The sequence below is a fragment of the Streptomyces sp. NBC_00057 genome, from assembly GCF_045041165.1.
GTDB lineage: Bacteria > Actinomycetota > Actinomycetes > Streptomycetales > Streptomycetaceae > Streptomyces.
Genome location: NZ_CP108256.1, coordinates 7,847,142 through 7,904,812, shown reverse-complemented (window position 1 = coordinate 7,904,812; position 57,671 = coordinate 7,847,142). Strand labels below are relative to the sequence as shown.

The window sequence follows — 57,671 nt, the reverse complement described above, 5'->3', positions numbered from 1 at the left end:
AGTCACGAGCTTCACCGAGTTCGAGCGCCGCTTCGGCGGGCTGAGCGCGCAGAGCGCCGTCGGCTACGCGGTGCACCAGTTCTTCGGCAACGGCGGCACCATCGCCGTGATCGTGCGGGTCGCGAAGGCGGGCACCGGCAAGGCCGCCTGTGCGACCCTCGAGTCCACCGAGGGGCACAGCGAGTGCGCGGCCCTCGAAGTGCACGCCAAGGAGCCCGGCGTGTGGGGCAACGGCCTGCGCGTCGCCGTCGACTACGACACACCACACCCGGAAGAGACGTTCAATCTGCGGGTGTACGACGCCAGGGGCGAGGCCCGCGAGTCCTTCACCGGCCTCTGTCTGGATCCGGCCGGCGGGCGCTACGCCCCGACGGTCGTCAACACCGGCTCGCGCCTGATCCGTGTGGACGTCGTCGGCGAGGGCCGCCCGGACCCGTCGGGCACCGTATCCAAGCCGTTCGGCCACGAACTTCCGGACCTGACAGTCGACTTGAATGTGAAGATCGGCAAGGTCGAGCGCGAGTTCACGCTGTACGACCCCGCATGCGACGGCGAGGCTCCGTGCACCGTCACCGAACTGGCGCTGCTCCTCGAACGCAAGCTGCGCGCACTGCCCGACGCGCCCGGCCGGCATGCCTTCGCCGGCGCCGAGGTCACCGCGTTCGGCCGGCGCCTTCAGGTCGTCGCCGGCTCCACCGACCCCGCGGACGTCGTCCGCTTCGTCGGCGAGTGCGCCAACGACCTGGGCCTGGAGGCTTCGGTCAACCCGCCGGTGTTCCCGCTGGGCGGCGGCCAGGACGGTGAGGCGCCGGGCCCGCGCGACCTGATCGGCAGCGAGACGGACAAGACCGGCATCCAGGCGCTGCGCGATGTCGCCGACGTCAACCTGCTGGCCCTGCCGGAGCTCGCGGCATACGAGTCGACCGACGACATGGTCACGGTCGTCTCGGCGGCGCAGCGCCTGTGCGAGCAGCAGCGAATCTTCTTTCTGGTCGATGCTCCCGGCAGCTGGGGCAGCGTGGACGCGGCGCGCGCGGGCCTGTCCGCGTTCGACGCGGTGCGCGGCAACCACGCGGGCCTGTACTTCCCGCATCTGCAGCTCACCGACCCGCTGACCGGACGGCTTCGTTCCTTCCCGCCGTCGGGCGCGGTGGCGGGCGTGTTCGCGCGAACGGACTCCGAGCGCGGTGTGTGGAAGGCGCCGGCCGGGACGGAGGCGCGGCTCGCGGGCGTGCACTCGCTGACGGTACAGCTGACGGACCGTGAGAACGGGCTGCTCAACCCACTCGGCGTGAACTGCCTGCGCACCTTCCCGATGATGGGCCCACTGGTGTGGGGTGCACGCACGCTGGAGGGCTCCGAAGCCCAGATGAGCGAGTGGAAGTACGTGCCGGTGCGGCGGCTCGCCCTGCATGTGGAGGAGAGCCTGCAACGCGGCCTGCAGTGGGTCGTGTTCGAGCCGAACGACGAGAACCTGTGGCAGCAGATCCGCCTCAGCGCCTCCTCGTATCTGCACACGCTGTTCCGTCAGGGGGCCTTCAAGGGCAGCACGCCGCGTGAGGCGTACTTCGTCAAGTGCGACAAGGACACCACGACGGACGAGGACATCGCGAACGGCGTCGTGAACGTGCTGGTCGGCATCGCGCCGGTCAGGCCCGCCGAGTTCGTGATCGTCAAGATCCAGCAGACGTCCGGGCAGTTCGAGCTCTAAGGAATACCGAGGAAATTCGATGGCTGAGTTCACGGTCAACGCCCATCGTTTCGATCCGTACAAGAACTTCAAGTTCCTGGTCCTGTGGGACGGTCGTACGGTCGCGGGCATCAGCAAGGTCAGTCCGCTCAAGCGGACCACCGAAGTCGTCAAGCACCGGCACGGCGGCGATCCGAGCTCCCCGCGCAAGTCGCCGGGACGTTCCGAGTTCGAGGGCATCACGCTGGAGCGCGGCGTGACGCACGACCCCGAGTTCGACCGCTGGGCCAACAAGGTCTGGCAGGTCGGCGCGGGGCTCGGCTCCGAGGTGTCGCTCGCGGACTTCCGCAAGGACATCGTCATCCAGGTCCTGAACGAGGCCGGCCAGGTGGCCGTCTCGCACAAGCTCTACCGGACCTGGCCGAGCGAGTACCAGGTACTCGGCGAGCTCGATGCGAACGCCAACGCGGTGGCGATCCAGAGCCTGAAGCTCGAATGCGAGGGCTGGGAACGGGACTACGAGGTGCCGGAGCCCGAGGAGCCTTCTTTCCTCAACCCTGCCTGAGCGCAAGCACGTTGAAACAACGCAGGTCGAACGGAACGGACGGGGGCACACATGGCGATCGCCCAGGCCACTGAGCTGCTTGCCACCTGGGAGGCCGGGCTCGACCGGGCCTCTTCCGGGCGTGCCCTGCTGCTGCACCGCGCGGCGCGCCCGGACACCGGCGGCGACAGCGAGGCGCTGCTCTCGCTGCCGGTGGGCGCCCGCGAGACCGATCTGTTCGCGCTGCGCCGGGCACTGTTCGGCGAGCGGATGCAGGTGCGCCTGGAGTGCGGGGCATGCGCGGCCGACATGGAATTCGACCTGGATGCCGGTGAGTTCGCCCGGTCGCTGCGTGGTCCCGACGCGTCGCCGGCGCGGATCTGCGAGGACGGCTGGGAGGTGGAGTTCCGGGTGCCGAGCGTCGCCGACCTCACGGCGGCGGCCCGGCATGCGGACGCGCGCCGGGCACTGCTCGAACGGTGTGTCGTCTCCGCCGTACGTGACGGGGGCGACGTGTCCGCCGGGGCGCCGGACGACTCGCCCGACGGGATCGCCGCGCTGGTCGACGCACTGCCTCCGGCCGTCCAGCGGCGCATCGCCGAGGCAGCGGAGAGGGCCGATCCGGCGGCCGACGTGACACTCAACGTCAGCTGCCCCGACTGCGGTGCGGCGACCCGCGCAGAACTGGACATCGCTTCCTACCTGTGGACCGAACTGGACGCCTGGGCAAGGGACTTGCTGCTCGACGTCCATCTGCTCGCCACTGCGTACGGGTGGAGCGAGCCCGAGATCCTGGCGCTCAGCCCGCTGCGGCGCCGCTACTACCTGGAGCTGTGTGCGGATGTCTGACTCCTCCGGGCGCACGCCCGAGGGCGCCGGGGCCCCCGACTACCTCGACCGGCTGCTCGCCCGCCACGCGCCGGGCGCCGCGCCGCGCCCCGGGGTGGTGCGCGTAAGGCCCCGCCTCGCGGGCCCCTTCGAGCGGGTCGAGGCGGTACGGGCCGGGGAGCCGGAGACACCGGAGCCCCTGTGGCCGAGTACGCCCCGCGTACCGTCCTTCAACGACGGGTTGGCGGATCGACCCGGCACCCGTGAGGTCCACCTCCGTACGGAACGGGAGCGGACCGTCGTACGGACCGATCGGGCGCCGCGACCGGAGCGGCCCGCCGCGTCCCGCGAGGCGAAGCGGGAGGCCCCTGTGGTGCCGCTGCTACGGCCCGCCTCCGAGGTGACGCCCAGGCTCGGGCTCGCTCCGGACCGGGAACGTCGAGCAGCCCGTACCCGGGCACACGTACCCGCATCCCGGAGCGCGGTTTCCGCGCCCATCCCCCCGGGTACAAACGCCGCTTCCGCCATCACGCCCTCTCCCCTGCGGCCCAGCGCCGCGGACACGGCGGCGGCGCGGGACGCCGTGCGGCAGGCGGCGGGCAGGCGGTCGGGGCGGGGCGGGGAGCAGGTGGTGCACGTGCAGATCGGGCGGCTGGAGGTTACGGCGGCGGCGCCGCCCTCCGACAGCAGCCGGACGCAGTCGCCCCCGGCACGGCGGTCCGGGGCGACCGTGAGCCTGGAGGACTACTTGGCGCGGGGGCGCGAGTGAACGACGCGAGGACAGCCGAACGGTTCGCAACAGGATCAGGGACTACGGGATCAGGGACTGAGGAACTGACGCCATGAGCAACGCACTCGCCATCGCCCACGTCACCCAGGCCCTCGCCCTGCTGATCGAGGCCAATCTGCAGCCCGAGATCGACATGGCCGTAAAGGTCGAGACCCGCAAGCCGCCCGCCGACCCGCCCACCGAGCCCACCATCACCGTGTTTCTCTACCAGGTCACGCCCAACACTTCGCAGCGCAACAACGATCTGGCCACCCGCGCACCGGACGGCAGGCTGCTCAAGCGGCCCGCGGCGGCACTCGACCTGAACTTTGTGATCAGCGCGTACGGAGAGGAGATGGAGCTGGTCGGGCAACGGCTCATCGGAAGCGTGGTGCGCACGCTCCACGAGATACCTGTGCTGCCTCACGACATCATCGAACAGGCCGGCGAGCGCCCCTACTTGGCCGACAGCGATCTGGCCGCCGCGGCGCAGCGGGTGCGGTTCGTGCCGACGGTCATGGACATCGACGAGACGTCGAAGCTGTGGGGGATGCTCAACCAGACGCCGTACACACTCTCCGTGACGTACCAGGCGGCGCTGGTCCTGATCGAGGGCCGTGAGACGCCGGCGCCGGCGAAGCCGGTGGAGCGCAGCACGGTTCGGGCGCTGCCGTTCGGGGCGCCGGGGGCGCCGGTTCCGCCCGGCGCGGCCGATGGGGGCGACGCGAACGATGGGGGCGAACCGGCCGGGACGGTCGGCGCCTCGTCCGAAGCCGGTCCCGCCACCGGGCCGGACGCGAAGACCGACACCAAGCCCGTCACGAGGTCCGTCACGAAGAGCGTTGCCAGGAAGCCCACGAAGGCCGTCGCCAAAGCACCCGCCAAGACACCCGCCCGGACCCGCAAGTCGACAGCAGCCACCGCCGCCGCCAAGCGCACCACCCCCGACGGAACTGCCACCGGCACAGGCAAGCGCACCGCCCCCGACGGAACTGCCACCGGCACGGGCAGCTCCGAGGACGACGGGAGCTGAGGCGCGGTGCGGGCGACGGGGGCAGGTGAGGACATGGGTGCGTACGAGAAGGGCACGGCGGCCACGCCGGACGACGGGTCAACGCTGCTCGCGGAGGTTCGGCGCGTCCTCGCCCTGGTGGACGCCCACGCGGCCCGCGCGGCACGCGACGGCGTGCCCGGTGACGGATCCGCCGACGGGTCCCCCACCGCGGCTGCCGGCGACGAGCACCCCCCGCACGGCACCGACCCTGCCCCCGCGGGCGCGGCGGTCGAAGGTCCCGGTGTCGCGCCCCTCGACGCCCTCACTGCCTGTTTCGGTCTCACCCCGTTCGAGCGGGACCTCGTACTGCTCACCGCCGCCTACGAGTTGGACCCCACCACGGCCACGCGTTGTGCCGCTGCCTGTGGGGATCCCGAGCGGGCGTACCCCACCTTCTCGCTGGCGCTCGCCACGCTGGGCGGGGCGCACTGGAGCGCTCTGACTCCGGTCGCGCCGCTGCGCCGGTGGCGGGTGGTCGACCTGGAGGACGAGACGCGGCTCACCCGGTCCCGGCTGCGGCTCGACGAGCGGATCCTGCACTTCCTGCTCGGCTCGCCTTATCTGGACACCCGGCTGCACGGCCAATTGCGGCGCACTCCGGTGCCGGACGAGCTGCCGCCGTCGTACGACCTCGCGGTGTCCGGCGTCACCGCGGGCTGGACGACGACGGCGCGGCCCGGCGCGCCGCTGCTCGTCGAGGTCGTCGGCGGGGATCTGCGCAGCCGGGCCGACATCGCCGCCGCGGCGGCCGCGCGCTCCGGGCTCGGTCTGTACGAGATGAGCGCGGAGGACATCCCCACCGACCCGGCGCAGCGCGATCTACTCGCCCGGCTGTGGCAGCGCGAGGCGATCCTGCTGCCGGCCGCGCTCCTGGTCGAGGTGGGCGAACTGGACCGCGACCAGCGTGCCGCGACGGAGGCGTTCCTGGCCGGTGCCGCCGTGCCCGTCGTCGTATCGAGTCCCGATCCCCGGCCGACGGAGCGCCCGCGCGGCCGGCGCGTGACCGTGCCGCGCCTGGACGACGAGGAACAGCTCGGACTCTGGGCGGGTGCATTCGAGGACGTGGCCGACATCGACGAGGGCGAACTCCGGTCGCTGGTCGCGCAGTTCCAGCTGCCGCCGCACGTCATACGCACCGCGGCCGACGCCGTACGCCGTGATCTGCCCGGCGAGGACGAGCTCGACGCCGCCTCGCTCGCCTGGCGGGCCGGGCTCGACGAGGCCCGGGTCGGCATGGACGAACTGGGACGGCGGATCGAGCCGGAGGCGGGCTGGCCCGACCTGGTGCTGCACGAGCGGCAGACCAGCACCCTGCGCGAGATCGTCGCGCATGTGCGCCGGCGTGCGACCGTCCACCAGGAGTGGGGCTTCGCCGCCACTCTGCGCCGCGGCCTCGGCGTCACGGCCCTGTTCGCGGGCGGGTCCGGTACGGGAAAGACTCTGGCCGCCGAGGTCATGGCGAAGGAGCTGGGGCTCGACCTGTTCGTCATCGACCTCTCGCAGGTCGTCAGCAAGTACATCGGCGAGACCGAGAAGAACCTGCGCAAGGTCTTCGACGCGGCCGAACGCGGCGGTGCCCTCCTGCTGTTCGACGAGGCGGATGCCCTCTTCGGCAAGCGCAGCGAGGTGAAGGACAGCCACGACCGGTACGCCAACCTCGAAGTCAGCTACCTGCTGATGCGCATGGAGGCCTACCGGGGCCTGGCCATCCTCACCACCAACATGAAGAAGGCCCTGGACACGGCGTTCATGCGCCGTATCCGCTTCGTCGTCGACTTCCCGTTCCCCGCGGAGCACGAGCGCGCCGAGATCTGGCGCCGGGTGCTTCCACCGCAGACGCCGACGAAGGGCATCGACCCCGAGCTGCTCGCGCAGCTCACGGTCGCGGGCGGCTCGATCCGCAACATCGCCCTGTCGGGGGCATTCCTCGCCGCGGAGGAGGGCGACCGGCTGCAGATGCGCCACATGCTCGCCGCGGCCCGTACCGAGTACGTGAAGCTGGAACGCTCCCTGACTCCCTCGGAGGTCCGCGGATGGGTGTGACAGGAGAGCGGGGCGTGCGCGCGGCGGAGCAACGGCAGCCGCACACGATCCGGGTGGACATCGGCGAACTGGTCCTCGACGGCTTCGACGTGGACCCGGAGCGCGTATCCGCCTCGTTCGAGCGGGAGTTGAGCCGTCTCGTACGCGAACAAGGCGTCCCGATCGCCGCGGACGGCGGCCGGAATCTGGACACGCTCTCCGCGCTGCCACCGCTCCCCGCGGGTGTATCCGCGCGCCGTCTGGGCCAGGAGCTGGCGCGCGCGGTTCACGCGGGTCTCTCGGGCCGCGGGGAGGTGACCCGTTGAGCGCATCGCAGACCCAGGACGCGCACGCCGACCAGGCCGCTGAGCGGCGCCGCAAGCGCAGGGAGCGGGCCGCCAAGTCCCGCGCACCCGAGCCGAAGGACATCGTCAGCGGCGCTGGACAACCCCTCGATCTCGGCGTACGCAGGGAGTTGGAGGAACAGCTCGGCCACGACTTCAGCCGCGTACGCCTGCACACCGACCGGGACGCTGGCTTCCTCACGGACCTGCTCGGCGCGGACGCCGTCGCAGTCGGCCAGGACATCTTCTTCCGGGAGGGCACCTACCGGCCCGGCACGGCGGACGGTCAACGCCTGCTCGCCCACGAGCTTTTGCACACCGTGCAGAACCCGCACGGCCTAGGCGCACTGCGGGCCGGTCGCGACCTGGGCGCGGTGAGTCTGCCGCAGCAGGCGATCGAGCGCGAGGCGGAGTTGGCCGCGCAGGATCTCGTACGTCCTTCAGCGGGCGATCCTGCCGAGGCATCCGCGGAGGTTCACGAAGGGCAGGCCACGCCCGGTTGGCTGCGGTACGCCACGGTCGACGCGGACCGCAACCGGATGGAGCGCATTGATCCGGCGACCCTCATGGACCGGCTGACGAACTCGGTCGTGCGCTCCCTGCGCGGCGACCCGGAGGACCTCTCGAAGCGCACGCGCAAGCAACTTGCCCGGCTGTCCGAGGAGATGCTGGACGACGTCCTGGAACGCCTGGAGAGCAGGCTCCTCAGCTCGGAGCAGGACCGCGTGCTCGATATCGTCGCCGAGATCGAGGGCGGCGATGAGCCCGGTGCCGACGACGAGCTGGAGCTGAACTCCCATGACGCTCCGGCAGTCGAGCCGGACGCGGCAAAGGAGTTGAGGTTCGAGCGGGAGAGCGAGCGTCGTTCCGCCGAGGAGCGGCGAGAACAGGAGCAGCGGCCCGCCGCGGCGGCCGGTCCGGAGAAGGACAAGACCGACGGTGCCCGGAAAAGCCGGGCCCCGAGGACTCCGCAAGCCAACGGACACCAGCGGATCGGGGACTCCCCTGCCGAGGAGCAGCATTCGGCCCCGCCGGCCTCGGCTCCCCGGCAGGAAGCTTCCTCGCAAGGACAGTCCGCGGGCAGGAGTTCCGCGTCCGACGGGGAGAAGAAGGCGGCGGGCTCCGGCGCGGGCAACGAGGGCAAGGAAGGGACGGAGCAGCAGGGCGCACCGGCCGCGAGCAAGGAGGAATCTGCGGCCGTGAACCGTCCGGGCGCGGTCGAATCCCTCGTGGCAGGTCAGCAAGTGAAGCCCGAGGACAAACGGGGTTCGCGGAAGCCGGACGGACCGAGCACGGCCGCGGGGAAGGACACCCGGCTTCCGGGTGCGTTGAGCACGCTCGACGGTGTGCGCGCTCAGGATCTCGACGGGCCGCAGGAGAAGGCGGACGAGGACCCGTTCGGTGCCGGCAGCGAGTCGGAGGTCGAGGTCGGGGGCGGCGAGCAGAGCGCCTGGGATGTCAAGCTGCAGCCGGAGGACTTCCTTCCCGAGCAGGATCTCGATGTGTCCGGGGTGCCGACGGCGGACCGTCTCGATCCGTCCTCGACCGCCTCGTCGGCGGCCCCGTCGATCCCCGCGCCTCCGGTGACCAAAGCCGACAAGGTGCAGGCCGAGCGGGAGGCGGAGGACGCCGAGGACGCGGCGGCCGAAAACGAGCCGAAGGAGGAGGGCGTCGACGCGACCGCCGACGCGGAGCTCGCGCCCGAGGCGAACGATGCCGCGTCGGAGGGCGAGCGGGCGGACGGTCCGGCTCTGGAGCAGGCCGCAGAGGTGCCGTCCGCGGCGGGTGCGGTGTCGAAGGATCCGAACAGCGGCGCCGACCCGAAGGCCGGTCCCGTCACCGCGCAGACGACGGCGCAGGAGGCGCCCGGCAGGTCCACCGAGGCGGGCAGCGACCCCAAAGAGGGGGCCGCCAAGAAGGAGCAGGGCACTCCTGCCGCGGGCGACCCGTCCGGAGGTGCTCAGGAAAAGGCGTCTCCCCAGGCAGTGACCGGGCGTTCGGCGGCACCGGATGCGGGGGCCAAGGCGGAGCAGCCGCAGTCCGGCGCGACCGGGGCGAGCGAACCGACGACCGACGCGCCATCTCCCTCGCCCGCGCGGGACACTCATGTGTCCGGTGGGTCCAACGCGGATACCCCCGGCGGGGGGAGCGCCGATGCGGCGGTGGAAGGGGATCCCGACCGAGCGCCGGCGGCCCAGGAGTCCGCGCCTGCGGCGGCGGCCCAGACTCCGAAGACTCCCGAGGCTCCGGCCGCACCGCAGTCGGCGAAGGGGCCGAAGGCCTCGAAGGCGGCCGCGGCGCCCAAGGCGTCGCCCGCGGTGAAGGGCTCGCGCGGTGGCGGCGGAGGCGGTGGGGGTAGTGCCCCGACCGCGCCGGCCAAGGGGAAGAAGGACTCGGGTCCCGCCCCGAACCTGTCGACCGTGTCACCGGAATCCGGTCTCTCCACGGCGGCAAAACTCAAGCCCCACAAGGCACTTCAGGCCATGTCCGGGGTGGGCGGCTCGGTGGACCGCACCGTCGGCGACGAGCACAAGGCGCTCGCCGCCGCGCCTCCCTCGATGACCCGTCCGGCGGGTGCGCCGCAGACCCTGCAGGGCAAGCCGAAGGCCGACGCCCCGGCCCAGTACGCGCAGGACCCGGCGCAGAAGTCCGAGGCGCCCGAGCAGGAGAAGGCCGAGGTCGAGGGCGCCAAGGAGCCCGAGGGCCAGATCGAGGCGGAGAAGGCGGAGGAGCCGAGCGGCTGGGACACCTTCAAGATGGCCCTGGGCTTCGGCCTGGGCAAGGTGGCGAGCTGGCTCGGCTTCGAGGTCGACGCGCAGGAGCTGGCTGCCAAGTTCGCCGGGCTGCCCACGAAGGACGAGGCGCTCAAACAGGCCCAGGCGGGCAACGCTCCGGGCGTGCAGATGCAGGGCGCCGCCGAGCAGACGGCGGGTGAGCAGGGCTCCGCGGTGGACGTCAAGGGCCAGGAGACCGTCGCGACGGGGCGTGACGACGCCGGGCGCCCGATGGGCGAGGACCACGTCTACCCCGACGTTCCCAAGGAGCAGATGCGCGCCAAGGTGCCGGGCGCTCAGGGCGGCCAGGGCAGTGTGCCGGCGGGCGACACGGGGACCGGCGCCGTACCGCCCGAGGCAGCTTCCGAAGTGGCGGAGCACGAGCGCGGGCCGCAGTTCCAGGCCGCGTTCGGCGAGGGCCAGAAGGCCATGTCCGAGGGGCGGCAGACCAAGGACCGGGACTTCCGCGACTCCCAGCAGAAGCACAAGCAGAAGGTCGATGCGGAGGTCGAGACCAACACCGAGAGCCAGGCGGGTGAGCGCGACAAGGCCCTGACCGAGGTCGCCTCGCAACGTGCCGACTGGCGTACGGAACAGGACGGGGAGCTCAAGAAGCTCGGCACCAAGAAGACCGAGCGGCACGACAAGGTTCGCCAGGACGTCAAGGCCAAGGAAAAGAAGACTGACAAGGACGTCGCCAAGGAGAAGGACGATGGCGACAAGAAGATCCAGGACGAGAACGCCAAGGCCGAGAAGGACGCCGAGAAGCAGCGCGACACCAGCGTCAAGGATTCGGGCCACTGGGTCAGTAAGGCCTTCGACTGGATCAAGCAGAAGGTCATCGAGATCAAGAACGCGATCGTCCGCGTCATCAAGGCGGCGCGGGACGCGGTCGTCGGGTTCATCAAGAACTTCAAGGAGACGGTCGAGCGCTGGATCAACGAGGCGCGCAAGTTCATCGTCGACACGATCAAGAATCTGATCAACGATCTGATCGAGTTCGCGAAGAACATGGTGCGGGCCGTCATCGAACTCGCCAACCGCATCCGAAAGCTGATCACTTCACTGATCGCGGCGGCGATCGCTCTGGTGAACCGGCTCGCCAAGATGCTGCGGCAGATCGTCAGCGACCTGCTGGACGCCATCGGCAAGGTCCTGAGCGGCATCCTGGACATCCTCAAGAAGATGCTGCAGGCCGCGGTCAAGGCGGTCATGGACGCGGTGAAGGCGGTCCTGGACTTCGCCTCGAAGCTGCTGAGCGCGCTCGGCGCCTGGATGCTGATCGCGGTCGACTTCCTCACCGACCCGGGCGGATGGCTGAGCGGCGCGAAGAACTCGGCGGTGGACGGGGCGAAGAACCATCTGTTCCGCGAGGTCTCCTCGGCCGTCAAGCAGTGGTTCAAGGACAAGATCCAGGAGATCATCGGCGTCCCGAAGGCGATCCTGGACAAGCTGGTCAACGGCGGCTTCACACTGGACAAGATCGTCAAGGAGGCGTGGGACGCGGTAGTCCCCCAACTCCCGCTGATCATAGGCGAACTGGTCATGACCAAGGTCGTGGCGAAGCTCATCCCCGGCGCGGGTTGGGTGATGGCGGTGATCGACGCGATCCGTACGGCGTGGGGAGCCCTGAGCGCCATCCTGCGCGCGCTGACCATGGTCCTGGACTGGCTCAAAGCCGTCCGCATGGGCGGCGCGGGCCTCCTCTTCGCGAAGGCGGTCGCCTCGGGCGTGGTCGCGCTCCTGGAAGTCCTCTACCAGGCCCTGATGAACGGCATCGGCAAGTACGTCGCCAAGGTCGGCAAGCGCCTGAAGGGCGTCGCAGCCAAGCTGGGCAGGGGCAAGGGGGACAAGGGCGGCGGCAAGGGGGCGGCCGGCGCGGGTTCGGACGACAAGGGCGGCAGGGCCGGCGACAGGAAGAGCGACCAGTCCCCAAACGCCCCGAAGAGCACCACGGCCCCCGCCTCCCGCCCGACCACGACGAGGCCGAGGCCGGACACGGGCAAGGCCGCCGCCCCGAAGCGCCCCACGGACAAGGACAAGACGCCCGGCTCCCCCGGCAAACCGAAGGACAGGCCCACCGACAAGCCGGACACGCGCCCGACACCGTCCCCGAAGCCCAAGCCGACCCCGGAGCCACGGCCGAAGCCGAAACAGGACCCGGAGACCACCAGGCCCCGGCCGAAGGACGACCCTTCGGCACGGCCCAAGGACGGGAAGGACACGCCGACCAGGCCGAAGGACGACGGCAGAGGCCCCAACAGGACCGACGGCAAAAGCCCGAGCAGGCCAAAAACCGACGACAAGGACAGCCCCGGACGGCCCAAGGGTGGCAAGGACTCCGACAAGCCCGGCAAACCCAAGGAAAAGGACGGCAAGGACAAGGGCGACGGCAATAAGCCGAAGGACAAGCACGAGAACAAGGGACCGAACAAACCGAAGCGCCCCAAGCACGAGGCCCGCAGGCCGAAGGACAAGGACCCGGACAAGGCGAAGCAAGACAAGAAGGACCAGCAAAAGAAGAAGGAGGATTCGCCGGAATCGAAGGAGAAGCGGCTTTCCGAGATCGTTGCGCGCATGCGGCCGACGCTCGCCAAGTTGCTCGGTAAGGGTGTCGGGCGAGTAGTCCACCGATCGACGCTCACTGGAATGCGCCTGTGGTATCGCCTGACCCAGCTCTCGGTGGAGGGCACGTCCGCCTTCAACGACCTGGCTGTCCTGAACCCGCGCAAGATTGTCATCAACGGCAGAGAGCTGGACTCCGAGCCAATCCTTCTGTATATCCGCACTCTGGAAAACGATATTCTCACGCAGCGGCAGGAGCAGCAGGGGGCCGGGAACGGCGGTCGGCAGATTTCCACCAGCCGTGAACAGATTCCCGGACGAAATGATCGACTCCTAGCGGACATTCCAGAGGATCTGGACATCGCATCGGGCAGTACACAGCTCAAGGCCGCGGGCCTGGTCACCCAGGTCATGAACTGGGGGAAGGCAAAGGTCTGGCGGACGCGGCTGCCTAGCGGTCCATACCTCCAGAAGTTCCGCAACAACAAGAACTACCAGGAGAGGCCTTCGAATCCGAACTCGTCAACGAAGTACCGAGAGATCCTCAAGCGTTTGCAGCGCTCGAAGAGCGTCGGTGAAATCGCCCGAACTCTCGGCCGGTGGCATTCCGATCGGCGGAGTCAACTGCCGTATGAAGAGACGGAGGACATCGCGCTCGTCGGTTCGTTGGCCTACCTCGGCGAGCGGGACCGGAACCCCGGGAACATGGTCACGTCCATCCTGCTGGCCGACTTGTACAACCAGGTCCCTTCGCCGGACCGACGGCGCGAGATCAGCCGTCTCCAGCGCACCTTCAACCTTCAGCCCATGATCCCGGCCGGCTCCCCGGCGGGCGCGAAGATACTGCCCGCGTATCTGGAAGGCCCTCCGGGCGCGCTGGATCGGGCGATCACACAGATGCAGGAGGAACTGCGCCTGGCCGACCGCTATCCGCAGGCCGGCCTCGACGATGCCCGCGGATACCTCGAAAGATTCACCGACCAAGGTCCGGGGAGAAACCGCCGAAGCAGGGTGCAACGGATGCGTCCGGGACTCACGGAACTGAGGAAGCTTCAAGACGCCAACAATCTGGCCAACCGTGAGGTGCGTCTGGTCGAGCTCTGGTTCGAAGCGACTTACCGGAACACCGACTTCGGTTCAGGGGTCAGCGAGGAGGAACTGCAGAGGGAGATCCGTGAAAAGATCAAGGCCAGGTTGCAAGGTGTCTTCCCGTGGTGGGAGCCGCGGGTGTGATGGGAGTGGTCATGGTCTCGTCTCCGAGTGGCGTCTCTCGGTCTCGAAGGTTCGTTCTGCGACACTTCGTATCCGAGGAATCGATCGGGATGTTCGCGGCGCGTATGGGCTGGGTGCTAGCGGTGGACGTCGCCGGTGATCAACGCCGCGGAGTGCCGCGCCGGCTGGCGTGGCAGGTCTCGCTGGGGCTGAATTTCAATTATTTCCGTGATGATGCACTTCGCGTGTCATATGTATCTTTCATGAGCAACCTGGGCCAGGAGATCGCCGATCATCTCACTGGTCTCGTGACGGCCGGTATCGACGTGCTTGACGATGTCGAACTCCTGCAGGGCGTAGTTGATGCCGGAAGTAAGAAGGAGCGCGCCGACGCCGTGATCAAGGTGGGCCTCGGAGCGCCACGAGAATTTGACGAGCGGTTCTTCGGGTGTCTTGTACATGCGGCCCGGGATGCTGCGCCCGAATTCCGAGAGGCGGCCGTTCAGGCAATCTTCCACACCAAATGGCAGCAGTTCACAGATGTACTCACGGACATCTCATCGGCCGACCCCAAAAAAGCCGTTCGAGAGCTGGCCACCCGAGTACTGGCCGCCCTTGACACCGGACGGAGTTGAGCACATTGACCCGCTACGCAGACATCCCCAAACCCATCCGCTCCGGAATAGTCCTCATAGACCCCGAACGCGGCACCCCCCAGCGCATCATCGTCCTCCAGTTCAACCCGGACACCCTGGAACGCAGCCTCTCGCCCCAATCGGCCGGCGGAAGCGGCGACTCCGGAGGAGGCGGCAGCGGGTCCGGCGACAGAAACGAGGCCCTCCGTCTCAAAGGCCCCGCTCAGGAGACCTGGAAGTTCACCGCCGAGATCGATGCCACCGACCAGTTCGAGATCGCCGCGCCGGACGGGATACACCCCCAACTGGCCGTTCTCGAAATGCTCGTGCAGCCCACATCGGCCCAACTGCGGGAAGCGAGCCGCCTGTCCAAGAAGGGGACCATCGAGATCAGTCCGATCGAGATGCCGCTGACCCTCTTCACATGGGGCAGCAAGCGCGTCATGCCCGTGCGGCTCACGGAACTGTCCATCAATGAATCCGCCTTCGACGTGAACCTGAACCCGATCCGCGCCTCGCTGAGCATCGGCTTGAAGGTGCTCACGGTCAGCGACCTGCCGGCCGGCCACCGCGGCGCCGAGCTGTACTTCGCGCACCTCGCACAGAAAGAACGGCTGGCCGGCGCCGCGCGTGCGGGAAGTCTCGGCACTCTCGGGCTCACCCCCGGCGACATCGGCATGGGAAGGAGCTGACCGGACACCATGGCCGGCACGGAACCGTACGAGAACGCCCTGGACGCGATACCCGGCGCCCATCCCTACCCCCGCTCCAGCCGCTACCACGACGCCGAGATCGGCGTGCACCGACAGCCGGACGGGACCGAAGTCCGTTACACCAAGCGACGGTTACTGCCCCCGATCGTGGCGGCGGACACCGACGACACGCAGCCGCACACCGTCAACACCGGCGACCGCCCCGACCTCCTGGGACAGCGCTACTTCGGCGACCCCGGCCAGTGGTGGCAGATCGCCGACGCCAACCCCGTCCTCGACCCCCGCGAACTCACCGCCGAACCCGGCAGCGAGATCGAGATACCGCTCGCCGGCAACTTCCCGCGGGGAGAACGACGTGTCTGAACTGCCCGTGGGCCAGGGCCCTGTCCACATCACCCTCTCCATGGGACCCCAGCTGGCCCGGCCGGTCCCCGCCGAGGTGGCCGAGGCACTCCTCTCGGCGCAGATCACCACGACCGCGGGTGAGCGGAGCGGGTTCCAGCTCGCCTTCGACCTGACCAAGAACGGGCTCATCAGCCGCACCCTGCTCCCCGAGGGATTCTTCGATCCGAAGACCCGCGTCATCGTCACTGTCACGGTCAAGGGAACCCCCGAGGTCCTCTTCGACGGACTGATCGTTCGTCAGGAAGTGGGTACCAGCAACCAACCGGGACACTCCACCCTGACCGTCACCGGCGAGGACCTGACGCTGCTCATGGATCTGGAGGAGCGCACGGACCGGTATCCCAACCTGCCGCCGTCCGAGCGTGTGCTCGCGATCCTGCGCCGCTACTCGGAGTACGGCATCCGGCCGGACGTGTACACGGAGAAGATCTCCCAGCCCCCGCACCAGAATCTGCGCGTGCACTACCAGACGGGCACCGATCTGCAATACGTCACCGAGCTGGCCCGCGCCAACGGCTACACCTTCTACCTGGAGCCGGGACCCAACCCCGGTCAGTCGTCGGCCCGCTGGGGCCCCGAGGTCCGCCTCGGCATCCGCCAGCACGCCCTCAACGTCAACATGGATGCCAACTCCACTGTCGACCAGCTGACGTTCGCGTACGACGGAACCGCCCGCGAGGAGCCTCAGGCGCGCTGGCAGGACCCGAGGACCCGGCAGTCCACCCTGCTCCCCCAGCCGGTCATCAGCCCCTTGCGCCCGCCCCTGGGCAAGCGGGCCACCCCCGCGCTCAAGCGCAGGACGCTCTCCGGCACCGCCAAACAGCAACGCGAGGCGGCCGAGGCCGAACTGCTCGCGCGCGCGGCCGTGTCCGCCGATGTCATCTCCGGATCGGGATCGCTCGACGTCAACCGGCACGGCTACATCCTGCAGCCGCGCCAGTTGGTCGGCGTGCGCGGCTCCGGCCGTGCGTACGACGGCGACTACTACGTGAAGTCCGTGACGCACAACCTGCGGCCGGGGTCCTTCCTGCAGAACTTCACCCTGTCGCGAGAAGGGATCGAAGCACGCAGCGCCTACGTCCGACCCTGACGCACCACCGGGCAACATCCCACAGACCAGGAGCAGTTCAGCATGGCGGAACCCAGCAATCGCTACCTCGGCAAGTTCCGTGGCCGAGTCGTGGACAACAACGACCCGCTGCACATCGGCCGGGTCACGGTCGAGGTCCCGGACGTACTGGGCGACGAGCCGTCGACGTGGGCGCTGCCCTGTCTGCCCTTCACCGGACCGCAGGCGGGCCAGTTCGTGGTGCCGCCGCCGGGCGCGGGCGTGTGGGTCGAGTTCGAGCAGGGCGATCCGAGCTTCCCGGTGTGGACGGGGTGCTGGTACGGGGCCGAGGCCGAGCTGCCACCGGACGCGCGCACCGCCGTGCAGCAGAACTCGCCGAACAAGCCGGTCGTCGTCCAGACGCCGGGCAATCACAAGATCGTGATGAATGACGCGCCCGAGCAAGGGATTCTGCTCCAGGCACAGGACGGCGCCTACATCCGGATCACCAAGGAGGCCGTGGTCATCGCGACCGGCGACGGAGCCGAGGTCATTCTGCGCGGCAAGGAAGTGACCATCAACAAGGGCCAGTTGAACCTGGCCGCCAAGCGATAGAAAACGGGGGATCAACAGGATGTCCGGGATTTCCGGGAGTCTGCTCACCGTCGGCTCCGGCGGTGGCTCCGGTGCCGTGATCAGTTGCCCGCACGGCGGTCGCGCCACCCCGACGGCCGGCTCGTCGGACCGGTCCGTGCTCATCAATGGCGCGCCCGTCGCGACGGCTGCCCACAGTTACGCCGTGGTCGGCTGCCCCCACACCGTCGGCGGCGTGCCCGAGCCGTGCGCCGCCGTGCGCTGGTCCGCGGACGCCACCGGCATCACGGTCGACGGCACGCCGGTGTTGCTCGACACCTCCGCGGCCCAGTGCGTCACGGCGGCGTTCGTGCCGCAGGGCCCGCCCTTCGTCCAGCCCGCGCAGCGAGAGGTGACCTTCCGGTGAACCCCCGCACCCGGGTCCGTAGCGACCTCGCCTTTCCGTTCCGGGTCGACCGGCGGGGGCGCACCGCGCACGCCGACCGCGACGAGCATGTGCGCGACCTGATCGAGCAGCTGCTCTTCACCAGTCCCGGCGAGCGCGTGATGCGCCCCGACTTCGGCTGCGGCCTGCTCGATCTGGTCTTCACGCCCAACAGCCCCGAGCTGGCGAGTGCGTTGGAGCTCTCGGTGCAGGCGGCGCTGCAGCGCTGGCTCGGTGACCTCATCGAGGTCGCGGCCCTGGACGTGGTGAGTGAGGAGAACGTCGTCCGCGTGTATCTGTCGTACACCGTGCGCTCCACGGGGAGCCGTCGTGACGACGTCTTCGAAGGGAGGGCCGAGGCGTGACCAGTCCCGTATCCACTCGACGGGCCAAGGTGAGGGCGGCGCAGCTCAATGGAATCGACGCCGTCGAGGTGAGTGACGACGGGCTCCTGCTCACCGTCTCCTTCCTCGGCAAGGCCCCGCACGGCCTGCGCGCACAGAACGTACGCATCGACGGCGGCCGGCGGATCACCGACATCGAGGCCGTGGACGTCAGCGTGGAGCGCGAGGAGGACCCCGAGCTCGACGACCGTCTGTACGTCACGCTCGACAAGGCCGGCGACACCTCTCGCTACCGGCTCGGCCTGGTCGAGACCGACCCGTACGGGCGGCCGGGCACGGAGCCCTTCCGCGGCTTCGACCAGCGCTACCACAGCGTGGTGTTCCGCTTCCGTCCCGACTGTCCCACGCCGTTCGACTGCGCGGACGAGACGACGGAGGAACCCTCCTTCCCCCGCACGCCCGTCGTCGACTACACGGCCCGCGACTACGACACCATCCGCAAGCTCCTCCTGGACCGCCTTGCCCTCACCACGCCCGACTGGGTCGAGCGCAACCCGGCCGACCTGGGCATGACGCTCGTCGAGCTGCTCGCGTACACCGGCGACCAGATCAGTTATCAGCAGGACGCGGTCGCCACGGAGGCGTATCTCGACACCGCGCGACGCCGGGTCTCCGTACGCCGTCATGTGCGGCTCATCGACTACGCGATGCACGACGGCTGCACCTCCCGTGCGTACGTGATCGTGGAGGCGGCCGGTGAGCACACGCTGCCGCCGGGGACGTTCCGCTTCGCATCGGTCGACGTACGCGTCCTCGATCCGCACGACCGACCCGCGCCCGGGACGGTCATCGACGACCGGGATCTCGCCGACCTCGCCGAGCAAGGCACCGTGGAGGTCTTCGAGCCGGTCGCGGCCGGTGATTCCCTGGAGTTGCGCCCCGCGCACAACGCGATACGGCTTTGGACCTGGGGCGGCGACGTGTGCTCCCTGCCGAGGGGGGCCACGTCGGCCACGCTGCGCGACGAGTGGCGTGACGCGGAGACCTGCGAGGGGCGTCACCTCCGCCTGAAAGAAGGTGACTTGCTTGTCCTGGAGGAGGTCAAGGGGCCGCGCAGCGGGACACCGGGCGATGCCGACCCGACGCACCGCCAGGCCGTGCGCCTCACGTCCGTCACCCCGGGCGTCGACCGCATCGAGGATCAGCCGGTCCTGGAGGTCACCTGGGCGGCCGAGGACGCGCTGCGCTTCCCGCTCTGCCTGACCACGCGCGGCGGACGCGGCTGCGCACCTGTAGAGGACGTCGGCGTGGCGCGCGGCAACGTGGTCCTTGTCGACCACGGCCGTACGTTGCACTGGTGCGGGGAGACACTGCCGGAGACGTCGACCGTGCCGCCCGCGCCCGCCACCCCGGTCCCCTGCGGCCCATCTGCGTTCGGCTGCTGGGACCACGACGAGGGCAACGCGACGGCGAAGCTCATCAACTCCCTCACGGACAAGGCAGAGTGCGGCGTGGCACTCACCGCTGACGACATCCGCAAGCTGTTCGACGTGGTGGGCGAGGACGCGACCGCACGCGCCGGGCTCGGCCTGGAACCGGCCGGGCAGCGGCAGGAGCGCGTCGTGCCCGGCACGGCGTACGCACAGGCCGCAGCGATGCGCACGCTGCTCGCACAGTCCGTCTACCCGGGCATCGCGCCCCGCTTCCGGCCGCTGCTCGGCCGCTCCCCCGTGGTGCAGGCCGTGCCGTTCCCCGACCCCGGGGCTGTTTCGGCGGGGCAGGCCGAGCGGATCGGCGCCATCCCGGGCCGGGTGAAACAGCGTCTGGTGGAGCTGTGGCGCAGCGCCCGCGACCACGACGGGCTCGGTGACGAGGAGATCGCCGAACTGGCCGTGATCTACGGCCTGCGGGTCCTCGACCGTTTCGAACTGCGGCTGCACCCGGTCCGCGCACTCCGCGAACTCCTGCACCGCAGCGACCGGTTGCTCGACTCCAAGCTGCGCCGCATCGATGTGCTGGCCGCGCGCGCCCGCGCCGGGGCGGTCCTCGACGGGCACATCGTCTGGGAGATCGCGCACAGCTGGGGCCCGGCGTATGCGGAGGGACTCCACCCCGACGAGCCGGTCCTGCGCGGTTCCGCCACGACGGGGCTCGCGCAGGACGCGCGCCGCACCCTTCCCGCCGTACGCCTCCACGAGGGCGAGCTGCGCTGGACGCCGCGCCGTGACCTGCTCGAGAGCGGGTCCCGCGACCGGCACTTCGTGGGTGAGCTGGAGGACGACGGGCGGCTCGCGCTGCGGTTCGGCGACGGGCGGCACGGCGCGAAGCCGACGCCCGGCGCGCGCCTGGAACTCCACTACAGGCTGGGCGGCGGACTTACGGGCAACGTGGGCGCGGAGGCCATCAACCACTTGGTGCTCCGCCACGATGGCGACGATGCGGACACGGGCGAAGAGCCGCCGGTGACCGGGGTTCGCAACCCGCTTCCCGCCGTGGGCGGCACCGAGCCCGAACCCGTCGAGCAGGTACGCCAGTTGGCTCCGCTCGACCTGCGTCGCACCCGGCTGCGCGCCGTGACCGCCGACGACTACGCGGCCCTCGCCACGGACCTGCCCGGGGTGCAGAGGGCGGCGGCGGAGCTGCGCTGGACGGGCAGCGTCCAGGAGGCACACATCGCGATCGACGCCCAAGGCGCCGGGGCCCCGACGCCGGCACTGCTCGACGCGGTGGCCCAGTCGCTGGAGGCCTATCGGCGCATCGGCCACGACGTGGTGGTGGGGCCCGCGCGTCTCGTGCCGCTCGACATCGCACTGTCGGTGTGCGCGAAGCCCGGGCACCAGCAGGGGCAGATCCTGGCCGAGCTGTACCGCGTGCTCGGCAATGGCCGGCTCGCCGGCGGGCGGCTCGGCTTCTTCCACCCTGACGCGCTGACGTTCGGCGAGCCGGTCAGGCTCAGCCGGCTGGTCGCGGCCGCGGCGGCCGTCCAGGGCGTGGAAAGCGTTCACGTCACCCGTCTGCGGCGGCTGTTCGAGGAGGACCGAGGAGAGAGGGAGGACGGCGTGCTGCGGCTCGGCCCGCTGGAGATCGCCACCTGCGACAACGACCCGGACCGGCCGGAGAACGGCCACCTGGCGATATCCCTTGGGGGTGTCCGATGAGCACGGCGGAGCAATGCTCACCCGACGACCGCGCCACGCCGGGTGCGGGTCGGTGCGTCGCATCGCGCCCTGCCCTGCGCGCCGCCCGCGACCACCGCCACCGGCCCGCGACGGCAAACCCTGGAGGTGCCCGATGAGCGACGAGCTCACCCCCGACTGCGGCTGCGGCTGTGCCGGTACCAGCGCGGGCGGCCACGACGAGCGGGTGGCACCCGCTCGGCCGCACAACCCGCCGGGCCGCAACGCCCTCGACTACCGCGTCGGCGCGTACGGCTCCTTCCTGTCCGCCCTGCTCGACCGGCTTGCGTCCCCCGCCTACCCGGCGCTCGACAAGCTGACCGTCCGCACCCCCGACGACCCGGCGATCGGTCTCCTCGACGCGACCGCCGTCCTCGGTGACCTGCTGACGTTCCACTCCGAGCGGATCGCCGACGAGGCATACCTGCGCACGGCCAACGAGCACCGCTCGCTGGTGCTGCTCGGCCGCCTGGTCGGTCACCGGCCACGTCCCGGCGTCGCCGCGAACACGCATCTCGCGTACACCCTCGACCGTGACCCGCGGGCGGAGACCCTCCCCGTGGTCATCCCCCGCGGAGCGCGCAGCAACAGCGTCCCCGCATCGGCCGACGAGGAGTCGCAGACGTTCGAGACCAGCCGGGACCTGACAGCCCGCTGGGACTGGAACCAACTGGCGCTCCGCCGCCGGCGCCCCTCCCTGATCACCCCTCAGGACCTCACCCGCCGCTCCGAACTCTTCATTGAGGGCACGGCGAACTCCCTTCAGACGGGTGATCAGCTGCTCTTCGTCTTCGGTGAGCAGGCGGGTGGCGAGCGGCTGCTTCTTCCCGTCTCGCGCGTACGCGTCGACCGAGACGACGGGATCACGGCGATCAGTCTGCCGCGCTCGGCCCCGCCGACGCTCAGGGAGCTCGTCGACGAGGTTCGCCGCTGGACCGCCGAGCCCCAGGACCCGGGCGAGCCGGGCGACGAGCCGCCCACGCCCGAGGTCCCCAACCCGCGTCCGGTGAGCCGTCTGATCGACGACTTCGACGACCAGGTGCTCACTTTGCTGCGGGACGTCCTCGACGGAGTGAAGACTCCGGAGCAGTTGGCCGCCGCCCTCATGGAGCCCGTGGACCGCCTCGCCGAGGCACAGGTCCTGGCGACACCGTACGAGGACGTGGCCGAGTGGTTCGCGCAGCTCGAAGCCGTACTGGCCGAACTTGCGGAACGGGCAGGGCATTTGTCCCCTTCTCAACCGGATGCGGACCCTCCTCGACCGGAGTCGGTCCGATCCCGACCCGGAACGGACCCGTCCCGGCCGGCGTCGCCCGTTCGGACGGGCGCCCCGCTCCCTCGCCCGGAAGAGGCCGCACTGCAGGCGCTCACCGCCCTCCTTCCCGCCCTGGGCGAAAAGGCTCCCGCCCCGAGGGGCAGCGGGTCCGCCACCCCGGGCGCGGACACGGCCCGTCTGCTCAAAACCCTCAACCCTGCCCTTGGCACCCTCTATCCCGCCTGGCGGCAGGCCGCGGTCCCGGGCGCTCCGAGCCTCCTGCGTGAGCTGCTCGCCCTGCGCGCACAAGCGGTTCCCTTCGGGGCAACGGCTCCCCTGAAGCCGGTACAGGACGACCGCGGGCGGGTGATCCGTACCGCCGACTGGCCCCTGACCGGCGCCGTCCTCACCACCATGCGCGTGGTGTTCGACCCCGCGGGCAAGGTCCCGCAGACGGCCGAGTTCCAGCACGTCGAGGGCAGCAGCTCCGACCAGCGCGCCAGGACTCTGCCCATTCCCCAGCCGGAGAACCTCCCCCTCGGCCCCGGTCAGGTCGAGCTCTCCACCCGCAACGGCCAGGACCGCGAACTGAACTGGCTCAGCCGCCGCCCCACCGACTCCCAGGAGCCGGGCGTCACCGCCCGCCTCCACTCGGGCCTGCCCGAGCGGACGCTCTTTGTTTCGCGCCCGGACGCGCACGGCGTGATCAACGTCGGCGTGTACAACGGCACGGCCAAGGAAGTTCCCCTCCGTCCGGGCGTCCCGGTGCATTTCACGCACGGCGAGTACGAGGTGGCCCTCCGGTACACGGTCGGCACCACCGCTCCCCATGTGGAGATCGTCATCGCCACCAAGCCGGCCCCTGCCAACCGTCGCGTGGTGCAGCTGGACACCGTGTACGACAGCATCACCGTCGGGAGCTGGGTCGCGATCGAGCGGCCCGCCAAGGGAGACGACGAAGCCCACCCCGGTGACAAGAAATTCAAGCTGGTCACCACGAAGGTCGCGGCCGTGCGCACGGCCGCGTACACCAATTACGGCATCACGGGCCGCGGCACCGAACTCGTCCTCGCCGAACCCTGGCTGGACGACAAGGACGTGCTGCTCTCACACATCCGCGACACCACCGTGCACGCCGCCGGTGAGCCGCTGCGCCTGGCGGACGAGCCGCTCGGCGAGGACGTTCACGGCAACGAACTGGAACTCGCCGAGCTGTACGACGGGCTGCGCCCCGGCCGTACCCTCGTCGTCAGCGGCAGGCGCAGCGACATCCCCGGCGCCTCGGGCGCGGGCGTCGAGGCCACCGAAGTCGTGGTCATCGCGGCTGCCGAACCCGCGCTCGATCCGCAACTGCCGGGCGACCACGTCCATACGAAGCTGACGCTGACAGCCGATCTCGCGTACCGCTACCGGCGCGAGACGGTGAAGGTCCTCGGCAATGTGGTGGAGGCGACGCACGGCGAGGGCCGGGACGAGCCGATCGGCAGCGGCGACGCCGACCGTACGAACCAGACGTTCACGTTGTGGCAGTCGCCGCTCACCTGGATGGCGTCCGACACCCCGCTGGGCGCCACGCCCGTCCTGGAGATCCGCGTCGACGGGCTGCTCTGGCACACGGTCGACAGCCTGGCGGGGCGCGGGCCGCGCGAGCGCGTGTACATCACGGGCACGACCGGCGACGGCCGCACGACGGTGACGTTCGGCGACGGCATGCACGGCGCGCGCCTGCCCAGCGGCCACGACAACGTGCGCGCCCGATACCGCTTCGGCACCGGCAGGGCGGCGAACGTGGCGGCGGAACGCATCACCCAGGCCATGACCCGCCCGCTCGGCGTCACATCGGTCACCAATCCGCGCCCGGCGTCGGGCGGTGCGGACGCGGACGGGCCGTCGCTGACCCGGCGCACCGTGCCGCTCGCGGTCGCGGCCCTGGACCGTCTGGTGTCCGTGTCCGACTACGAGGACTTCGCGCGCTCCCGCGCCGGGATCGGCCGGGCCGCTGCGCGTGAACTCTTCGACGGGCGACGGCGTGTGCTGCACGTGACGGTCGCGGGCACGGACGACGTTCCGATCGCCGATGGCACCGGAGATTCAGCGCTGCTGCGCGCACTGCGCGGCTCGCTCACGGACTACGGCGACGCGCGCCTGCCCGTTCGGGTGGACGTGCGCGAGCTGGTGCTGCTCCTGATCGCTGCGAAGGTGAAGCTCGCGCCAGACCACACCTGGGAGGTCGTCGAACCACGACTACGTCAGGCGTTGCTGCGCCGACTCGGCTTCGAGGGAAGGGAGTTGGCTGCATCTGCGCGCCTCTCGGAGGTTCTTGCAACTGCACATTCGGTGCCGGGGGTCGACTACATGGATGTCGATGTCTTCACCGGGGTGTCCGCGTCCGCCGCCGCGGGCGCCACCGCGCAGGAGCTGACGCGGCTGCTCGGCACGCCCGGTGAGCCGAGGTCCACGGTCCCGGCGCGCTCGGCGATGTACGACGAGAAGATCCACACCGTGCGCAAGAAGGACGGCGAGACGTTGTCCGAGGTCTGCGCACGCCACGGCGTGCCGCTCGCCGAACTCCTGCGCCTCAACCCCGACATCACCGATACCCGGCGCCTCGCCGAGGGCCGTTCGGTGTTCGTCTTCCGCGGCATCCGCCCGGCGCAGCTCGTGCTGCTGACGCCGAAGGCCGCGGACACACTGATTCTGACGGAGGTCAAGTGATGTCCAGGGAGCCGGACGGGCTCGCTCAGCTGCTCCCCCCGTGGCACCGCCTCAGGGACGCCGAGGAGGGCGAGCCGCTGCGCGCCCTGCTCGCGGTGATGGCCGAGCAGATCGATGTCGTACGCAACGGGGTCGAGCAGAGTTACGACGACCTGTTCGTGGAGACGGCGGCGCCCTGGGTGCTTCCTTACCTCGGCGACCTCGTGGGCTATCGCACCCTGCCCGGCTACGAGCGCGTCCTCACCACCGCTCTGCGGGGCGGGAGTTCGGCTGCCGGCCTGACGGAGGCGATCGCACCGCGCCGCGACGTGGCCGCCGCGGTCGCGAACCTGCGCCGCAAGGGCACGCTGCACCTGCTCGAAGAGCTCTGCGAGCAGGTGACGGGATGGCCGGCCCGGGCGGTCGAACTGTCCCGGCTCGTCTCGCACCAGCAGCAGGTCAAGCTGTACGGGTCCGGGTCCTCCGGGTCCGGGGACGCGAACCGCTCGCGGCGCGGACGCCTCGCTGACCTGCGGGACGGATCCGCACTGGACCTGGCGGGTTCCGCCTTCGGGACGGTGGCTCGCTCGGTCGACGTCAGGAGCGCCAACTCCCTTCGCAGGCAAGGTGGTCTGACACCCGCCGGGGTCGGCCTCTTCGTCTGGCGGCTGAGGGCGCACCCGCTGACGTCCTCACCCGCGTACTGCATCGACCGGGCCCGCAACCTCTACACCTTCTCGATCCTCGGCAACGACAGCCCGCTGGTGACCAAGCCGGTCCCGGAGCCCTCGGCGACGCACATCGCGACGATCGACAACGTTCCCGCGTTCATCCGGCGCCGCCAACTGCACGACCGGCTCGCCGACTACTACGGCCCCGGCAAGAGCCTCGTCATCCGGCGCGACGGCGAGGACAGGCCGGTGCCGCCGTCGGACATCGTGGTGGCCGACCTGTCAAACTGGCGCTACCGGCCGAAGCGCGGGCAGGTCGCCGTCGACCCGGAGCTCGGGCGGATCGCGTTCGGGTCGCGGTCCGCGCCTCGGCAGGGCGTCCGGGTCGACTACCACTACGCGTTCGGCGCCGACATGGGCGGCGGCGAGTACGCACGGCACCACCCGCCCCGCCCGGAAGCCGCTCTCTACCGGGTCGGGCCCGGGCAGACGTATCGGCAGATCATGGACGCGTACCGGGCCTGGCAGCACGACCGGCGGGCCGGAACCTGCGGCCCCGAGGGCATCATCGAGATCACGCACAGCGGCGCCCACCAGGAGCAGCTGGACTTCGACCTCGACCCCGGCGACCGCCTCGAAGTGCGCGCGTCGGAGGGCACCCGCCCGGTGATCCGGCTCCTGGACTGGTACAGCAACCGTCCGGATGCGCTCAACATCCGTTCCGTGCACGAGGATTGCGAACCGGGGGAGCGTCCGCGGATCACCCTCGACGGACTGCTCGTCGCCGGACGCGGCATCAACGTGACGGGCCCGGTGGGTGCAATCGTCGTGCGCCACACGACGCTCGTACCCGGCTGGTCCCTGGAACCCGAGTGCGCTCCGCACGCCCCTCAGGAGCCGAGCATCGTCCTGGAGCGCACCACGGCGTGCCTGCAGATCGAGGACAGCATCCTGGGCACGATCGAGGTCATCGGCAACGAAGTTTCCGAGGAACCGCTCGACATCCACATCCGCGACAGCGTCCTGGATGCCACCGGAAGCGAGCGCCCGGCCCTGTCCGCCCCGGACTGCCGACACGCCCACGCCGTCCTGCACGCGCACCGCACCACGGTGATCGGCGAGGTGCACACGCACGCGGTGGCGGTCGCGGAGGACTCCGTGTTCACCGGACGGCTCCACGTGGCGCGTCGCGGCATCGGCTGCCTGCGCTTCTCGTACGTCCCCGTCGGCTCGCGCACACCGCGCAGGTATCGCTGCCGGCCGGACCCGGCCGGTCCCGGCGAGGCCCCGCGCGTGCGGCCGCTGTTCACGTCAGAGCGCTACGGGACGCCCTGGTACGGGCAGTTGGCGGACCGGTGCGCCCAGGAGATCCGGCGCGGGGCGCAGGACGGGGCCGAGATGGGCGCCTTCCACGACCTGTACCGGCCGCAGCGCGAGGACAGCCTGCGGGCGCGGCTCGCGCAGTACACGCCCGCGGGCACGGACGCCGGGATCTTCTACGTCACCTGATCCGGCCACAACGATCCCGATGACTCTCTCGACCCGCACATTCCTGAACCAGGGGGACCCCCTTCATGCACGCTGATCTCTCCCGCTCCACCTTCCGCCCGGAGCGGCACTATTCCGCGGTCATCTCCCAGCAGGGCCGCGTCCAGCTCGACGCCGACGCCAACGAACAGGCCGCGATCGAGCTCCACCGGGTGCGTACGCTCGCCGCCGATCTGATCGGCCGGCACGGAGCGCCGCGCGACGCGGCGGGCTTCCGCATCCAGTACGTGGGTGGCAAGCACGACATCGACACCCTGAACATCTACGGCGGCCGCTACTACGTCGACGGCATCCTGTGCGACGCGGACCGGACCGCGCCCGGTGTGCCGGTCCCGGACGAGGGCGCCGCGGACGACGACGCAGAGGCCGCCACGCCGCCCGCGTTCTGGACGTACTGGGACCAGCCGGACGGCTTCCGCGACCCGGAGAAGCCGGGCGACCGGCTGCCATCGCCCGCCCAAGTGCCCTTCGTGGTCTATCTGAAGGTGTGGGAGCGTGTCGTCACCGCGGCGGAGGACCCGGCGCTGCGCGAGGTGGCGCTCGGCTCGGCGATGCCGGATACCGCGGCGCGCGCGAAGGTCGTCTGGCAGGTGCTTGCGCTGACGCTCGCCGCGCTCGGCATCGAGGAGAGCGACCCGTCGAAGGAGCAGGTGAGCGAGAAGTTCGCCCAGTGGGCGCTCGGCCAGAGCGCCCCCTGCGCGTACCTCGCGGCCCGCGCCGAGCGGCCCGACCACGCGGACGAGGACCCGTGCCTGGTCAAACCGGACGCCCGCTACCGCGGCCCGGAGAACCAGCTGTACCGGGTGGAGGTGCACAACGGGGGCCCGGCCGGGGACGCCACGTTCAAGTGGTCGCGCGAGAACGGCTCGGTCGTCTTCCCGGTGGACGAACTGGACGGAACATGGGTGCAGTTGGCGAGCTTCGGGCAGGACGACAAACTGGACCTGGACGTGGGCGACCAGGTGGAGTTCACCGACACCGCGTACGCCTCGCGTCTGGAGGCCCTCCCCCTGCTGCGGGTCGAGGAGCTGGACCTGCCGGGACGGCGGGTGCGGCTGTCCGCCGAGCCGGAGCCGGGCGTGGGACGGCTGCCCCATCTGCACCCGTTCCTGCGCCGCTGGGACCATCGTGGGGGCTCCAGGCGCCAGGGCCGCACGGTCGGCCTGCCGGGCGGAGCCGTCCGTGTCGAGGAGGGCGAGTGGCTGCCTCTCGAGGACGGCGTCGAGGTGTACTTCGCCAAGGACGGCACCTACCGCACCGGCGATCACTGGATCGTCCCGGCCCGCACCGCGACCGGCAGCGTCGAGTGGCCCACGAACGACGCGCGCAAGCCGCTGCTCCAGGCCCCCACGGGCATCGCACGGCACTTCGCGCCGCTGGCCCTGGTGAAGGGCGAGGACGCCCCCGTCGACCTGCGGCTCGTTTTCGCCCCGCTGGGGTACGGCATTCCGGCCGCGGACGAGGCGACGCTCGCCGCGGAAGCACTCGCGGCCGAAGAGGAGTACGCGGCGGAGGCGACGGAGGACGCCCCGGCGGAACCCCGGTCACAGACCACGTCCGAGGCGGAAACCGCAGTGGAAGGAGACAAGTGATGGCCAAGCCACTGAGCGCGTCCAAGCTGGTGGAGATCCTGCGCGCGGAGGGTCTGACAGTCCACGAAGTACGCAACTGGCGTACACACAACCGCAATTCGAAGGGCCCCTGGGGCCCGATGAACGGCGTGATGATCCACCACACCGTCACCTCGGGCACCGACGCGTCCGTGGACATCTGCTACAACGGCTACTCGGGCCTCCCCGGCCCCCTGTGCCACGGCGTGATCGACAAGAAGGGCCACGTCCACATGGTCGGCAACGGCCGCGCCAACCACGCGGGCCTCGGCGACGGCGACGTCCTGCGCTCCGTCGTCAACGAGACGAAACTGCCACCGGACAACGAGGCCGACACCGACGGCAACCGCCACTTCTACGGCTTCGAGTGCATCAACCTCGGCAACGGCAAGGATCCCTGGCCCGAGGCCCAGAAGGAGGCCATCGAGAAGGTCTCGGCCGCCATCTGCCGGGCCCACGGCTGGAGCGAGCGTTCCGTCATCGGCCACAAGGAGTGGCAGCCGGGCAAGCAGGACCCGCGCGGGTTCACGATGGACGGCATGCGTTCTCGCATCGCCGACCGCCTGCGGAGCCACAAGCCGGGCGGTGGCGGAAGCCCCAAACCGCCGACCAAGCCCCGGCCCGAGTACGAGCCGTTCCCCGGCTCGGCCTTCTTCCGGGCCGGCCGCCACGACAAGCGGATAACCGCCATGGGCAAGCGCCTGGTCGCGGAGGGCTGCGGCCGTTACGAGGAGGGCCCCGGCCCCGAGTGGACCGACGCGGACCGCAAGTCCTACGCGGCCTGGCAGCACAAGCTGGGCTACCGGGGCAAGGATGCGGACGGTGTTCCGGGCAAGGCCAGTTGGGACAGGCTGAAGGTGCCGGCGTCGCGGTAGGGCGCGCGGGGTCTGCCCGCCGAAGGGCGGGCGGACCGGCTACCTGACCGCGGCGGCTGTGGCGCCGCGCTGTTCGACGGCGCGGTCGACGTCCTCGTCCCGTAGGTCGGTGGCGGTGGCGAAGGCGGCGGCAGACCCCGTGCCTGCGGCGACGGCCCACTCGCGCAGGAGCAGGGCCCGGCGCACCGCCCCACACTCATCACCGACCACGGCGGCAGCTCTCAGCGGGCGGCCAGGTCTTGGGCTGTTCGGATGATGTGGGTGCGTGAGATGCCTGCGGTGTCGAGGAGTTCGAAGGGGGTTCCGGAGCCCGGCAGGTTGCGCACGGCGAGGTGGACGACTGCGGGGGCCAGTCGCTGTGCGGCGAGTGCGGCCAGCACGGCCTCGCCCATACCGCCTTCGGGGTGGTGGTCCTCGACGACGACCAGTGCGCCGGTTTCCAGGGCTGCGCGGGCGAGCGTGTCGAGGTCCAGGGGCTTGACGGAGTACAGGTCGACAACGCGGACGGGGACGTTCTCGGCGGCAAGCTGGTCGGCGGCGGCAAGGCATTCGTGGAGGGTGACGCCGGCGCCGATGAGAGTGACCTTGTCGCTGTCGCTCGCGCGCAGGGTCTTGGACCCGCCTACGGGGAAGGTTTCGTCGGGGGCGTAGAGGACGGGGTAGGCGCCCCGGGTGGTGCGAAGGTAGGAGATGCCGTCCAGGTAGGCCATGGCGGCGGTCAGAGCAGCAGCGGATGTGGCGTCGCTGGGGTAGAGCACGGTGGAGCCATGGACGGCGCGCATCATGGCGATGTCTTCCAGGCCCATCTGGGAGGGGCCGTCCGCGCCGATCTCGACACCGCAGTGGGTCCCGCACAGGCTCATGGAGATCTGGGACACGGCCGCCATACGGATGAAGTCATGGGCTCGGGTGAGGAAGGCGGCGAAGGTGGTGGCGTAGGGGCGGTAGCCGCGTGCGGCCATACCGACCGCGCCGGCGATCATCTGCTGTTCGGCGATGTACATCTGGAAGTACCGCTCGGGGTGTGCCTTGCCGAAATCCTCTGCGTGGGTGGAGTTGCCCACCTCGGCGTCCAGGGCCACGATGTCGGGCCGGGCGCCGATCGCGGCGAGCGCTTTGCCGAAGGCGACGCGGGTGGCGACGGTTTCGCCGACCTCGAAGCGCGGCAGCGTCACCTCCACGGGAGCGGCCGGGGCACTGGGGGTGACGGCGGGCGGCTGGGGGCCGCGGACGGTGAGGTGGCGGACGCCGCCCAGTTCGGTGATGGCGCGTGCGGCGAGATCGTCGGGCAGCGCCTTGCCGTGCCAGCCCTCGGCGTCCGCGACCTCGAAGACGCCCTGACCCTTGACGGTCTTGGCGACGATGACGGTGGGGGCCTGCCCGTCGTTCGCGGCGGCCAGGGCTTGTTCGACGGCCACGAGGTCATGGCCGTCGACGACCAGGGCGCGGCAGCCGAAGGCTTCGGCGCGGTGGGCGTAGGCACCGGTGTCCCAGCCCAGCTCCGTGGGGCCGCTCTGGCCGAGGCGGTTGACGTCGATGATCGCGACGAAGTTGGCCAGCCGGTGGCGGCCTGCCTTGTCCAGGGCCTCCCACACCGACCCTTCGGCCATTTCGCTGTCGCCGCACAGCACCCACACACGGTACGGCTGGTGTTCCAGGTCCCGTCCGGCAAGCGCGATGCCGACACCGTAGGCGATGCCCTGGCCCAGGGAGCCGGTGGCCGCATCCACCCAGGGCAGGACCGGAGTGGGGTGGCCCTGCAGTCGGGCGCCGTTGCGGCGGTAGGTGGTCATCAGTTCCTCTTCGTCGATCGCACCGGCGGCGAGGAACATCGCGTACAGCAGGGGGGAGGCGTGCCCCTTGGAGAAGATCAGGTGGTCGTTGGCCGGGTTCTTCGGGTTCTGCCAGTCGTAGCGCAGTTGGCGTGTCATGAGGACGGCCATCAGATCTGCGGCGGACAGGCTGGAGGTGGGGTGGCCGGAGCCGACGGCGGTGCTGGCACGAACGGAGTCCACACGCAGCTGCTGAGCCAGCTCGAAGACCTGGTCCAGGCCGCTGTCGGGCCCGAGGGAGACAGTGGGGGTGTTCTCGACCGACATCGCGGCTTCCTCTCGTTTCCTGCGTTCTGATCCGGTCGTCGACGGCTGTCGGCTCGCGGGCCGCGCGCAGAGGCTGCGTGGGGCGCCTGCGCTCTTGCCGACCGTATGTCCGTGGTGTGGTGGCCGCGATCTGAACGCGTACAGGTCAGAGGGTGCGGTCCAGGAGCGCCGTCAATGCTTTCCAGTGGCGTTCGTCCGCTGTGCTGTCGTAGCCGGCGGTGTCTGCCTGGGTGAAACCGTGGTGCGCCCCGGTGTAGACCTCGCTGCGGTGGCGCACGCCCGCTGCGGCGAGGGCCTCGTCGAGGCGGTTGATCTGCTCGGGGGGCAGCGAGGGGTCCTGGTCGGCGTGGCCGAAGTACAGCTCCGCGGTGATCCGGTCGGCGACAAGGTGCGGGCTGTCGGCAGCGTCGGTGGCCAGGCGCCCCCCATGGAAGCCGGCCACGGCCGCGACCCGCTCCGGGTAGGTACCGGCGGTACGCAGGGCAAGGCCGGCGCCCATGCAGTAGCCCGTGATACCGACCGGCCCGTCAGTGGCCAGAGGGCAGTCTGTCAGCCAGGCCAGGTAGGCGTCGGCGTCGCGCATCGCCGCATCGGGTGTCAGTGACTGCATGATCGGGCCGAGACGCTCGAAGATCTCCGGGCGTCGGGCCGGGTCGATGAAGTCGGGCAGCTCGACCACCGGCGCTCGCCCATGGCGGTAGAACACGTTGGGGGCCAGGACGGTGTAGCCGGCTTCGGCGAGACGATCGGCCATCTTCTTCAGGTGAGGACGGAGTCCGAAGGCGTCCATGTAGAGCAGGACCCCGGGGTGGGGAGTTCCGTCGTCGGGATGGGTCAGGTAGGCGTCGGCGGCGCCGTCCTGTGTGGGGATGTCCACAGATGTTCCGCGCACGGCGGTCATGGGCGGTTCTCCTCTCTCCTCCGGTGTCCCTCCGCGCTCGGGGCAAGAGGCAACGAAGGGCTGCGGTTGCAGTCAGTGATCGTAAGCGGTCAGTGACCGCTCGGCCAGTCGCCCGGTCGGGTGGACGGGGAAACCCGCAGAAGGCTTCGTCGCAGCCGCCGAGTGACCGACCGTGGCGACGTCTCGAAGCCGTTCTCGGCTCAGGACGGATGCAGCGTAGGGCGCCAGCGCTCGGGCACCGTGTCGCCGTACTCGATGCCGGTGGCGCCGATCAGGGCGGCCAGGTCGTCGAGTTGCCCGGTGACCGCCCGGCACAGCACCGCCGTCGGCTTGATGTCGGTCTCCAGGTACAGGCCCTCGATCCGCAGGACTCCTCGACCCCGGTCGAAACGAGGGGCGGCCCGGCCGACCAGTCGGTCGCCGTGCAGTATCGGCAACAGGTAGTAGCCGTACTGCCGTTTGGCCTTCGGTATGTACATCTCGTTGCGGAAGGCGAAGGTGCGCCCCTGCCAGTGGCCCGCGCGGATCGCCTCCAGTTCACCCAGTGCTTCGGCATGCACGTACCACGTCTCCGACGGGGGACCTCCACCGTCGACCCGCACCGGCACGACGCGGCCCTGTTCCGTCAAAGTGCGGAGCACACCTGCCAGACCGGTGTACTTCCCGCGAAGGAAATACTGTCTGATGTCCAGCGGACGGGCGACCCCGAGGGCGCGCAGGGTGTGCTCCGTGGCCTTGGACACCATCTCGGCCGGCGACACCGCCGGTCGGCGTCGGCCGGCAGGCAGGCAGGCGTCGGGAAGCCCCCACAACCGCTGCCCCGCAGCGCGGCCGGCCACCATGATCTTGCCCTGGAGCCAGAGGAACGTCAGCATCCGCTCGACATTGCGGCCGGCTGTCCATCCGGTCGAGGCCCAGTCGACCACCGCGCAGTCCTCGAACGCATCGGTGGGCAGCGGAGCGCCTTCGCCGAGTCGATGCAGCACGTGCTCGCGAAGCCGGTCGTCGGCGGCCATCCATGTCGCGGTGTATGACAGGTTCGGCGGAGGATACGCGTCCATCGAAACCCGGTGTATCGGGTAGTCCTCGGTGAGTACCACGGCCGCGGCGTGCGCCCAGTACTCGAACAGCCATCGGTCCTGCCACCACAGGCCGGAGAAGAGAGAGCCGGCCCGTGGTCCGAGGCGGCTCCACAGGACCAGCTCCTGGCTCGGCGCCACGACGTCGATGGGGTCCAGTTACACATAGCGCAGTGCCCGGAGAACGGTGCGCAGGCTCGTCGCGTCCGCCGGCGGTCGGGGGCCGGCCAGGTGCTGCCGCGAGAGGGCCAGACGGCGTGCATCCGCCTGGCTGATCGTCAGGTACCGCTGGGGCGTGGGCATCGTGGGGCTCCTTGCTCCGTCACCTGAGCCCGTGGGCGAGCCGCCGGACGGCCCACCGTACGGTGCCCGGCCAGTCGGTGTACCCATGGGGCGACGGCGGTCCCGATCACCTCGGCACCGAGATATGCGCACTACAGGTGGTGTCCCCGGGGTGCCGGACTTCCGACTCGGTATCGTCGTCCGACATCCTCGGTGAACCGACAGAACTGGCACAGACGGCAGGTGCAGTTTCCGGTAGGGAGCCATGACGGTGAAGGATTCGAAAGGCCGATGACGGACAACTCCGACATGATCGACTTCGTTCGGGCGCGTCTTGCTGAGGAAGAACAGATTGCGCAAGCGGCAGGCGGCGACAGCTGGCGGTGCCCGGCCGACGTGCCCGGCGAAGTGCACGACCGGTCCGGCGCCATCGCGTTCAGCGTGCGGCATCTCGGCTTCGACCAGCACATCGCTTTCCAGGACCCTGCGTATACACGCCGCCGCATCGAGACGAACAGAGTTCTTCTCAATGAGTACGCGGAGGTCGCCGACAAGGACACCGACCGCCCCGACCACGACTTCCCGTCCGGCCGCGCCGTCGGGCTCGGTTTCGCCGTCCGGCAGATGGCCGCAGAGCATGCCAGCCATCCCGACTACCGGGCCAGGTGGCTGCCGCGTTTCATCCAGTAGCGCCAGGCCACTGCACGCCGGCCCGGTGCCTTCACCGCCGACGACCGGGACGGCGTCGGTGCACTGCTCGACTTCTGGAATTTCGCCTGGCCCGGGCGATTCGCCACCGGAGGCTTCCTCAACGACACAGCACTGCCCCGCTCGTTGAAGTCGGCTCTGCAGACGGTCGTGTCGTCGGGCGGGCGGCCTGCTGTGCGCGCCTCCCGGGGCAGACTGCTCCGGGAGGCCGAGCACAGGCTCGCCGCGGAACAAGCCGGTGCGAGGGCGTCGCCGATGTGCTCGCCGCGCCCGATGTGGAGCTCCGCACGCAGAGGCCGGCGGCCGGGGCACCGGCACGGTTGCCGTGTCCCGCAGCCAGGACGCCGCGGACTTCATCACTTTGCGACCCTTTAGTGAGAACTTATTCATAAATGAGGGCATATATCACCATGTCGTTGACCCGGGGGCTCACCGAAGGGAGCGGTTGCATGGAGCGGACCACGTGCTGTGTGGTGGGCGGCGGCCCCGCCGGAATGGTGCTCGGGCTGTTGCTGGCCCGGGCGGGGGTGGCGGTCACGGTCCTGGAGAAGCACGGCGACTTCCTGCGCGACTTCCGCGGTGACACTGTGCATCCGTCCACCCTGGCGCTGCTGGAGGACCTCGGGCTGGCAGGGCAGTTCGGCCGATTGCCGCAGCGGCGGGTGACGACGGTACAACTGCCGCTCGGCCCGGACCGTGCGCTGGTCACCGTCGGAAACATCGGCGCGCTACGGGGCAAGTACAACTACATCGCGATGGTGCCCCAGTGGGATCTGCTCAACCTCCTCGTGGACGAGGCCGGGCGGGAGCCGTCCTTCTCCGTGCGAATGAACACCGAGGTGACCTCCTTCCTGATGGAGCGCATGGAGGTCCCCCCTGGTCGAGCGGAGCCGAGAGCTCGGGGGAGGGTCACGGGGGTCCGGTACCGCACGTCGGACGGCCGTACCGGTGAGCTGCGGGCCACCCTCACCGTGGCCTGCGACGGCCGGAGCTCGCTGGCCAGGTCGTTGCCCGAACTGGGACTGCGGAAGTTCGCCTGCCCGATGGACGCCTGGTGGTTCCGGCTGCCGCGGCGGGAGGGCGACCCGCACGGGCTCGTGGGAGGCGTCGGCGACCGGTTCCTCACCGCCATGATCGACCGCGGGGACTACTGGCAGTGCGCCGCACTGATCCCCAAGGGGACCAACACCCAGCGCCGCGCCGCCGGCCTCGACCGGTTCATGGGCGAATTCACGGCCGCCGTCCCCTGGCTCGCAGACCGGGTGCACGCGCTCGGGTCGTGGGACGACGTGAAGCTGCTCGATGTACGGCTCGACCGCCTACGGCGCTGGCACCGCCCTGGACTGCTGTGCATCGGCGACGCGGCACACGCGATGTCACCGGTCTTCGGCATCGGCATCAACCTCGCCGTCGAGGACGCGGTGGCCGCCGCCCGGTATCTCGTCGAACCGCTGCGCGGGGGCGCGGTCGGCCTGCGGACCGTACGCCGCGTCCAGCGCCGCCGCTGGCCGACTACCGCCGCGACGCAGGCCCTTCAGCGCTTCGCCCACACGAACGTCATCGAACCGGTCCTGTCGGGCCGCCCGGCGTTCGGCGACCCGAAGCGCGCCCAGCGGCTGAGCGAGCTCATTACGACCTCACGGTGGCTGAACCGCCTGCCGGCGTACTTCCTCGCCTACGGCGCCCTGCGCGAGCGCCCGCCGGCCGCATCGGTACGCTGAGCCCGCCTGCCGTCCTCCGCCTGGAAGCCGGTCGCTGCGCCCCCGGCCCCAGCACACGGCACACCATGTCTGCGAAGGGACCACGCAGATCCTGCGCGAGCGCTTCGACCGTATGGAACGCCTGTTCACCGGTCCCGGGAGGAATCCGCAGGAATGGCCGGGCTCTCGCGACGGCCTCATCCCGCCTTGCCGCTCGCGCCTCCTCTCCGGACCCCGCTGCATCAGCCGGCCACCGGAAGATGTGCATCGTCCCGCAGCAGAAGTGGAATACGGTCAGCGGAGCATCCAGGGTGCGCCAGGTGCCGCCCTCGTACGTCGTACCCGTCCGGGCACACCTTCAGTGGGCACCCGTCGGCAGATAGGTCTCGCGGCCGACAGCACCAAATTCCGTGACGGGGGCAACCAGCAGATCCATGTGAATCAGCCCATCGAGCAGTGCGGTATCCAGTACACCGTGCTCGGCGCGGCCGGTGAGCAGCAGGACGTTGCACTGGTGGCGGCGCGCGGCGACGCCGGCGGAGAGCATGAACCCGCCGCCCAGCACCCTCTTCGGACCGGCATCCGCGCGACGGCGTCAGCCCGAATACCGGAAGGCGTCGTCCGCACAGGCGACCGCAGGACCCGCGATGACCGGCTACTACGGACCGTCATCGATCTCGAGGCCTGTCGCCCGCGGACGCCGCGCCCCACCGCGGGGCCGCAGGGCCACCTGCAATGGCCCGTTACTGGTTGACCCGCCGAAGGACCGGCATGGGCAGCGGTGTTGCTGCCTGTGCCGGTCCTGGCTCGCGAGGTGGGTGCTGAGTCTGTGGCTCAGTAGGCGGAGTTGACGTTGTCGATCGAGCCGTAGCGGTGGGCGGCGTAGTTGGCGGCCGCGGTGATGTTGGAGACGGGGTTGGTGAGGTCGTGCACGGTGCCGGCGACGTGGTAGGCGTTGAAGGTCGGCTGGATGACCTGGAGCAGGCCCTTGGAGGGTATGCCGTTGCGCGCGTTGACGTCCCAGTTGTTCTGGGCGTTGGGGTTGCCGCTCGACTCGCGCATGATGTTGCGGTGCAGGCCCTCGTAGGTGCCGGGGATGCCCTTGGCCTTCATGATGGCCAGCGACTCCTTGATCCAGCCGTCGAGGTTGTTGGCGTAGCCCCTGCTGCCCGGTGCGCCCTGGGCGCCGTCCGCGGAAGCCTTGACCACGGACGCGCTCGCCGGTGCCGCCTCGGCTGCCTGCGCGGATGTCGACGTCAGCGTGAGGGCGGCGGCTGCGGCACCGAGGGTGGCGACGCCGGCGACGGACAGGTTGCGGAGACGGGCGATGCGGCTGGTGCGGGTCTGCGTGTTCGTGGTCATACGGAAGGAACTCTCCAATGGGGATGTCATGGTGTTGCCGACCGGTTGCGGTGGCTTGCGGGGCGGCGCCCCGCGCTGCGGGCCGGAGCGAACGGATCCGAAGGAATCCACCCGGCCCTGTCGCGGCTTCCCGCAACGACAGCCATGGTTAGCGACATGCGGGGCGAGGCGCAATGATGTGACGTACTACCCAACATCGGACAAATGTCCGAAATGACATGTTCTGTGGCGCTTCCTTGCCGTTCGGGCGACCCTCTGCCCTACTACCCGTCTTAGGATGTGACACAGCTCCTATGGGTGGCATCACATCCACGACACCAAATCGGCGGCCTCGACGGGGCATCGGCGACGCGCGAGCCGAGGCAGGCGAAGCGGGACGGCTCACGGCCCACAGCCCGGACGCGAACGTCTCCCGGCTCCCGCCACCGCGGTAGCCCGCTGGGCCCTGCGCCGGCCGGACGTGGTGAGGCGAGGCGTCCGGTCGGCGCAGGGAGACGGAGCGGCACGACCGGCCCGGGCCCGCAGGCCGACCGAGCAGGAGAGGCAGAGGCCAAGGCGTCGTTCGACGACGGGCACAGCAATTCCTTCCTTACGGGGTGACATGGGGGCGATGGCGGACTGGCCCGACCCTGGCCACGCGTACCGCATCGCCACCAGCGTCGGCATGCCCCTGCCTCTGCATAAGAGCGCCGCCGGCAAAACACTGCCGGCCCACCTCCCCCGGCCGAGGCGGCCGCCCTCCTGGACCGCGCCGGCCTCCCCGAACGCACCCGGCACACCATCACCGACCGCGGGAGGCTGGACGACGAACTGGCACGCGTACGCGAGCGGGGATATGCCTCCGAGTACGAGGAGGCCGACGAATCGGTCTGCTCCCTCGCGGCCCCCGTGCTGGACCGGGACGGCTATCCCAGAGCCGCAGTCTCCGTGTCCTCACTGACCTTCCTGGTGACCGAGCCCCAATTGCGCGCCGTCGCCCCAGCCGTCTGCGACACCGCCACCGAAGTCGCCCGCGGACTGTGACCCGCCCGAGGGGGACGAGGGGAGCCGATCAGCGTCGGCGCGGTTGGTGCGTGACCGAAGCGGCTACGGCCCCATCGAACAAGGCCCGCAGGGACGGTTGTTCCAGTCTGGCTCGGATGGCCTCGGCTCGGGACCGGTCGTTCGCGGGGAACGCCACGGAAACGAGTTGCGGCCGCAGCCTGCCGTCGCCGCCCGCATATCTCCGTCGCCTGGAAGCCGTGCCGACACCGACACGTGTCGCACTCCTGGACAGCACCTCGGATACTCAACGCATGCGCGTCGAATTCGATCCGGAAGCCATGAGTACTGCCAGCTTCTACAGGTTCATGACTTCTGTCGTCGTTCCACGCCCCATTGCATGGGTATCCACCATCACACCCGACGGTGCCACCGAGAACCTGGCGCCACATTCCTTCTTCAGCATCGCCAGCACCGACCCGCCGATCGTCCAGTTCACCTCCATCGGCCGCAAGGACTCGCTGCGCAATGTGGAAGACACAGGGGATTCGTGGGCCGGCGAGCCGGCCGAGCACTGTGGCGATTGCGGGCAATACCCGCAGGTGACTGTGTGAACCCGCGCCGGTCTGCTGCCAGCTGGGCGTGCTCGGCATCGAGGATTCGCCTTTGACGCTGTTCCCAGCGCCTTTGCGTTTCCGCCGGCGTCTGGCTCATCGGCACAGCCGGCGAGGGGAACACCACGTTGCCGTGAATGACACCGGACTGCACCACGTGGCCTGCGCCATGGCCACTCAACTCATTGCGACCATAGGACCGTTCGGTCATGCATCGCAGCCTGCGCCCGATGCTCAAGTGACTCCGTTGGAGGGCCCATTCCTTTGCCGGAGCACGGCACCCCTTGACCCCCTACGCAGCGAGTCCTGCACTACTGAGCTGAACGCCGGCGGCCGGTGTGGGTCTGCTCGGTCCGCTCAGATCCCCGGCGACCCGACCTTGCCGACTCGTAGTGGGCCAACGTTGCCCATTGGCCGGCAGCGCCGACCTTGATCGTGGCGTCGCGATTCCGGCGCCGTATGGCACGCAGTTCCATCTGAGCGCCCCAGGCCTCGACAGTGGAGCGGTGACGAGCAGCTTCTTCTCGTCCCGTATCCGTGGCCGGTTTTCAGCCAGTCGACAACGTTACGGCCGAGGCGGTCCACCGGGTGGCGACGAGACCGTCCCGGCCCGCGGCTCGGCGGTACTGGACGGCCGGGTCGCCGCGTTCCGCACCGCTTTGCGCTCGTCGAGCTCCATCGCCCCCGGGGCGCGCATCATCAAAGGAGGGGAGACCATCGACTAGGAGTGGCGATGAGGTTGTCGTTCCTTGAACCCCTCTACGCGGAGCCGGGCCCGTTCGCCTCCGTGTACCTGGACACCTCCCGAGACGTCGAGCATCCCGAGCGGGCGATCGCGCTGCGCTGGCGGCGGCTGCGCGAGAGTCTGTCCCGTCAGGGCTCGGACCGCGCGCTGCTGAACGTACTGGAGGAGGCGGTCGGCGCCGACACAGAGGTGCCGGGGGTGCACGGTCAGGCCATCTTCGCCGCCCACGGCACGCTCGTCCTGGACGGGGAGCTGCCCAGGCCGCCCGAGCACGACTCCGCGCGCTACAGCACCCTGCCGGACGCGATGCCCCTGGTCACCCAGCACGTTCCGGAGATCCCCTACATGGCCGTAGTCGTCCACTACGGCGGACTTCCGACCGCCGAGACCCACGGCTGGGTAACGCTGGAGGCGGAGACCGGCACCTGGCCCGCGTCCACCGTCACCCCGGGTGAGCGGCTGCACCGCAGGGTCGCGGTGTCGACCTGGCACCGCACCTCCCTCCGGCTCGGCCACCGGCTGGACGAACGGGCGCGGCGCGCCCATGCCGACGCCGTCGTCGTGGGCGGGGACGAGTGGGCGTGCAACGTACTGATCCGCCGCCTGCCGCACTCCCTGCGGGACAAGGTCGTACGCGTGGGCGGCCGGACCCCCACCGACACCGGACGCGCCCTGTTGGAGCCGCAGCTCGACAGCGTCTTCCGCGGTCGCATGGCCGCGCACGACCGGGAACTCGTGGACATCTTCATCGGTCGGCGTGCCCTGGACGGACCCATGGCGGAGGGGCTGGCCGCCACCGTCGCCGCCCTCCAGCGCGGCCAGGTCGCGGCACTGCTGCTGAACCGGCCGCCAGGGTCTTCGCTGCGGCTCTGGGCGGGCTCCCGGCCCACTCAGCTCGCCTTGACCGAGGCGGAGCTGATGTCCTTCGGCGTGCGGGCCCCGCGCGAGGAACGCGCCGATGAGGCCCTCGTCCGGGCCCTCGTCGGCACCGGTGCCGAGCTGGTCGTCGTACCGGAGAGCGAGCTGAGGCTGTACGAGGGCGTGGGCGCCCTGCTGCGGTACACCGACCCGGGGACCCCGTCCTGACGCCGGCGCGCTGCGCCTCCCGGATCACGGGTCGCCCCTTGCGCCCGACCGCCCCGGATCGCGCCGCGCGCGGAACGTGCCGACACTGGGCTGGAGCGGCAGCGCGGCGGATGAGCGGCGGATGGGGCACATGGACAGGAGCAGGAGCGGCGCGGAGGAGACGGACGTCTCGATCACCCCGCCCAAGACCTGGGTGGTAGGCGTGCCGGCGGTGGCCAACGCGCTGCGGTGCTCCCTGGAGCAGATGGAACGCACCACGACCGGGACCGCCGGCGCCACCGCCACGGCCCCGCTGTCCGATGGCCCATAAAGGGAGCCCCGAGGACCTGGTCCGCGCGGCCCGCGCCGTGGGCGTGACCGACGACCGTCTCCTTGAGGCCGTACGGAGCATCCCCCGGGCGGAATTCGTCCCCGCGTACGAGGTGGCATCCGCGTACCGGGACACGCCTGTTCCGCTCCCGCACGGGCAGGTGACCACCCAGCCCTCACTGATTGCCATGATGGTCTCCGCTCTCGGCCTCACCGGAGACGAACAGGTCCTGGAGGTCGGGACCGGATACGGCTGGCAGACCGCGCTGCTGGCCCGTTTGGCGGCGTACGTCGTCAGCATCGAGCGCTGGCCCGACCTGGTCGACGAGGCCCGCCTGCGGCTGGCCGGGCAGGGCGTCGGCAATGCCGAGGTCGTACTCGGCGACGGGACCCTCGGGATGCCGACCCGTGCCCCGTACGACGCCGTCATCGTCTGTGCGGCCTTCCCGCGAGTGCCTGAGCCGCTCGTGGATCAGCTCCGCACCGGTGGCCGGCTCGTCCAGCCGATCGGGCAGGGCGGGCAGGAGCGCGTCGAGCTGTACGAGCGGCGGGCCCGCGGCCTGGTGCACCGCAGCACGGTCACCGCGGCCCGGTTCGTCCGGCTGTACGGCGCCCATGGCTACGACCAGCGGTGACGCGTTCAGCGCTGATAGGTCCCTACCAGGGTGCCGAAGGCCAGCTCCCTGCCCTTCAGGGCACGGTGCACGTCCTCGGCACCCGGGTGGCCGTGCAGCGGCAGCGGCTCGGACAGGGCGTACAGGCGGAAGAAGTAGCGGTGCGGCCCGTGCCCCGGTGGAGGCATCGGCCCTCCCCAGCCCACGCGACCGAAGCCGTTGGGCCACGGCAGGCCTCCCAGGGGCTTCTGGCCCTCCGCCGCCCCGGTGGTCCCCGGATCGATGCCGGTCACCAGCCAGTGCAGGAAGGTCGTCCCCGGCGCGTCCGGGTCCTCGCACAGGAGCACCAGCTCCGTGGCCTCGTGGGGCACCCCCGCCCAGGTCAGGGGCGGTGAGATGTTCTCACCCTCCCCGCTGTACCGACGGGGGATCACCGTTTTGTCGTCGAACGCGGTGCTGCTGAGTTCAATTCCGCTCATGCGCGCCGCCATACCCGCGACGGCGGCACCGGCACCGGTCCGCACCCAAAAACCCCCGTTCGGCCGAGCCCACCCGGGCCGCCTCCGGAAGCGGGGGTGAAGATGGCAGTGTGCCGACAAGGATCCTGCTCGAGGGCCGCCCTGGCGCGGGCAAGACGACCGCCGTCCGTCGGCTGGCCGCGCTGCTGCCCACCCACGCGGCCACAGGCTTCACCACCGAAGAGATCCGGCAATCCGGCGCCCGCGTCGGTTTCGCCCTGGAAACCCTGGCAGGCCGGCGGGAGGTGCTCGCCCATGTCGACCTGCCCGGTCCGCCACGGGTAGGGAAACGCAGCTGGACGCCGCGCGGGCCGCTGCCGTCCACCGACGACGACTCCGCCCTGCGCCACCGCGTACACACCCTCGAAGAGGAGCGGCTGGCCCTGGGGCAGCGACGCGATCGGCTGCATGCCCGCCTTGACCTGCTCGGCCGCCTCGCCGCCGATCTGCTGCGGGAGATCGGCGAAGGCGCCGGCTCCGGGGAGACCGAACGGCCCCGCTGGGCCCGCGAACTGGACCGGGTGGACGACGAGCGCGACGCGCACGGCGAGCAACTCCGCACCGTGGAAGCCCGGCTGGCCGCCCTAGCCGTCGAACTCGGTGAAGCCCAGCGGGCCATGCAACTCTCCGAGGAGGAGCCCGCCGAGCTGGTCGGCCATATCGAGTTGACCGTGGAGTCCACGGCCGCCGGGCCGGTCGGGCTGCGCCTGAGCCACCTCACCCCGTGTGCGCTGTGGCGGCCCGCCTACCGGGCCGTGCTCGACGGGGACTCCCTGACACTGGAGACCGACGCGATGGTCTGGCAGCGCACCGGTGAGGACTGGTCGGACGTACGGCTGACATTGTCGACGGCCCGCTCGGCGCCGGCCACCGATCCGCCACGGCTGGGCGAGGACCGGCTGACGCTCAAGGACCGCTCCGCGGCGGAGCGCCGCACGGTCGACGTCGAGCTGCGCGAGGAGGAGATCGGGACCCTCGGCCCGGCCCCGGTGCTCGGCCTGCCGGGGGCGGACGACGGCGGCGAGGCGCGGGTGCTGAGATCCCCCGCGCCGGTCTCGGTGCCCGGTGACGGCCGCGCCCACCGAGTGCCGCTCTCCGCATTCACCACGGCCGCGCCCAGTGAGTACGCTTGCTCACCGGAGTTGTCCCCCCTCTGGTCACCCAGGTGGTGCGGTTCGACAACCTGTCCGGCCACGCACTGCTCGCCGGGCCCGTGGACCTGGTCCGCGGCAGCGGATTCAGCGGCCGGGGCACGCTGGACTTCACTGCCCCCGGCGCCCCCGTCGAGCTGGCCTTCGGCAGCTGCGACGACTACCGGGTGGTCCGGCATGCCGAGGAGTCCCGCGACGTCGCCGGTATCACCCAGCGGACCGTGGTCACCCGCACGGTCCGGCTGCACCTGTCCCGGTTCTCCACCCCCGGGGAGCACAGCGAGCGAGTGGTCGTCCTTCGGGAGCGGATCCCGGTCTCCGAGGTCTCGGCGGTGGAGATACGCCTGCACAAGGATTCATGCTCCCCGGCGCCCGACGTGGTCGATGCCGAGGGCATCGCCCGCTGGGACGTCATTCTCCCGCCTGGCAGCCGCCGCACGGTCACCCTGGTCTACGAGCTGTCGGCGAGCGCCAAAGTCACCGGGCTCTGAGTTCGGTGGGCCGCTGCACAAACCCACCCATCCGCCACTCTCGTCGCGCCCGCCGCGTCAGCGCGGCTTCGCGCTCGGGGCGGTGTCAAGGGGTGGCCGGGGCGGAGCATCCGTGGGCTTTCGCCGAGCGCTCAGCGAATGCCTTGAGTGCGGCAGTTTCGTAGGCAAGGTCCGCGTCGTCTCTCGGGTACGTGCGGTTCTCCCCCCTCTCAGACGAGGGCTGCAGGGTGAACAGGGCTTGACCGCCAGGGCACTTGGCCGTTGTCCAGCTCATCCGGCCGTCACGGTCGCGGTGGTGCGCGGGTGTGTCGGAGTTCGGTGTGCCCTCATAGTGCTCCTCCTCGTAGCGGAGCAACTGCTCTTGCGCATAGGGGCCGTAGTCCGCTTCGAGTACGTAGCGTGTCCTGTGGCCGGCGTCGGCAAGCCGGCACGTTTCGTGCGGGGCGCCCCCGCGGGCGGTCTCGGTGACGATCGCCATGCCGCGGGCGGCGGGGATGCCGGAGCAGGTTCCGTCGGCTGTGCCGAGCGGCTTGTACTCGTCCTCGTTCACCGGCAGGTCCAGGCTGCTGACGGGCTTTCCGAGCTTGGCTCCGCAGTGCCGGGCCTTCGAGGCCTTGGCCGCGGTGGAGGTCGCGATCTCGGCGAACTCCGGTCGTTCAGCCGGGTCGTCCAGCGTCTTGTCGAGGGTTGTCTCGACGGTGACGGACAGGCCCTTGGCACTGCTTTCCTTGGTGCACTCAAGGACCAGGCCCGTGGTCACTTTCTCGTCCTCGCTGGCCCTGAAGGGGTCCGTCTCTCCGAGGGTGTCCGGGTCGGCCCCGAAGAGCCCCGTCCATCCGTGGCCGACCGGCACGGCAAGCGCACTCGGCGACCCCGTGTAGAGGGAGTCCAGACGCTGTCCGACCTGTGCGGTGTCGAGGATACGGATTTCAGCGGTGCCACCGTCCTGGACGTGCACCTCGCAGCCCACCAGGCCCGCACCGCTTCCTTCCTGCTCGACCTCGACGGCTCCTGGCCCGAGGACGCCGCGCACCGCGTTCCGGTCGAGCAGGCCGTCGCAGGCTCCGTCGAGCGCCGACTCGTCGCTCCAGCGCTGGAAGTCGCCGTGCACCAGGAGATACCCGGCGACGGCAACGGCCGCTGCGACCGGGGCCGCGACCGCCCGGAGGACGATCCGCCTCACCGCCATCCCTCCACCTCTCCAAGGATCTTGGTGTCATGGCACCGCTGCTGCCCGGGCCAGCTGTCGGGGTCGGCGAGATAGCCGTCCATCAGCTTGCGGGCGTCCTTGGAGAACTTGGTCCGCTCTGCCTCACTGAGCGTCTGCGGGCTGAGGCTGGAGGTCTCCGTGCGAACGGTGACACGATGGTACGTGGTGCCCGCGGCGCACTCCGACCGTGCCCACAGGGCAAGTTCGTGCGGCTCCGAGTCGGGGATGACCTTGGTCCGCGCCCCTTCGCGGAAGCCGACGCTGTCACCGGTATGGTGGTACTGGTCGTTGGCGGACTCGCCGAGCGGCCCGGCCCAACTCGCCGCCGAGACATCGACGACCGCACCGTCGGGTGGTGTCGGATCGGTGTCCATCGGGTCCTTGCGGTCCAGGACGGTGGCGTCGCAGACGCTCAGCAGTCGTGAGTCCTGCAGATCGCCGCTAGCGGTCCACTCGCCGGGGAAGCCCGCGCGCTTGCCGAGCCCACGGCACTTTTTCACGCCCAGACCCGGCTCGTCGATCCCCACGACCCTCATGTTGCCCCCGTCCGCGTCCGAGGTGACATGGGCCTCATACGTGTCGATGACCCGCGTAGGCATCTTCAGCGGGGAGCCACCGCATTTCTGAGCCGCGTTGATCCCGTTGGCGACCTGGACGGCGGTACGGAAGTCCGCGAGATACTCGGCCGACTCCCCCTTGCCAGGAACGGGCAGATCGACATCGGCGGTGACATACATCCCGGACACCTCGCGGACCCGGCCCTCGAGCCCGCCGGGGCACTCGGCGACGACCCACGTCCGCCCGTCCTTGCCCACCCTGCCGGTGACCCCGAGTGCCTCGTACCCCTCGTCGTCACCGCCGGGCAGGATGTCCTCGGCCCGCACCGTCATCGGCATCCGGGAGATGAGCGCGACGGCCCGCACCCGCACCGACCCATGCCCCGGCCAGGTGAGGGAGCAGTTCACCAGGGAGCGGCTGTCCTCATCGGGCTCGAGCATGGTGCCGTACTGGCTCACCGCGCCCGCAACGTCGTCGGGCACGAGGCCCCGCAGCTCCTCGTACGGCAGCAGTCCCGCACAAGCACGCTTCAACTGCACCCGATTCGCCGCCGAATGACCACTGCCGCCCGAACGGTCGACGCCGAAGAAGAACACCGCCCCGGTGACCGACAACACGAGCGACAGCCCTATGAACAGCGGCTTGCGCAACCATGACGGCACCCGGCCCACGGAGCCCCCTCCCCAGCACTACCAGCAGAATCAAGTCATCACCGGCGGATCAAGGCCTGGAACCTATCAGAGCCGTAGCTTCCTACGAGTTGCACCCGTCGGGAGCCCTGCCCTACGACGACGAGAAGTCGCGCCAGCAAGGCCCGGCACCGCTTGTGGAATACGGGCAGTCCCGAACTCCGCAGTGAAGGAGGCCATGAGTGACAAGGTGACCGGACCCGGGATCCAGCCCGCAGCACCGTCCGTGCCCCGGCTGAGCCCAGGGCACAGCAGCAGCCACGCACGTGTCTCATTCACCGACGACATGGCCGTCCCTTCACTCACCAGTGCACTCTGCCAGTCACGACAGACGGTAGGACGAGCGTCCGCCGACCTCTGCCGCCAACTCGCCCCACAGGCAGCCGTGCTGGGCATCGACCCCTATTTCCACCTCGGTCCCTGCGTCCTCGTTGAGCAACGCGAGATAGGCGCTCCGGACACCGGCCCACTGCTCGACCGGGCCAACGGACGCGTCCTGCAAGGGATCAGCGAGGCTTCTGGCCAGCATGGCCGCCGTCACGAAGCGGGGGATCGAGGGTTCCAGCCGGAACAGAGCGGCATTGTGCGCTTCCAGGACTGCGGAGGCATGCGGATAACGGTTCGGGCGACAGCCTCCTCGGTCCGGCCCTGCCCTTCCAGGAAGCCCGCAAGCGCGCCAAGGGCGCACTCCCCTCCCTCCTCGGTGAGGAAAGCACGCAGCTCCGCCTCTCGTCCGTGCCGGGCCAGGAGAGCGGCGAGTTGCTCGGCATGCCCGGCCACGATCAGGGCGGTCACCTGTGCCGGGGCGAGGTCGGATTGACCGGTGCGTCACCCACCCTACGCATCTGCATCCGATGTCCAGCACCGGCAACGCAATGCGCTGTGCCCAGCCCTTTCTGATGCGTGAGCGCCAGACCGGTTCGGCAGGCCGGAGCTGTCGGTCCTGAGCGTCTCGGCGCAACTTCTGTGACTCCTCCAGGGACTAGCGAGCCCCGCTGAAGGAGAAGGAAACGGGAAACAGTATCGATCACCTTGTCCATCCGGCAGGCGCTGCAGCAGTCTTTCGTGCGGGCCTTCGCCTGGATGGATGGTTAGGGAGGATCTCGTGCCCCTGCTGTCCACCGCGTTCGGTGAGGAACTGAGGAGGCGTCGTCTGGACGCGGGACTCAGTCTCACCGCACTATCTGCGGCCGTGCATTACAGCAAGGCGCAGCTGAGCAAGGTCGAGCGGGGCATCAAGGCGCCGAGTCGTGATCTCGTCCGGCTGTGTGATGCCGCGCTGAGAGCTGATGGAGCACTGATTGCTCGGGGCGCGGCCAGCATTGCCGCCGCACCGGTCGGGTCGGGGTCGGGTGGGATCGATGAGGAGGAGTGGACGATGCAGCTGTCACCGGATGGCCCGAGCTGGTTTCAGCCTGCGGGGCGGCGGCAGGCTGTGAGTGCCGGCGCGGCCTCGTTACTGAGGTTGCAGATGGGCGGACAGGGCCCGGTCAGCCCTGCGGCAGGGGTCGGGATGCTGGAGGCGTCCCGTTCTCTGTTTACGCACTACCGGCGGCTGGGTCAGAGCGTTGAGCCAGGGTTTTTGCTGCCCGGGCTGATTGCGCAGACGCACACGCTGCGGGAACTGTCCGCGCATACCGATGGCGGTACCCGTCAGGAGTTGCTGGCGCTTGGCTCGCGGTACGCCGAGTACGTCGGCTGGCTGGTGCAGGAGTCGGGTGACGACCAGGCAGCACTGTGGTGGACGCAGAGAGCTGTGGACCTTGCGACGGCCAGCGGTGACCGGGATCTGGGCGGCTATGCGTTGGTCCGCAGGGCTTTGGTCACGCTGTACCAGGACGACGCCGAGCAGACGGTTGCCCTGGCGCAGAGAGCGCAGAACGGGGCGCTACCGCCGCGGATTCGCGGTTTGGCGGCGCAGCGTGAGGCACAGGGTCATGCGCTTACGGGTGATCGCGATGCGTGCCTGCGGGCGCTGGATCGTGCGCGTGGGTTTTTTGCCCGTCAGGACGACAGTCCTGGCGCACTGGTGATCGGCAGCATGCATTTGCCGGATTCTGTGGGCATGGTCACGGGCTGGTGTCTGGTGGATCTCGGGCGACCGGGGGAGGCAGCTGAGGAGCTGGACCGGCAACTTGCTCTGGTGTCCGACGATGCGTTGCGGACGCGGGTGCGGTACGGGGTGCGCCGTGCACTCGCGTATGCGGCTAGTGGTCAGATCGACCAGGCCTGTGCGTTGACGGAGCCGCTGCTCGACGGGGTGGCGGCGGTACGGTCGGCGACCGTGACGATCGATCTCCGCCGCCTCGCCCGCGCCTTGGCCCGCTATCCGGATCACCCTTCCGTTCGCCAACTGGGACCGCGGCTGGGCACGTTGTCGTGCTTTCCCGTTTCCTGAAGAGAGGCATCATCATGACGGACGTGTTCATCAACTACCGGACCGGGGACGGCGAGAAGACCGCTGCACTGATCGACCAGGAGCTCTCGCGTCGCTTCGGCAGCGATCGAATCTTCCGCGCCTCGAAATCTGTCTTACCCGGCGAGGCATACCCTCAGGCCCTGCTGACCGGTCTGCGCCACAGCGCTGTGCTCCTGGCTGTCATCGGTCCGGACTGGACCAACTTCCAGGCCCGGCTCCGCGATCCGGAGGACTGGGTACGCAAAGAGATCGTGGAAGCGTTCGCCTGTGAGCTCCCGATCGTTCCCGTACTGGACGGCCGGAAAACCGACCGGCTGAACAAGGCCGACCTTCCGACGGAACTGGCCCGGCTCGCCGACCTTCAGTCCATCCCCTTCGGGACACACGACACCGAAACGAGCCTGAAGCGCCTCGGCGATGTGGTCGCCGACATGGTCCCGGGGCTACGCGACCTGGACAGGGATGCCGTCTCCTCGCTCGTACCGAGCTCCGTGGCCAACTCGATCAGAGAAGTCAGCGGGACGGCCGTTCAGAGCCGTGACTTCACAGGAGACGTCGGCGGTACCGTCATCAAGGGCACCAGCGGACCCGTCCACACGGGCAAGGGCGACATCTACCAGAACTCCTCCCATGTGTCGGGCGGCCGGCACTTCTCCGGCAACGGAATGACGTACTTCGAGGGCGACCACCACGGCGATATCCAGCACCGGTTCGGTGAAGCGGACCGGCACGGGGACGACGACCGGTGAGCGAGCACAGCAGCACCCGGATCGACAACGCGCGGGGCCCCATGCATACCGGCAGCGGCAACATCTACGTCAATGCCGGCCCCGATCTGCGGGAATCGGACAGACCGTCCTTCCGGCGCGTAGCCGACGACCAGCTCGCCTGGCTGAGACGGGTGCTGGTCGCCCCGGACGGCATGGGGAACGCTCGCTCCAGACTCGCCGATACCGGCACCGTCATCCTGGACGGCACGCCCGGGAGCGGCCGGACCTCAGCAGCCCGAGTACTCCTGCGCGAATACCACCAGGACGCTGGCGTTCTCCACGAACTCCTGCCCGGCGAAGAAGGCGAACTGTCCCTCAGGCACCCTGACTTGGTGGGATCCGGCGACCGGCTACTGCTGGACCTCTCAGCAGCCGATACCGTCCGCTGGGCCGCCGCGCAGGCCGACATCCCCACCCTCCGCAAGGCCGTACACGACCGACACGCACACCTCGTAGTCATCATGTCGCACGGCAGCGTCCTCGACCCCGACCTTCAGCACTACCGGGTTGAGATCAAACGCCCGTCAGAACGCGATGTCCTCCGGCGGCACCTGCGTATGCACGGGGTGCCACGCGAGCAGTACATCCAATACATTCAGTCCGACCCCACCGTTGAGGACTTCCTGCGCGAACAGAGGACGATGCGGGAGGTCGCCGACTTCGCCGACCTCGTACGACGAGCCCGGGAGGCTGCCCCGCCGGGTGACGGATTCACCCAGTGGTGTGCGACGGCCCGGAAGGCACAAGCAGATCGACGTAAGGACGTCGCCGAGCTCGTCGCCCGGTTGCGGGAGAGCCCCCAACGGGCTCTCCTGATCACGGTCGCCATGCTGCACGGAGCCCACGCCGACGTCATCCACCGCGCCACGCAACTCCTGCTGCGTACCACCGGTTCTCCGCCTGACGACCTTCCGCTCCTTCAGCACAAGGACCTCGCCGAGCGCCTGGCGGAGATCTCCGCCGAAACCAGACCCGGCGGGCATGTACGGTTCACCGAACTCGACTACGACGCCGCGGTCCGTGCCCACATCTGGGACCATCTGCCCGACCTGCGGCAGCATCTGGGCACCTGGGCCGCGCGCAGCGTGGACCTCAACGACCCCCACCTCACAAGGGAGCTCCGCGACACGCTGGTGGCACAGCTGGCCGGCGAGTATCTACGGACCGGCCACGGGGCGGGGCTGGCATCGCTCGCCGAGACCTGGAGCTCCACAGCCACCGGCCGCGCCAGGCTGGAGGCCGCCGTCCAGGCACTCACCTGTGGACTGGCCGATCCCGTTCATGGGAGGAGCTTCCGCGAACGGATCTACCAGTGGTGCGTCAACAAGCAGCCCAGGGAGGGCTTCTCCCAGGTCCTCATCCGTGTCTGCGCCGACGTCATCGCAGTCAGCCACCCCGACCAGGCCATGCTTCGGCTGTACCACCTGGCACGCCGTGAGCCCGGAACCAGCCACGCCCGCGAAGCACTGTGCGCCTTGGTGGAGACCAGCCACCGACTGCGCCGGAGGTTGCTCGACCGGCTCGCACGCCCCGGACGCACGTCGGCGGAGCTCGACATCTTCCTGCGCGTCTGCGACCCGCACCCACTGACTGCCCCGTATGACAACGCGCGCACGCTGGTGGGGGAAACCGGCGTCCAAGACTCCTTGGCGACCTGCTGGTGTGCGGTGCTGAGCGAACTACCACAAGCGACATGGCAACCGTACGTGGAACGTTGGCTGCACACGGCGACCGTCACCGGCCACCACGGTGACATCCTGCTCGATCTCCTCGTGGCAGCGGCCGCCCAGTGCGACCACCGACGAGGCGCCACCTTCGCCGCGCTGTACGCAAGCGCACGCGATGCCGAGCGCACCGCTCCCACCGGACCCGCGCACGCCACAGCAACCACCGACCGGCTCCTCCAGAAGATCAGCGCAGCCCAGGGCCTCGGCCCACCCATCACACCGACACAGGCAGAACCAGCCAGGGGGACCGAACAGTGACGACCGGATGCAAGACGACCACCTTCTTCCTCACCGTCCTTTCCGGGCTGCTACTGACCATCCTCGGACTGACACAACAGTGGCCCATCTGGGCTTGGCCGACCCTCGCAGCACTCCTCGTCGCCCTCCCCGCCGCAGCCTTCAAGGCTGCCGTGCGACGCCGCGGGCAAGTTCCGATCACCTTCGAGGAACAACTCACGGCAGCCCCCATCGAACGCCAGGAACAACACATCAGGCATGTCGCCCTGCCCAGCCACTGGGCCGACTACGACTTCCTGGTCTCCGCAACCGTCCGCTGGCACCCCCTCGACACCTCCGACCGCGCCCCCGTGCTCAACCCGGCTGGCCTCGCTGTCGAAGCCGTCCTCGACCGCGCCCGCGCCATCACCGAACAGCGGGAGCCCAGCCGCGCCTCACTCGTCCAGCACGAACTGAGCGGCGCACTCAGCCGCATGCTCCCGGACAGCACCGGCCACCTCCACGCGATGGCCGAGAACGTGACACTCACTCTCCACCAACACGACCAAGAGCGCCTGGACAAACTCGCCAGCGTACGCAAAGACAAAGCGGTCTGGGAGCACCAGCGGAAGTACGAGCAGAGCAAGCGCAAATACCTGGGGGAGGACGTCCTCCGGGATACCGGCAGCGCCGTGGTCTGGTGGCTCGCCAAAAACGACGACCACGTAGAAAAAACCGTGGCCGACCTCGGCCTTCTCGCCCAGCTCACCTCCGCAGCGAACAACACAGACGTCCCCGAACGACTGCGCGACCTCATCCCTCAACCGCGCGGCGAACAGGACAACTTCCCGGGACGACATGACGCCCCCTACGAACAGGAACAAGCACCAACTGCCGCAGACCACTTCGCCGACGCCCTGAACGCCATGGGCTTCCCCCAAGGCGACCCCCGACGGGGCATGCTCGCCAAGCAACTGGCTGAGGTCATCCGAACCCAGGAACAGCACGAAACAGCCGACGCCGTACTACGCCGATTCGACCCGCCGGCCACATACACGCCGAATCACACAGCTCCGCCGGGCCACGCTGGCGGCGAGACCGGCCTACCGCCCAGGACCTGACCCCCGAGAGGAAAAACAATGGACACCGAACTCGCTGCTCTCGCCGCGTCGGGAGCCACCACGCTCGTCTCCCTCATGGTCACCGACTCCTGGACACAAGCGCGTGATCTTCTCGGGAGGCTCCTCTCCCGCACCTCTCCCACCGCAATCGCTGACCTGAATGACACGCGGGCCAGACTGCTCGCCGCCGACGAGCGCAACGAAGCGCAAACCGCCCGCGAAATCACCACCCAGTGGCACGTCCACCTGCACCACCTTCTGCAAACCGGGTCCGTAACCAGCGACAACCTGCGCGACGTGCTGACCTCTCTGCAGCAACTCGCGAACACCTCCGCTCCACACCCCGCCGCTGTGCACAACAACATCAACGGAGGAGTTCAACACGGCCCCGTGATCCAGTCAGGCCGGATCGCGGGACTCACCCTCCACGTCCAGGATCACTCAGCTCCCGGGCAGGGCTGACTACGGCCGGTCCGGGCAGCAGAACTGCCGGTTCAGCTGTGCGCGGCTGTACCGGATCGGCAGTCAGTAGTGATCGACCAGGTCGACACGGCGTTCGCGCACACGGCGCGGCTGGATACGGTCGCGCCGCCCACGTCTGCCTTTCGGGACGGCCCAGGAAGCCGGCCTCCAGGGTGGGGCCTGGCACACTCGTACAACGGCGGAAAGAAGACGTTGGGTGCGGCTGCACGCTGCGATCCTGACCGAGTGGCGGCCGACCGAGCTGCTGGAAACGGACGACTGTGCCATCGCCGGCCGGCAGGCGCCGCCCCCGGAGCAAGCACCACGTCATCGTCGACCAGCACGACACACCGCTCGCGGTGTCACCCAACGACGGCAACTGGCACGGCGTCACCCAGCTGATGCCGCTCGTCGATGCCATCCTCCGCATTCGTGGCCTGTACCGACGGCCCCGCCACCGCGAATTCTGTCGGTAGGGACGGGTGACGGCAAAACCGGCCAGCACTGCGTTCGCGCTCTCCCCTACCGCAGCCTCGATAGATAACACCAGTGTGTTTACGCAGATCCCTCAGCACCAACCGCTTGGACCCGCTCCCTCGCTCCCGTCACATCACCGCACAGGACCGCTCCCACGGCCCTGGCCAAGGCCGGGCGGGCCCTCTCACTTGGTGCGGCCGGAAATCGCCTCTACAGTCGTGACTTCCTCGGAGCTACCCGAGGAACGACAGCCGCACCTGCCTGTTGGTATTGCTGGTGTTTGTATCGACCAGACACACCGACTGCCACGTCCCCAGTTCCAGCCGCCCCCCGATCACCGGCAGTGTCGCGTGCGGCGGGACGAGGGCGGGGAGCACGTGGTCGCGGCCGTGGCCGGGGCTGCCGTGGCGGTGTTGCCAGCGGTCGTCGGCGGGAAGCAGGGTGTGGAGGGTGGCCAGGAGGTCGTCGTCGCTGCCCGATCCGGTTTCGAGGATGGCGATGCCGGCGGTTGCGTGCGGTACGAAGATGTTGAGCAGACCGTCCCTGGCGACAGTCCTGGCGAGGAACTGTTCGCAGTCGTGCGTCAGGTCGGTGACGGTCTCCGTCGCTCCGGTGGTGATGTGCAGGACACTGGTGGTGAAGGCACGGGGCATGTCTCCATCCTCTCGCTCATGAGGCGAGATCGCGCGTCCACGTGCCGAGACATCATTGACCTTCTCAGTCGTGGATCGCCTACGTTCAGCGCCATGTTCCGTTCAGCTCTGCTCACTTCGCGCGGTCACGTCGACCTGCTGAGGGTGGCTTCCGCCGCGTGTTGTCCCGGCTACTGACGTCCTTTCAGCGCATCCCCCGCCGGTGACCGGGCGCTCCGGCCACCCGTCTTCGCTGCCGTACGTGCCTGTTCGCCTGCGCTCCGGCGTACTTTCCCTCGTCGACCGCGTGTCGTAGTCCCTGTTCCGTAATGGCAGCAGTGGTTCGCGTACGCGTGTGGCCGAGGTGTGCCTTTCCCTGTCTGTGGACTGCTCGTGTAGCCCTCATGACCACGGGTCATGCTCCCGCCCCACCGGATATATCCCTGGAATCCGGTAAAAGTTCTGTTTCATCTGCCCATCGGTCGCTCGATCTGAAGCCGATCGTTCCGGCTTCTGCCCGGGGTGTGCGCCTGCGGGCAGTGCCGCGCTGGATCCGGCGCACCGTCGGGCCGTTGCTGCTTCACGTGTCGTGGTCGGTGCTCAGTGCCACCGAGGTCCTGCACCCCGATGCGCTCGCACCACCCGGCACCATCGCCCGTGCCGGAGCGGATCTGGTCGCGGACGGGACGCTGCCATACGCAAAGGGGATCTCGCTGCTGCGGGTTGCCGTGGGACTGGTGCTCGGGGGTGTGGTCGGGACGGCGCTTGCGCTGGATTCAGGGCTCTCGCGGCTCGGCGAGGATCTCGTGGACGCGAGCGTGCAGATGCTGCGCACCGTTCCCTGGGTCGGGGCTGATCCCGCTCTTCATTATCTGGCTCGGGATCGGCAAGGCTCGGTGAGCCGGGGGCGGTGGTGAGCCGGGGGCGGTGGTGAGCCAGAAGGCTGGGCCGGCACGCCGGTGCGTCGCCGTGTCGGGCCTCCGGTGCGTCGGCCGGTGTGAGGAAACCGCTGCAGATCGCGGGAAGATCCTCACCCCCGAAAAAGTTGGTAGAAGCGTGAACAACTTTGGGGTGGTCGCAACGCACATGGTCGATGTCGTCGTGGTGGGTGCCGGACAAGCAGGACTGTCCGGCGCCTACCATCTGCGACGCGCAGGAATGGAGCCCGACCGTGATTTTGTCGTGCTCGACCACGCCCCGCGCCCCGGCGGCGCCTGGCAGTTCCGCTGGCCCTCGCTGACGTACGGCAAGGTCCACGGCATGCACGCGCTGCCCGGCATGGAACTCACCGGAGCCGACGACAGCCGGCCCTCCTCCGAAGTGATCGGTGAGTACTTCGACACGTACGAGCGCGCCTTCGACCTGCGGGTTCACCGGCCGGTCGAGGTAAGCGCCGTGCGCGAGGGCGACGGCGGGCGTCTGCTCGTCGAGACGTCCGAGGGTACGTGCGCCACCCGTGCCCTGATCAACGCCACCGGCACCTGGGACCGGCCGTTCCGGCCGCGCTACCCGGGCCAGGAGAGCTTCCGGGGACGGCAGCTGCACACCGCGAACTACCCGGGGCCCGCCGAATTCGCCGGGCAGCGCGTGGTGGTGGTAGGTGGCGGCGCCTCCGGTACGCAGCATCTGATGGAGATCGCCGAGGTTGCGGCCGGGACGTACTGGTTGACGCGTCGGCCGCCGGTCTTCCGGGAGGGGCCGTTCGGCGCGGACCAGGGGCGGGCCGCCGTGGCGATGGTGGAGGATCGGGTGCGGCGCGGGCTGCCGCCGCAGAGTGTGGTGAGCGTGACCGGGCTGCCGCTCACCGACGCGATCCGGCGCGCCCGCGAGGAGGGGGTGCTCGACCGGTTGCCGATGTTCGACCGGATCACGCCGACCGGGGTCGCGTGGGACGACGGCCGGACCGTCGAGGCCGATGTCATCCTGTGGGCGACCGGGTTCCGGGCCGCCATCGATCATCTCGCGCCGCTGAAACTGCGCGAGCCGGGCGGCGGCATCCGGGTCGAGGGCACACAGGCGGTACGGGACGAGCGCATCCATCTCGTCGGGTACGGGCCGTCCGCCAGCACGATCGGCGCCAACCGGGCGGGGCGGGCCGCGGTGCGTGCGATCACACGGCTGCTGGACAAGGCCGGGGCGGAGACGGAAACGAGGACGGACGAGGAGCTCATGCCGGCCGTGGTATGACGGCGCAGCCGCTCAGCCGCCGGACGCGCTGCGGCGGTTTCGGTTGAACTCCTCCACGTTTCTCTGCTGTTCCGCATAGCTGTCGGTGAAGCGGGTGTCCCCCGGCGCGACCGTGACGAAGTACAGCCACGGTCCGGGGGTGGGGGTGATCGCCGCCATCATCGCCTGCTCACCCGGGTTGCCGATGGGTGTGGGCGGCAGCCCCTTGCGCTCATAGCTGTTGTACGGACTGTCGATCTTCGTGTCGCCGGTGGTGGTGTCCAGGGTGCTGCGGTTCAGCGCGTAATTGAGTGTGGAGTCCATCTGGAGCGGCATGCCCCCGTCGATCCGGTTGTAGATGACCCTTGCGACCTTGCCCATGTCGCCCTCGGTGTCCGCCTCGGCCTGCACGATGCTTGCGATCGTCACCGTCTGGTACACCGAGACGCCGTTGCGCCGCGCGCCTGCGGTGATGTGGTCCGCGCCGAAGCGTTCAACCGCCGTGTCGACCATGTACCTGAGCAGGCTCTGCGGGATGGAGTCGGACGTGACGGGGTACGTCGCCGGGAAGAGGTATCCCTCGGGATTGCCCTTCGCCTCGGCCGGAAGCGGCAGATCCGCCGTACCGGCGGCCTTCTCGGTGGTGCCGGATGCCACGGCCAGGGTCTTGTCGACTGCGGCGTACACCTGGGACGCCCGCCATCCCTCGGGGATCACGAGCGGGCGAGCCCGCTCGACCTTCGGCCCCCGTGTCAGCAGCGGTACGAGGACAGCTGCTGCCACGACGAGG

The 57,671-nt window shown here is 69.8% G+C and carries 46 protein-coding genes and 5 pseudogenes (2 of these 51 cut by a window edge); 38 read left to right on the top strand and 13 right to left on the bottom strand.

Going from position 1 to position 57,671, the window contains the following annotated elements:
- The 20 genes from OG953_RS37330 to OG953_RS37235 form a co-directional block, all read left to right on the top strand.
- Positions 1-1,711, top strand: the 3' portion of a protein-coding gene (locus OG953_RS37330; RefSeq protein WP_405689911.1) for a phage tail sheath family protein. It extends 155 nt beyond the left edge of the window; only the last 1,711 of its 1,866 coding nucleotides appear in the window; the start codon falls outside the window, past its left edge; its stop codon occupies positions 1,709-1,711.
- Between the two features lie 19 nt (positions 1,712-1,730).
- Positions 1,731-2,255 (top strand): phage tail protein, encoded by a 525-nt coding sequence (locus OG953_RS37325; RefSeq protein WP_067023001.1) that lies wholly within the window; start codon positions 1,731-1,733, stop codon positions 2,253-2,255.
- A gap of 51 nt (positions 2,256-2,306) precedes the next feature.
- Positions 2,307-3,083, top strand: a complete 777-nt coding sequence (locus tag OG953_RS37320; RefSeq protein ID WP_405689908.1) for a hypothetical protein — start codon at positions 2,307-2,309, stop codon at positions 3,081-3,083.
- Positions 3,076-3,831: a hypothetical protein gene (locus OG953_RS37315; RefSeq protein WP_405689907.1), complete on the top strand. Its 756-nt coding sequence runs from the start codon at positions 3,076-3,078 to the stop codon at positions 3,829-3,831. Before OG953_RS37320 ends, OG953_RS37315 begins: the two co-directional genes overlap by 8 nt.
- 73 nt (positions 3,832-3,904) lie before the next feature.
- The gene (locus tag OG953_RS37310; RefSeq protein ID WP_405689905.1) at positions 3,905-4,864 is read left to right on the top strand and encodes a Pvc16 family protein; all 960 of its coding nucleotides are present in this window, start codon (positions 3,905-3,907) and stop codon (positions 4,862-4,864) included.
- A 33-nt stretch (positions 4,865-4,897) separates the two neighbouring features.
- Positions 4,898-6,928: an ATP-binding protein gene (locus tag OG953_RS37305; RefSeq protein ID WP_405689902.1), complete on the top strand. Its 2,031-nt coding sequence runs from the start codon at positions 4,898-4,900 to the stop codon at positions 6,926-6,928.
- Between the two features lie 14 nt (positions 6,929-6,942).
- On the top strand, positions 6,943-7,233 hold the full coding sequence (locus OG953_RS37300; RefSeq protein WP_405689900.1) for a hypothetical protein: 291 nt from the start codon (positions 6,943-6,945) through the stop codon (positions 7,231-7,233).
- A complete protein-coding gene (locus tag OG953_RS37295; RefSeq protein ID WP_405689898.1) occupies positions 7,230-13,823 on the top strand; it encodes a DUF4157 domain-containing protein in 6,594 nt (2,197 codons plus the stop codon). Before OG953_RS37300 ends, OG953_RS37295 begins: the two co-directional genes overlap by 4 nt.
- Positions 13,824-13,912: 89 nt before the next feature.
- On the top strand, positions 13,913-14,437 hold the full coding sequence (locus OG953_RS37290) for a hypothetical protein (protein WP_405689896.1): 525 nt from the start codon (positions 13,913-13,915) through the stop codon (positions 14,435-14,437).
- 5 nt (positions 14,438-14,442) lie between these two features.
- Entirely contained in the window at positions 14,443-15,129 is a 687-nt protein-coding gene (locus OG953_RS37285; protein ID WP_405689894.1) for a hypothetical protein, read from the top strand.
- A 9-nt stretch (positions 15,130-15,138) separates the two neighbouring features.
- The gene (locus OG953_RS37280; RefSeq protein ID WP_405689891.1) at positions 15,139-15,513 is read left to right on the top strand and encodes a hypothetical protein; all 375 of its coding nucleotides are present in this window, start codon (positions 15,139-15,141) and stop codon (positions 15,511-15,513) included.
- Positions 15,506-16,645: a hypothetical protein gene (locus OG953_RS37275; protein WP_405689889.1), complete on the top strand. Its 1,140-nt coding sequence runs from the start codon at positions 15,506-15,508 to the stop codon at positions 16,643-16,645. The genes OG953_RS37280 and OG953_RS37275 overlap by 8 nt, the downstream gene beginning before the upstream one ends.
- Positions 16,646-16,687: 42 nt before the next feature.
- Positions 16,688-17,218, top strand: coding sequence for a phage baseplate assembly protein V (locus OG953_RS37270; protein ID WP_405689887.1), 531 nt, complete (start codon positions 16,688-16,690; stop codon positions 17,216-17,218).
- 19 nt (positions 17,219-17,237) lie between these two features.
- On the top strand, positions 17,238-17,603 hold the full coding sequence (locus OG953_RS37265) for a hypothetical protein (protein ID WP_405689885.1): 366 nt from the start codon (positions 17,238-17,240) through the stop codon (positions 17,601-17,603).
- Positions 17,600-17,986, top strand: coding sequence for a GPW/gp25 family protein (locus OG953_RS37260; protein WP_405689884.1), 387 nt, complete (start codon positions 17,600-17,602; stop codon positions 17,984-17,986). The genes OG953_RS37265 and OG953_RS37260 overlap by 4 nt, the downstream gene beginning before the upstream one ends.
- Complete coding sequence (locus OG953_RS37255; RefSeq protein WP_405689882.1) at positions 17,983-21,123, top strand: putative baseplate assembly protein; 3,141 nt, start codon at positions 17,983-17,985, stop codon at positions 21,121-21,123. The genes OG953_RS37260 and OG953_RS37255 overlap by 4 nt, the downstream gene beginning before the upstream one ends.
- 133 nt (positions 21,124-21,256) lie before the next feature.
- Positions 21,257-25,111, top strand: coding sequence for a putative baseplate assembly protein (locus OG953_RS37250; RefSeq protein WP_405689880.1), 3,855 nt, complete (start codon positions 21,257-21,259; stop codon positions 25,109-25,111).
- The gene (locus OG953_RS37245; RefSeq protein WP_405689878.1) at positions 25,111-27,270 is read left to right on the top strand and encodes a hypothetical protein; all 2,160 of its coding nucleotides are present in this window, start codon (positions 25,111-25,113) and stop codon (positions 27,268-27,270) included. The genes OG953_RS37250 and OG953_RS37245 overlap by 1 nt, the downstream gene beginning before the upstream one ends.
- Before the next feature lie 65 nt (positions 27,271-27,335).
- Positions 27,336-28,901: a DUF6519 domain-containing protein gene (locus tag OG953_RS37240; RefSeq protein WP_405689876.1), complete on the top strand. Its 1,566-nt coding sequence runs from the start codon at positions 27,336-27,338 to the stop codon at positions 28,899-28,901.
- A complete protein-coding gene (locus tag OG953_RS37235) occupies positions 28,901-29,794 on the top strand; it encodes a peptidoglycan-binding protein (protein ID WP_405689874.1) in 894 nt (297 codons plus the stop codon). Before OG953_RS37240 ends, OG953_RS37235 begins: the two co-directional genes overlap by 1 nt.
- Before the next feature lie 39 nt (positions 29,795-29,833).
- Here OG953_RS37235 and OG953_RS37230 read toward each other — a convergent pair whose 3' ends face one another.
- From OG953_RS37230 to OG953_RS37210, 5 genes are all read right to left on the bottom strand, one after another.
- Positions 29,834-29,980, bottom strand: a complete 147-nt coding sequence (locus OG953_RS37230; RefSeq protein WP_405689872.1) for a hypothetical protein — start codon at positions 29,978-29,980, stop codon at positions 29,834-29,836.
- Positions 29,981-30,015: 35 nt separating this feature from the next.
- The gene (locus OG953_RS37225; protein ID WP_405689870.1) at positions 30,016-31,893 is read right to left on the bottom strand and encodes a transketolase; all 1,878 of its coding nucleotides are present in this window, start codon (positions 31,891-31,893) and stop codon (positions 30,016-30,018) included.
- Positions 31,894-32,038: 145 nt separating this feature from the next.
- Positions 32,039-32,794, bottom strand: a complete 756-nt coding sequence (locus OG953_RS37220) for a dienelactone hydrolase family protein (RefSeq protein WP_405689868.1) — start codon at positions 32,792-32,794, stop codon at positions 32,039-32,041.
- 200 nt (positions 32,795-32,994) lie between these two features.
- On the bottom strand, positions 32,995-34,014 hold the full coding sequence (locus tag OG953_RS37215) for a DNA glycosylase AlkZ-like family protein (RefSeq protein ID WP_405689866.1): 1,020 nt from the start codon (positions 34,012-34,014) through the stop codon (positions 32,995-32,997).
- Positions 34,015-34,032: 18 nt separating this feature from the next.
- Positions 34,033-34,176, bottom strand: a complete 144-nt coding sequence (locus OG953_RS37210) for a hypothetical protein (RefSeq protein ID WP_405689864.1) — start codon at positions 34,174-34,176, stop codon at positions 34,033-34,035.
- A gap of 270 nt (positions 34,177-34,446) precedes the next feature.
- On the opposite strand from OG953_RS37210, the gene OG953_RS37205 reads away from it, so the two are divergent.
- Both OG953_RS37205 and OG953_RS37200 read left to right on the top strand, forming a co-directional pair.
- Entirely contained in the window at positions 34,447-34,845 is a 399-nt protein-coding gene (locus OG953_RS37205) for a DUF6221 family protein (RefSeq protein ID WP_405689862.1), read from the top strand.
- A 467-nt stretch (positions 34,846-35,312) separates the two neighbouring features.
- Positions 35,313-36,584, top strand: a complete 1,272-nt coding sequence (locus OG953_RS37200; protein ID WP_405689860.1) for an FAD-dependent oxidoreductase — start codon at positions 35,313-35,315, stop codon at positions 36,582-36,584.
- A 337-nt stretch (positions 36,585-36,921) separates the two neighbouring features.
- Here OG953_RS37200 and OG953_RS37195 read toward each other — a convergent pair whose 3' ends face one another.
- Both OG953_RS37195 and OG953_RS37190 read right to left on the bottom strand, forming a co-directional pair.
- The gene (locus OG953_RS37195; protein WP_405689858.1) at positions 36,922-37,110 is read right to left on the bottom strand and encodes a hypothetical protein; all 189 of its coding nucleotides are present in this window, start codon (positions 37,108-37,110) and stop codon (positions 36,922-36,924) included.
- Between the two features lie 287 nt (positions 37,111-37,397).
- A complete protein-coding gene (locus OG953_RS37190) occupies positions 37,398-37,955 on the bottom strand; it encodes a transglycosylase SLT domain-containing protein (protein WP_405682895.1) in 558 nt (185 codons plus the stop codon).
- 702 nt (positions 37,956-38,657) lie between these two features.
- On the opposite strand from OG953_RS37190, the pseudogene OG953_RS37185 reads away from it, so the two are divergent.
- The 6 genes and pseudogenes from OG953_RS37185 to OG953_RS37160 form a co-directional block, all read left to right on the top strand.
- Positions 38,658-38,948, top strand: a pseudogene (locus tag OG953_RS37185) (IclR family transcriptional regulator C-terminal domain-containing protein); the annotation flags it as partial.
- 272 nt (positions 38,949-39,220) lie between these two features.
- Positions 39,221-39,454 (top strand): annotated as a pseudogene (locus OG953_RS37180) (flavin reductase family protein); the annotation flags it as partial.
- 572 nt (positions 39,455-40,026) lie between these two features.
- Entirely contained in the window at positions 40,027-40,245 is a 219-nt protein-coding gene (locus OG953_RS37175) for a hypothetical protein (protein ID WP_405689857.1), read from the top strand.
- Positions 40,246-40,253: 8 nt separating this feature from the next.
- Entirely contained in the window at positions 40,254-41,351 is a 1,098-nt protein-coding gene (locus OG953_RS37170) for a hypothetical protein (RefSeq protein WP_405689855.1), read from the top strand.
- A gap of 130 nt (positions 41,352-41,481) precedes the next feature.
- Entirely contained in the window at positions 41,482-41,661 is a 180-nt protein-coding gene (locus OG953_RS37165) for a hypothetical protein (RefSeq protein ID WP_405689853.1), read from the top strand.
- The gene (locus tag OG953_RS37160; RefSeq protein ID WP_405689851.1) at positions 41,651-42,295 is read left to right on the top strand and encodes a protein-L-isoaspartate(D-aspartate) O-methyltransferase; all 645 of its coding nucleotides are present in this window, start codon (positions 41,651-41,653) and stop codon (positions 42,293-42,295) included. The genes OG953_RS37165 and OG953_RS37160 overlap by 11 nt, the downstream gene beginning before the upstream one ends.
- A gap of 5 nt (positions 42,296-42,300) precedes the next feature.
- Here the strand turns inward: OG953_RS37160 and OG953_RS37155 are convergent, their stop codons facing one another.
- On the bottom strand, positions 42,301-42,753 hold the full coding sequence (locus tag OG953_RS37155) for a YbhB/YbcL family Raf kinase inhibitor-like protein (RefSeq protein WP_405689849.1): 453 nt from the start codon (positions 42,751-42,753) through the stop codon (positions 42,301-42,303).
- 110 nt (positions 42,754-42,863) lie between these two features.
- On the opposite strand from OG953_RS37155, the pseudogene OG953_RS37150 reads away from it, so the two are divergent.
- Both OG953_RS37150 and OG953_RS37145 read left to right on the top strand, forming a co-directional pair.
- Positions 42,864-43,022, top strand: a pseudogene (locus tag OG953_RS37150) (nucleoside-triphosphatase); the annotation flags it as partial.
- A gap of 60 nt (positions 43,023-43,082) precedes the next feature.
- A pseudogene (locus tag OG953_RS37145) lies at positions 43,083-44,434 on the top strand (DUF4139 domain-containing protein); the annotation flags it as partial.
- Positions 44,435-44,519: 85 nt separating this feature from the next.
- Here the strand turns inward: OG953_RS37145 and OG953_RS37140 are convergent.
- The 3 genes from OG953_RS37140 to OG953_RS37130 all read right to left on the bottom strand — a co-directional run bounded on the left by OG953_RS37140 (position 44,520) and on the right by OG953_RS37130 (position 47,432).
- A complete protein-coding gene (locus OG953_RS37140; RefSeq protein WP_405689847.1) occupies positions 44,520-45,623 on the bottom strand; it encodes a hypothetical protein in 1,104 nt (367 codons plus the stop codon).
- Complete coding sequence (locus OG953_RS37135; RefSeq protein ID WP_405689844.1) at positions 45,614-46,873, bottom strand: hypothetical protein; 1,260 nt, start codon at positions 46,871-46,873, stop codon at positions 45,614-45,616. Before OG953_RS37135 ends, OG953_RS37140 begins: the two co-directional genes overlap by 10 nt.
- Positions 46,874-47,213: 340 nt before the next feature.
- A complete protein-coding gene (locus tag OG953_RS37130) occupies positions 47,214-47,432 on the bottom strand; it encodes a hypothetical protein (protein WP_405689843.1) in 219 nt (72 codons plus the stop codon).
- 564 nt (positions 47,433-47,996) lie between these two features.
- Here OG953_RS37130 and OG953_RS37125 point away from each other — a divergent pair.
- The 6 genes from OG953_RS37125 to OG953_RS37100 all read left to right on the top strand — a co-directional run bounded on the left by OG953_RS37125 (position 47,997) and on the right by OG953_RS37100 (position 54,082).
- Positions 47,997-49,289 (top strand): helix-turn-helix domain-containing protein, encoded by a 1,293-nt coding sequence (locus tag OG953_RS37125; RefSeq protein WP_405689841.1) that lies wholly within the window; start codon positions 47,997-47,999, stop codon positions 49,287-49,289.
- Between the two features lie 14 nt (positions 49,290-49,303).
- Positions 49,304-50,059 carry a toll/interleukin-1 receptor domain-containing protein gene (locus OG953_RS37120; RefSeq protein WP_405689839.1) on the top strand — a complete coding sequence of 252 codons (756 nt, stop codon included), beginning with the start codon at positions 49,304-49,306 and terminating at the stop codon, positions 50,057-50,059.
- Positions 50,056-52,065 (top strand): hypothetical protein, encoded by a 2,010-nt coding sequence (locus OG953_RS37115; protein WP_405689837.1) that lies wholly within the window; start codon positions 50,056-50,058, stop codon positions 52,063-52,065. The genes OG953_RS37120 and OG953_RS37115 overlap by 4 nt, the downstream gene beginning before the upstream one ends.
- Positions 52,062-53,144, top strand: coding sequence for a hypothetical protein (locus OG953_RS37110; RefSeq protein WP_405689835.1), 1,083 nt, complete (start codon positions 52,062-52,064; stop codon positions 53,142-53,144). The genes OG953_RS37115 and OG953_RS37110 overlap by 4 nt, the downstream gene beginning before the upstream one ends.
- 18 nt (positions 53,145-53,162) lie before the next feature.
- Positions 53,163-53,606 carry a hypothetical protein gene (locus OG953_RS37105; protein ID WP_405689833.1) on the top strand — a complete coding sequence of 148 codons (444 nt, stop codon included), beginning with the start codon at positions 53,163-53,165 and terminating at the stop codon, positions 53,604-53,606.
- A gap of 281 nt (positions 53,607-53,887) precedes the next feature.
- Entirely contained in the window at positions 53,888-54,082 is a 195-nt protein-coding gene (locus OG953_RS37100) for a hypothetical protein (RefSeq protein ID WP_405689831.1), read from the top strand.
- A gap of 234 nt (positions 54,083-54,316) precedes the next feature.
- Here OG953_RS37100 and OG953_RS37095 read toward each other — a convergent pair whose 3' ends face one another.
- The gene (locus tag OG953_RS37095) at positions 54,317-54,736 is read right to left on the bottom strand and encodes a secondary thiamine-phosphate synthase enzyme YjbQ (protein ID WP_405689829.1); all 420 of its coding nucleotides are present in this window, start codon (positions 54,734-54,736) and stop codon (positions 54,317-54,319) included.
- Between the two features lie 383 nt (positions 54,737-55,119).
- Between OG953_RS37095 and OG953_RS37090 the strand changes: the two are divergent.
- Together OG953_RS37090 and OG953_RS37085 are read left to right on the top strand one after the other, a co-directional pair.
- A pseudogene (locus OG953_RS37090) lies at positions 55,120-55,609 on the top strand (ABC transporter permease); the annotation flags it as partial.
- Positions 55,610-55,801: 192 nt separating this feature from the next.
- Positions 55,802-56,902: an NAD(P)-binding domain-containing protein gene (locus tag OG953_RS37085; RefSeq protein ID WP_405692272.1), complete on the top strand. Its 1,101-nt coding sequence runs from the start codon at positions 55,802-55,804 to the stop codon at positions 56,900-56,902.
- Between the two features lie 12 nt (positions 56,903-56,914).
- Here OG953_RS37085 and mltG read toward each other — a convergent pair whose 3' ends face one another.
- Positions 56,915-57,671 carry the 3' portion of an endolytic transglycosylase MltG gene (gene mltG / locus OG953_RS37080; protein ID WP_405689827.1) on the bottom strand. It continues 92 nt past the right edge of the window, so 757 of the gene's 849 nt are visible here — the last part of the coding sequence; its start codon lies beyond the right edge, outside the window; it ends in the stop codon at positions 56,915-56,917.

What these genes read in the sequence shown, in the direction of transcription:
- OG953_RS37325 (WP_067023001.1), top strand. Translation starts at nt 1,731, where the DNA reads ATGGCTGAGTTCACGGTCAACGCCCATCGTTTCGATCCGTACAAGAAC.
- OG953_RS37320 (WP_405689908.1), top strand. Translation starts at nt 2,307, where the DNA reads ATGGCGATCGCCCAGGCCACTGAGCTGCTTGCCACCTGGGAGGCCGGG.
- OG953_RS37315 (WP_405689907.1), top strand. Translation starts at nt 3,076, where the DNA reads ATGTCTGACTCCTCCGGGCGCACGCCCGAGGGCGCCGGGGCCCCCGAC.
- OG953_RS37310 (WP_405689905.1), top strand. Translation starts at nt 3,905, where the DNA reads ATGAGCAACGCACTCGCCATCGCCCACGTCACCCAGGCCCTCGCCCTG.
- OG953_RS37305 (WP_405689902.1), top strand. Translation starts at nt 4,898, where the DNA reads ATGGGTGCGTACGAGAAGGGCACGGCGGCCACGCCGGACGACGGGTCA.
- OG953_RS37290 (WP_405689896.1), top strand. Translation starts at nt 13,913, where the DNA reads ATGTTCGCGGCGCGTATGGGCTGGGTGCTAGCGGTGGACGTCGCCGGT.
- OG953_RS37280 (WP_405689891.1), top strand. Translation starts at nt 15,139, where the DNA reads ATGGCCGGCACGGAACCGTACGAGAACGCCCTGGACGCGATACCCGGC.
- OG953_RS37270 (WP_405689887.1), top strand. Translation starts at nt 16,688, where the DNA reads ATGGCGGAACCCAGCAATCGCTACCTCGGCAAGTTCCGTGGCCGAGTC.
- OG953_RS37265 (WP_405689885.1), top strand. Translation starts at nt 17,238, where the DNA reads ATGTCCGGGATTTCCGGGAGTCTGCTCACCGTCGGCTCCGGCGGTGGC.
- OG953_RS37250 (WP_405689880.1), top strand. Translation starts at nt 21,257, where the DNA reads ATGAGCGACGAGCTCACCCCCGACTGCGGCTGCGGCTGTGCCGGTACC.
- OG953_RS37245 (WP_405689878.1), top strand. Translation starts at nt 25,111, where the DNA reads ATGTCCAGGGAGCCGGACGGGCTCGCTCAGCTGCTCCCCCCGTGGCAC.
- OG953_RS37240 (WP_405689876.1), top strand. Translation starts at nt 27,336, where the DNA reads ATGCACGCTGATCTCTCCCGCTCCACCTTCCGCCCGGAGCGGCACTAT.
- OG953_RS37235 (WP_405689874.1), top strand. Translation starts at nt 28,901, where the DNA reads ATGGCCAAGCCACTGAGCGCGTCCAAGCTGGTGGAGATCCTGCGCGCG.
- OG953_RS37225 (WP_405689870.1), bottom strand. Translation starts at nt 31,893, where the DNA reads ATGTCGGTCGAGAACACCCCCACTGTCTCCCTCGGGCCCGACAGCGGC.
- OG953_RS37220 (WP_405689868.1), bottom strand. Translation starts at nt 32,794, where the DNA reads ATGACCGCCGTGCGCGGAACATCTGTGGACATCCCCACACAGGACGGC.
- OG953_RS37210 (WP_405689864.1), bottom strand. Translation starts at nt 34,176, where the DNA reads ATGCCCACGCCCCAGCGGTACCTGACGATCAGCCAGGCGGATGCACGC.
- OG953_RS37205 (WP_405689862.1), top strand. Translation starts at nt 34,447, where the DNA reads ATGACGGACAACTCCGACATGATCGACTTCGTTCGGGCGCGTCTTGCT.
- OG953_RS37200 (WP_405689860.1), top strand. Translation starts at nt 35,313, where the DNA reads ATGGAGCGGACCACGTGCTGTGTGGTGGGCGGCGGCCCCGCCGGAATG.
- OG953_RS37195 (WP_405689858.1), bottom strand. Translation starts at nt 37,110, where the DNA reads ATGCTCTCCGCCGGCGTCGCCGCGCGCCGCCACCAGTGCAACGTCCTG.
- OG953_RS37190 (WP_405682895.1), bottom strand. Translation starts at nt 37,955, where the DNA reads ATGACATCCCCATTGGAGAGTTCCTTCCGTATGACCACGAACACGCAG.
- OG953_RS37170 (WP_405689855.1), top strand. Translation starts at nt 40,254, where the DNA reads ATGAGGTTGTCGTTCCTTGAACCCCTCTACGCGGAGCCGGGCCCGTTC.
- OG953_RS37165 (WP_405689853.1), top strand. Translation starts at nt 41,482, where the DNA reads ATGGACAGGAGCAGGAGCGGCGCGGAGGAGACGGACGTCTCGATCACC.
- OG953_RS37160 (WP_405689851.1), top strand. Translation starts at nt 41,651, where the DNA reads ATGGCCCATAAAGGGAGCCCCGAGGACCTGGTCCGCGCGGCCCGCGCC.
- OG953_RS37155 (WP_405689849.1), bottom strand. Translation starts at nt 42,753, where the DNA reads ATGAGCGGAATTGAACTCAGCAGCACCGCGTTCGACGACAAAACGGTG.
- OG953_RS37140 (WP_405689847.1), bottom strand. Translation starts at nt 45,623, where the DNA reads ATGGCGGTGAGGCGGATCGTCCTCCGGGCGGTCGCGGCCCCGGTCGCA.
- OG953_RS37120 (WP_405689839.1), top strand. Translation starts at nt 49,304, where the DNA reads ATGACGGACGTGTTCATCAACTACCGGACCGGGGACGGCGAGAAGACC.
- OG953_RS37105 (WP_405689833.1), top strand. Translation starts at nt 53,163, where the DNA reads ATGGACACCGAACTCGCTGCTCTCGCCGCGTCGGGAGCCACCACGCTC.
- OG953_RS37095 (WP_405689829.1), bottom strand. Translation starts at nt 54,736, where the DNA reads ATGCCCCGTGCCTTCACCACCAGTGTCCTGCACATCACCACCGGAGCG.
- OG953_RS37085 (WP_405692272.1), top strand. Translation starts at nt 55,802, where the DNA reads ATGGTCGATGTCGTCGTGGTGGGTGCCGGACAAGCAGGACTGTCCGGC.